This window comes from Leptospira paudalimensis, assembly GCF_026151345.1.
Classification (GTDB): Bacteria; Spirochaetota; Leptospiria; order Leptospirales; family Leptospiraceae; genus Leptospira_A; species Leptospira_A paudalimensis.
This window is the reverse complement of record NZ_JAMQPR010000001.1, coordinates 2,947,718-3,005,388: the sequence shown is the minus strand read 5'-3', so window position 1 is coordinate 3,005,388 and position 57,671 is coordinate 2,947,718. Positions and strand designations below refer to the sequence as shown.

At 37.4% G+C, this 57,671-nt stretch carries 54 protein-coding genes (2 of these 54 running past the window's edge); 22 read left to right on the top strand and 32 right to left on the bottom strand.

Translation table 11 applies throughout. The features are described 5' to 3' along the window. Positions 1 to 595, top strand: the end of a protein-coding gene (locus ND855_RS13855; RefSeq protein WP_265358815.1) for a PP2C family protein-serine/threonine phosphatase. 689 nt of this gene lie to the left of the window's left edge; only the last 595 of its 1,284 coding nucleotides appear in the window; its start codon lies off the left edge, out of view; it ends in the stop codon at positions 593 to 595. Continuing rightward, the gene (locus tag ND855_RS13850; protein ID WP_265358814.1) at positions 592 to 1,728 is read left to right on the top strand and encodes an LptF/LptG family permease; all 1,137 of its coding nucleotides are present in this window, start codon (positions 592 to 594) and stop codon (positions 1,726 to 1,728) included. The genes ND855_RS13855 and ND855_RS13850 overlap by 4 nt, the downstream gene beginning before the upstream one ends. A gap of 54 nt (positions 1,729 to 1,782) precedes the next feature. Here the strand turns inward: ND855_RS13850 and ND855_RS13845 are convergent, their stop codons facing one another. Further along, positions 1,783 to 3,222: an FAD-binding oxidoreductase gene (locus ND855_RS13845; RefSeq protein WP_265358813.1), complete on the bottom strand. Its 1,440-nt coding sequence runs from the start codon at positions 3,220 to 3,222 to the stop codon at positions 1,783 to 1,785. A 1-nt stretch (position 3,223) separates the two neighbouring features. Further along, positions 3,224 to 3,976: an SDR family NAD(P)-dependent oxidoreductase gene (locus ND855_RS13840; protein WP_265358812.1), complete on the bottom strand. Its 753-nt coding sequence runs from the start codon at positions 3,974 to 3,976 to the stop codon at positions 3,224 to 3,226. A gap of 51 nt (positions 3,977 to 4,027) precedes the next feature. On the opposite strand from ND855_RS13840, the gene ND855_RS13835 reads away from it, so the two are divergent. The 3 genes from ND855_RS13835 to ND855_RS13825 are packed head-to-tail and all read left to right on the top strand — an operon-like array spanning position 4,028 to position 7,115. Continuing rightward, entirely contained in the window at positions 4,028 to 4,528 is a 501-nt protein-coding gene (locus ND855_RS13835) for an NYN domain-containing protein (RefSeq protein WP_265358811.1), read from the top strand. Between the two features lies 1 nt (position 4,529). Next, complete coding sequence (locus ND855_RS13830; RefSeq protein WP_265358810.1) at positions 4,530 to 6,008, top strand: MBOAT family O-acyltransferase; 1,479 nt, start codon at positions 4,530 to 4,532, stop codon at positions 6,006 to 6,008. Between the two features lie 9 nt (positions 6,009 to 6,017). After that, on the top strand, positions 6,018 to 7,115 hold the full coding sequence (locus ND855_RS13825; RefSeq protein WP_265358809.1) for a DUF1574 domain-containing protein: 1,098 nt from the start codon (positions 6,018 to 6,020) through the stop codon (positions 7,113 to 7,115). On the opposite strand, the gene ND855_RS13820 is transcribed toward ND855_RS13825, so the two are convergent. From ND855_RS13820 to ND855_RS13785, 8 genes are all read right to left on the bottom strand, one after another. Further along, entirely contained in the window at positions 7,088 to 7,684 is a 597-nt protein-coding gene (locus tag ND855_RS13820) for a hypothetical protein (RefSeq protein WP_265358808.1), read from the bottom strand. The genes ND855_RS13825 and ND855_RS13820 overlap by 28 nt on opposite strands. A gap of 51 nt (positions 7,685 to 7,735) precedes the next feature. Continuing rightward, the gene (locus tag ND855_RS13815) at positions 7,736 to 8,845 is read right to left on the bottom strand and encodes a hypothetical protein (RefSeq protein WP_265358807.1); all 1,110 of its coding nucleotides are present in this window, start codon (positions 8,843 to 8,845) and stop codon (positions 7,736 to 7,738) included. Then, positions 8,842 to 10,743, bottom strand: a complete 1,902-nt coding sequence (locus ND855_RS13810; RefSeq protein ID WP_265358806.1) for a FecR domain-containing protein — start codon at positions 10,741 to 10,743, stop codon at positions 8,842 to 8,844. Before ND855_RS13810 ends, ND855_RS13815 begins: the two co-directional genes overlap by 4 nt. After that, positions 10,740 to 12,593, bottom strand: coding sequence for an adenylate/guanylate cyclase domain-containing protein (locus ND855_RS13805; RefSeq protein WP_265358805.1), 1,854 nt, complete (start codon positions 12,591 to 12,593; stop codon positions 10,740 to 10,742). The genes ND855_RS13810 and ND855_RS13805 overlap by 4 nt, the downstream gene beginning before the upstream one ends. A 77-nt stretch (positions 12,594 to 12,670) precedes the next feature. Further along, positions 12,671 to 13,978 carry an LIC11270 family surface protein gene (locus ND855_RS13800; RefSeq protein ID WP_265358804.1) on the bottom strand — a complete coding sequence of 436 codons (1,308 nt, stop codon included), beginning with the start codon at positions 13,976 to 13,978 and terminating at the stop codon, positions 12,671 to 12,673. Next, entirely contained in the window at positions 13,978 to 14,616 is a 639-nt protein-coding gene (locus ND855_RS13795) for a hypothetical protein (RefSeq protein WP_135639397.1), read from the bottom strand. Before ND855_RS13795 ends, ND855_RS13800 begins: the two co-directional genes overlap by 1 nt. Then, positions 14,588 to 15,382 carry a tRNA pseudouridine(38-40) synthase TruA gene (truA, locus tag ND855_RS13790; RefSeq protein ID WP_265358803.1) on the bottom strand — a complete coding sequence of 265 codons (795 nt, stop codon included), beginning with the start codon at positions 15,380 to 15,382 and terminating at the stop codon, positions 14,588 to 14,590. Before truA ends, ND855_RS13795 begins: the two co-directional genes overlap by 29 nt. A gap of 4 nt (positions 15,383 to 15,386) precedes the next feature. Further along, positions 15,387 to 16,265: a DUF2225 domain-containing protein gene (locus tag ND855_RS13785; RefSeq protein WP_100715735.1), complete on the bottom strand. Its 879-nt coding sequence runs from the start codon at positions 16,263 to 16,265 to the stop codon at positions 15,387 to 15,389. Between the two features lie 151 nt (positions 16,266 to 16,416). On the opposite strand from ND855_RS13785, the gene ND855_RS13780 reads away from it, so the two are divergent. Together ND855_RS13780 and ND855_RS13775 are read left to right on the top strand one after the other, a co-directional pair. Further along, a complete protein-coding gene (locus ND855_RS13780) occupies positions 16,417 to 17,520 on the top strand; it encodes an LIC11274 family protein (RefSeq protein ID WP_265358802.1) in 1,104 nt (367 codons plus the stop codon). A gap of 97 nt (positions 17,521 to 17,617) precedes the next feature. Continuing rightward, positions 17,618 to 18,421: a lysophospholipid acyltransferase family protein gene (locus tag ND855_RS13775; protein WP_407658719.1), complete on the top strand. Its 804-nt coding sequence runs from the start codon at positions 17,618 to 17,620 to the stop codon at positions 18,419 to 18,421. Here ND855_RS13775 and ND855_RS13770 read toward each other — a convergent pair. Then, positions 18,418 to 20,772: a dual specificity protein phosphatase family protein gene (locus ND855_RS13770; RefSeq protein ID WP_265358801.1), complete on the bottom strand. Its 2,355-nt coding sequence runs from the start codon at positions 20,770 to 20,772 to the stop codon at positions 18,418 to 18,420. The genes ND855_RS13775 and ND855_RS13770 overlap by 4 nt on opposite strands. Before the next feature lie 64 nt (positions 20,773 to 20,836). On the opposite strand from ND855_RS13770, the gene ND855_RS13765 reads away from it, so the two are divergent. Further along, positions 20,837 to 21,151 carry a hypothetical protein gene (locus tag ND855_RS13765; protein ID WP_135639391.1) on the top strand — a complete coding sequence of 105 codons (315 nt, stop codon included), beginning with the start codon at positions 20,837 to 20,839 and terminating at the stop codon, positions 21,149 to 21,151. Here ND855_RS13765 and ND855_RS13760 read toward each other — a convergent pair. After that, the gene (locus ND855_RS13760; protein ID WP_322113544.1) at positions 21,131 to 23,128 is read right to left on the bottom strand and encodes an LTA synthase family protein; all 1,998 of its coding nucleotides are present in this window, start codon (positions 23,126 to 23,128) and stop codon (positions 21,131 to 21,133) included. The two genes, ND855_RS13765 and ND855_RS13760, sit on opposite strands and share 21 nt — an antisense overlap. A gap of 94 nt (positions 23,129 to 23,222) precedes the next feature. Here ND855_RS13760 and ND855_RS13755 point away from each other — a divergent pair, with 94 nt between their 5' ends. From ND855_RS13755 to ND855_RS13735, 5 genes are all read left to right on the top strand, one after another. After that, on the top strand, positions 23,223 to 24,659 hold the full coding sequence (locus ND855_RS13755) for an acetyl-CoA carboxylase biotin carboxylase subunit (RefSeq protein ID WP_265359409.1): 1,437 nt from the start codon (positions 23,223 to 23,225) through the stop codon (positions 24,657 to 24,659). Positions 24,660 to 24,668: 9 nt separating this feature from the next. Further along, a complete protein-coding gene (locus ND855_RS13750; protein WP_265358799.1) occupies positions 24,669 to 25,178 on the top strand; it encodes an acetyl-CoA carboxylase biotin carboxyl carrier protein subunit in 510 nt (169 codons plus the stop codon). A gap of 72 nt (positions 25,179 to 25,250) precedes the next feature. Further along, on the top strand, positions 25,251 to 26,738 hold the full coding sequence (gene omp85, locus ND855_RS13745) for an Omp85 family outer membrane protein (RefSeq protein WP_265358798.1): 1,488 nt from the start codon (positions 25,251 to 25,253) through the stop codon (positions 26,736 to 26,738). A gap of 16 nt (positions 26,739 to 26,754) precedes the next feature. Next, a complete protein-coding gene (gene lsa25 / locus ND855_RS13740) occupies positions 26,755 to 27,438 on the top strand; it encodes a surface adhesin Lsa25 (protein WP_265358797.1) in 684 nt (227 codons plus the stop codon). A gap of 120 nt (positions 27,439 to 27,558) precedes the next feature. After that, positions 27,559 to 28,278 (top strand): hypothetical protein, encoded by a 720-nt coding sequence (locus ND855_RS13735; protein ID WP_291874326.1) that lies wholly within the window; start codon positions 27,559 to 27,561, stop codon positions 28,276 to 28,278. Here ND855_RS13735 and yihA read toward each other — a convergent pair. The 4 genes from yihA to ND855_RS13715 are packed head-to-tail and all read right to left on the bottom strand — an operon-like array spanning position 28,248 to position 32,120. After that, entirely contained in the window at positions 28,248 to 28,889 is a 642-nt protein-coding gene (gene yihA, locus ND855_RS13730) for a ribosome biogenesis GTP-binding protein YihA/YsxC (RefSeq protein WP_265358795.1), read from the bottom strand. The genes ND855_RS13735 and yihA overlap by 31 nt on opposite strands. 5 nt (positions 28,890 to 28,894) lie before the next feature. Next, entirely contained in the window at positions 28,895 to 29,845 is a 951-nt protein-coding gene (locus ND855_RS13725; protein WP_407658718.1) for a tRNA lysidine(34) synthetase, read from the bottom strand. Positions 29,846 to 29,877: 32 nt separating this feature from the next. Continuing rightward, positions 29,878 to 30,195, bottom strand: a complete 318-nt coding sequence (locus tag ND855_RS13720) for a tRNA lysidine(34) synthetase (RefSeq protein WP_265358794.1) — start codon at positions 30,193 to 30,195, stop codon at positions 29,878 to 29,880. Then, positions 30,192 to 32,120, bottom strand: a complete 1,929-nt coding sequence (locus tag ND855_RS13715) for a SpoIIE family protein phosphatase (protein ID WP_265358793.1) — start codon at positions 32,118 to 32,120, stop codon at positions 30,192 to 30,194. The genes ND855_RS13720 and ND855_RS13715 overlap by 4 nt, the downstream gene beginning before the upstream one ends. Positions 32,121 to 32,422: 302 nt before the next feature. Here ND855_RS13715 and ND855_RS13710 point away from each other — a divergent pair, with 302 nt between their 5' ends. Continuing rightward, the gene (locus ND855_RS13710; protein WP_165780327.1) at positions 32,423 to 34,486 is read left to right on the top strand and encodes a sigma-54-dependent Fis family transcriptional regulator; all 2,064 of its coding nucleotides are present in this window, start codon (positions 32,423 to 32,425) and stop codon (positions 34,484 to 34,486) included. A 16-nt stretch (positions 34,487 to 34,502) separates the two neighbouring features. Here the strand turns inward: ND855_RS13710 and thiD are convergent, their stop codons facing one another. After that, positions 34,503 to 35,303: a bifunctional hydroxymethylpyrimidine kinase/phosphomethylpyrimidine kinase gene (thiD, locus tag ND855_RS13705; RefSeq protein ID WP_265358792.1), complete on the bottom strand. Its 801-nt coding sequence runs from the start codon at positions 35,301 to 35,303 to the stop codon at positions 34,503 to 34,505. Position 35,304: 1 nt separating this feature from the next. Next, complete coding sequence (locus ND855_RS13700) at positions 35,305 to 35,643, bottom strand: MGMT family protein (protein WP_265358791.1); 339 nt, start codon at positions 35,641 to 35,643, stop codon at positions 35,305 to 35,307. 64 nt (positions 35,644 to 35,707) lie between these two features. Here ND855_RS13700 and ND855_RS13695 point away from each other — a divergent pair, with 64 nt between their 5' ends. From ND855_RS13695 to ND855_RS13685, 3 genes are read left to right on the top strand one after another with little or no spacing between them, the layout of a single operon-like run. Next, a complete protein-coding gene (locus tag ND855_RS13695; RefSeq protein ID WP_265358790.1) occupies positions 35,708 to 36,580 on the top strand; it encodes a ferritin-like domain-containing protein in 873 nt (290 codons plus the stop codon). Positions 36,581 to 36,606: 26 nt separating this feature from the next. Then, the gene (locus tag ND855_RS13690) at positions 36,607 to 37,008 is read left to right on the top strand and encodes a hypothetical protein (protein ID WP_265358789.1); all 402 of its coding nucleotides are present in this window, start codon (positions 36,607 to 36,609) and stop codon (positions 37,006 to 37,008) included. Between the two features lie 33 nt (positions 37,009 to 37,041). Next, positions 37,042 to 38,304, top strand: a complete 1,263-nt coding sequence (locus tag ND855_RS13685; RefSeq protein ID WP_265358788.1) for a porin — start codon at positions 37,042 to 37,044, stop codon at positions 38,302 to 38,304. 72 nt (positions 38,305 to 38,376) lie between these two features. On the opposite strand, the gene ND855_RS13680 is transcribed toward ND855_RS13685, so the two are convergent. The 8 genes from ND855_RS13680 to ppk1 all read right to left on the bottom strand — a co-directional run bounded on the left by ND855_RS13680 (position 38,377) and on the right by ppk1 (position 49,540). Continuing rightward, positions 38,377 to 41,685, bottom strand: a complete 3,309-nt coding sequence (locus ND855_RS13680) for an efflux RND transporter permease subunit (RefSeq protein WP_265358787.1) — start codon at positions 41,683 to 41,685, stop codon at positions 38,377 to 38,379. Beyond that, positions 41,678 to 42,427, bottom strand: coding sequence for a hypothetical protein (locus ND855_RS13675; RefSeq protein WP_265358786.1), 750 nt, complete (start codon positions 42,425 to 42,427; stop codon positions 41,678 to 41,680). The genes ND855_RS13680 and ND855_RS13675 overlap by 8 nt, the downstream gene beginning before the upstream one ends. A gap of 1 nt (position 42,428) precedes the next feature. Then, on the bottom strand, positions 42,429 to 43,436 hold the full coding sequence (locus ND855_RS13670; protein WP_100726132.1) for an efflux RND transporter periplasmic adaptor subunit: 1,008 nt from the start codon (positions 43,434 to 43,436) through the stop codon (positions 42,429 to 42,431). 1 nt (position 43,437) lies between these two features. Continuing rightward, positions 43,438 to 44,856: a TolC family protein gene (locus ND855_RS13665; protein WP_265358785.1), complete on the bottom strand. Its 1,419-nt coding sequence runs from the start codon at positions 44,854 to 44,856 to the stop codon at positions 43,438 to 43,440. A 97-nt stretch (positions 44,857 to 44,953) separates the two neighbouring features. Then, positions 44,954 to 45,331, bottom strand: coding sequence for a hypothetical protein (locus tag ND855_RS13660; protein ID WP_265358784.1), 378 nt, complete (start codon positions 45,329 to 45,331; stop codon positions 44,954 to 44,956). 256 nt (positions 45,332 to 45,587) lie between these two features. Then, the gene (locus ND855_RS13655; protein ID WP_265358783.1) at positions 45,588 to 45,929 is read right to left on the bottom strand and encodes a hypothetical protein; all 342 of its coding nucleotides are present in this window, start codon (positions 45,927 to 45,929) and stop codon (positions 45,588 to 45,590) included. Positions 45,930 to 46,038: 109 nt separating this feature from the next. Beyond that, positions 46,039 to 47,451, bottom strand: a complete 1,413-nt coding sequence (locus tag ND855_RS13650; RefSeq protein WP_265358782.1) for an FAD-binding oxidoreductase — start codon at positions 47,449 to 47,451, stop codon at positions 46,039 to 46,041. Between the two features lie 10 nt (positions 47,452 to 47,461). After that, the gene (ppk1, locus tag ND855_RS13645; protein WP_265358781.1) at positions 47,462 to 49,540 is read right to left on the bottom strand and encodes a polyphosphate kinase 1; all 2,079 of its coding nucleotides are present in this window, start codon (positions 49,538 to 49,540) and stop codon (positions 47,462 to 47,464) included. A 91-nt stretch (positions 49,541 to 49,631) separates the two neighbouring features. On the opposite strand from ppk1, the gene fliD reads away from it, so the two are divergent. Continuing rightward, the gene (gene fliD / locus ND855_RS13640; RefSeq protein WP_265358780.1) at positions 49,632 to 51,554 is read left to right on the top strand and encodes a flagellar filament capping protein FliD; all 1,923 of its coding nucleotides are present in this window, start codon (positions 49,632 to 49,634) and stop codon (positions 51,552 to 51,554) included. After that, positions 51,551 to 52,513 carry a hypothetical protein gene (locus ND855_RS13635; RefSeq protein WP_265358779.1) on the top strand — a complete coding sequence of 321 codons (963 nt, stop codon included), beginning with the start codon at positions 51,551 to 51,553 and terminating at the stop codon, positions 52,511 to 52,513. The genes fliD and ND855_RS13635 overlap by 4 nt, the downstream gene beginning before the upstream one ends. On the opposite strand, the gene ND855_RS13630 is transcribed toward ND855_RS13635, so the two are convergent. Continuing rightward, complete coding sequence (locus ND855_RS13630; protein WP_265358778.1) at positions 52,510 to 52,725, bottom strand: hypothetical protein; 216 nt, start codon at positions 52,723 to 52,725, stop codon at positions 52,510 to 52,512. The two genes, ND855_RS13635 and ND855_RS13630, sit on opposite strands and share 4 nt — an antisense overlap. A 94-nt stretch (positions 52,726 to 52,819) precedes the next feature. Here ND855_RS13630 and ND855_RS13625 point away from each other — a divergent pair, with 94 nt between their 5' ends. Continuing rightward, on the top strand, positions 52,820 to 53,644 hold the full coding sequence (locus ND855_RS13625) for an HAD family hydrolase (protein WP_265358777.1): 825 nt from the start codon (positions 52,820 to 52,822) through the stop codon (positions 53,642 to 53,644). Here ND855_RS13625 and ND855_RS13620 read toward each other — a convergent pair. Then, positions 53,618 to 54,469, bottom strand: coding sequence for a class I SAM-dependent methyltransferase (locus ND855_RS13620; RefSeq protein WP_265358776.1), 852 nt, complete (start codon positions 54,467 to 54,469; stop codon positions 53,618 to 53,620). The two genes, ND855_RS13625 and ND855_RS13620, sit on opposite strands and share 27 nt — an antisense overlap. Positions 54,470 to 54,579: 110 nt before the next feature. Between ND855_RS13620 and dapF the strand changes: the two genes are divergently transcribed. Continuing rightward, positions 54,580 to 55,422 (top strand): diaminopimelate epimerase, encoded by an 843-nt coding sequence (dapF, locus tag ND855_RS13615; RefSeq protein ID WP_265358775.1) that lies wholly within the window; start codon positions 54,580 to 54,582, stop codon positions 55,420 to 55,422. A gap of 35 nt (positions 55,423 to 55,457) precedes the next feature. On the opposite strand, the gene ND855_RS13610 is transcribed toward dapF, so the two are convergent. Both ND855_RS13610 and ND855_RS13605 read right to left on the bottom strand, forming a co-directional pair. Continuing rightward, positions 55,458 to 56,180 (bottom strand): lysophospholipid acyltransferase family protein, encoded by a 723-nt coding sequence (locus ND855_RS13610; RefSeq protein ID WP_265358774.1) that lies wholly within the window; start codon positions 56,178 to 56,180, stop codon positions 55,458 to 55,460. Position 56,181: 1 nt separating this feature from the next. Beyond that, on the bottom strand, positions 56,182 to 56,472 hold the full coding sequence (locus tag ND855_RS13605; protein WP_265359407.1) for a hypothetical protein: 291 nt from the start codon (positions 56,470 to 56,472) through the stop codon (positions 56,182 to 56,184). A gap of 261 nt (positions 56,473 to 56,733) precedes the next feature. Between ND855_RS13605 and ND855_RS13600 the strand changes: the two genes are divergently transcribed. Further along, complete coding sequence (locus ND855_RS13600; RefSeq protein WP_108959899.1) at positions 56,734 to 57,219, top strand: DUF4468 domain-containing protein; 486 nt, start codon at positions 56,734 to 56,736, stop codon at positions 57,217 to 57,219. Positions 57,220 to 57,229: 10 nt separating this feature from the next. Here ND855_RS13600 and ND855_RS13595 read toward each other — a convergent pair whose 3' ends face one another. Next, on the bottom strand, positions 57,230 to 57,505 hold the full coding sequence (locus tag ND855_RS13595) for a hypothetical protein (RefSeq protein ID WP_265358773.1): 276 nt from the start codon (positions 57,503 to 57,505) through the stop codon (positions 57,230 to 57,232). A 61-nt stretch (positions 57,506 to 57,566) separates the two neighbouring features. Next, a protein-coding gene (locus ND855_RS13590; RefSeq protein WP_265358772.1) for an adenylate/guanylate cyclase domain-containing protein crosses the window boundary here: on the bottom strand, positions 57,567 to 57,671 show its 3' end. Its footprint extends 1,461 nt past the window's final position; the window shows 105 of its 1,566 coding nt (coding positions 1,462–1,566); the start codon falls outside the window, past its right edge — the gene reads right to left on this strand; its stop codon occupies positions 57,567 to 57,569.

The window sequence follows — 57,671 nt, the reverse complement described above, 5'->3', positions numbered from 1 at the left end:
TGATGCGATCAGTTACTTTGAAAGAGAAGATGGCAAAATGGCATTATTTTTTGCGGATGTATCGGGACATGGAATTGCATCTGCGATGGTGTCAGCAATGGCTGTATTGGCATTTAAAATTCATGGGAACCAAAACCAACCATCAGAATGTTTGAAAGCGATTCATGATGATTTACAAAGTTTAGTTCCAAACAATCATATTAGTGCTTGTGTTTTGTTTGTGGATTTAGAAACAAAAGAAATCAAATATTCGATTGCAGGTCATCCTCCAATCATTCATATCCAAAAAGAAAATGGACCAAAGTTTTTAGAAGGACTGGGTACTCTCATTGTTTCCTTTCTCAAACCAAGCTTAAAAAACTACCAAATCACACTTGTTCCAGGAGATAGGATTTTATTGTATTCCGATGGAATTTTGGAGGTATTTGATGAATCAGGTGAGATTTATGGTGAAGAACATTTGTTTGATTCCATCAAAAATCATTCTGACAAAAAAGGTGATGAATTTTTAAATGCTATTTATGAAGACTCAATGTCATTTTCTGCAAAACGCATTTCGGATGATATGAGTATGTTATTATTGGAAATACAATGAACCTTATTTTAACACCGTTTCTCTGGTTCAAACGAGAGTTTATCCCTTTCCGAACTCTCGACAGATATTTATTTTTTGATTTTTTCAAAACTTTCATTGGCACACTGATCATGTTAACGTCGATGATCGTCATTTATAAATTCACAGATGTAATGAAGTATTTGGTTTCTTCCAAAGTAAACCAGTCCCATGTATACTTACATGTTTTGTATTCTTTGCCATCGATGGTGGATCAGGTAGTAGCGCCTGCACTTATGTTTTCCGTTTGTTTTGTCATAGGACAATTTAGCGTAAATAAGGAACTTGTGGCGATGATGGTGGCAGGTGTATCCTTCATTCGAATCATCACTCCAATTTTATTTTTTGGTATCGCCATGTGGCTTATCATGACGTTGTTTGGGCAAACCGTTGTGATTCCAGCAAATAAAAAGGCTCAAATAGAATTTAGCATCATGGCAAAAGGTTCCAATCGATTGATCGATTTTGTCTACCAATTGCACATCAAAGGAAAAAAAGGATTTTATTACGTATATTGGATCGATGAAAAGGAAAACACAGTTAAGGGAGGATTTAATTATATTGAAATCACTCCTGACGGATTTCCTACTTATACAGTCTCATCCCAAAAAGCAAAATACATTCCAAATCCACATAGTTGGGTTTTGTATGACGCGGAAGAAGTTAGATTCAATGAAAATTTAGATCTGGTTTCAAGAACCAAATATGCAGAAAAAACGTATGACTTTCCTGAAGACTTAGCTTACTTTTCTAAACCGGTTCGAAATCCAGAGGAAATGAATTTTTTTGAACTCGCTGACGAAATTGAATCAAGAATTACCAAAGGGATACCTTTTCGGAATGTCATCGTCCAACAACATATGGCATTTGCGATGCCACTTATGTCCTTTGTGGTTGTAACACTTGGTGCACTCGCAGGTGCGATCACAAAACGTTCGGCAGGTGTTGCAAGCCTTGGACTCACGATTGCTGTGGTGTTGTTATACTATATTCTAAATTCAACTGCTAAAACATTAGCTGAAAATGGAGCATTGCCGATTTGGATCGGGATGTGGATCACACCTGTAATTTTCACTTACGCAGCTTATTTTCTCTACCGAAGGATGAATATTTAAATTTGGATGGGAGGGAGTGTCGGTAAGGAAACAAACACTACCTCCTTTCGTAGATTAACTTAAAAACACTCGTTTGTACAAATCTGTTTGTAAAATTCCTTTTGGATCATATTTTTTCTTTAAAGAATAAAACTTCTTTAAATTTTCTTTTGGAAAATAAGACTCCATCACACGTTTGCGGAGAGTAGAATCTTTTGCAAAATAAAATCTTCCTTTGTGTTTTAAGACAATCTCATCAAGTTCATAACAAAGAGACCAAAGTTTTTCACGATTCCCTTTTGTGACAGGAAAATCCATCGCCATTGAAAATCCATCCACAGCATGTGTGAGAAGGAATGGATCTGGTTTGTGTTTTTTGAAAACTGATAAGTAATTCACGATACCACGTTCTTGGCATTTTGTGAATATTTCGCTAAATGCTTGTTTTGCGTTTTCTTTAGGAATAAACACTTGGTATTGGATCATGGAACCAGGTTTGTAGACAAATTTCCAATTCGGAACATAGTCTAGTAAAAACGCATACTCCGCATGTCCTTGGTAATAGGCTTTGTTGTTTACCAATATGCTTGCAATACATTTTGCTAAATTGATCATCCTCATTCCAAAATTAAAACTGAATGGGCGCATGAGGATCCACATCCATTTTTTAGGAATCACATAAAATAAACGGGAAGGTAGGTGTTGTCTTTCTAACAAACAATTCCCTGGAAAATCTGGGTCTTCACCCGCTTTTAGATTGGTTGCTTTGTGGATTTGACCACGGCCTAATGATTTTCCAGATGCAAATGCATCAATCCAACCCACCAAATAATCTGCGGTTTTGTAGTGTTCTTCAAAATAAGCAAATAATTCATCGAAGTTTCGCACATACACGGGATCAATTTTCATCTTTCCTGAATAAATTGGTTTCATTTTGATTTGAACTGTCAAAAAGCAACCTAACATACCAAAGCCGGAAATGGCAGAATAAAATAGATCCGAATTTTTTTTAGGAGAACATTCGAGGATATCACCTTTTGCAGTTAAAAAGGTAAATTCTTTGATATGTTCGCCGATGGTTCCCACTTTAAAATTATTTTTTCCATGAATGTTCATGGAAAGAGCACCACCGAGAGTTGGCATCATTGTTCCAGAAACAACAGGTGGCCAAAATCCATTTTCGATCCCTGTTTCCCAAAGGTCTTTGATACGAGCTCCGGATTGAACTGTCATCACACCCGATTTTAAGTTAAAATCTAATACTTTATTAAAACGAGTTAAATCTAAAACAATTCCATCCGTATTGGTTGAAGCATCACCATAACTACATCCACCTCCGCGTAACGCTACTTTGGTGCCAGTTTGGTTCGCCCAAACAAAAAGTTCTTTGATCTCTTCCTCAGTTTCAGGTCGAAACACCGGTGACATGGAAAATGAACTCATTCCCCATGCTTCTACCTTTTCTTTCATTGGGACTTTTATGTTAGGGATGGATTTTGTTTTTTTTGTAACCATATTAGATACTCAGTTTTTTGAAAATAAAGTTGGGAATGTTTCGAATGATAAGACCGACAAGTGCCCAAATACCAGGAACAAAAGCTTCGTCTTTGCCACTCGCAACGATTGCACGAATTTTTTCTGCAGCTTCTTCCGCAGTAATTGCTTTGAGTAATCCTTTTTCAGGTAATACCAAACCATCTGTCATTTCTGTTTTGACAAATCCAGGTTTAATTGTTGTTACTTGGACATTTACTTCTGATAGACGATTTCGTAGTGCTTCTAAATAAGTATTGAGCCCTGCTTTCGAAGTATTATAAACAGGATTTCCTTTCCTACCTCTTTCCCCTGCAATGGAAGAGATTCCAATGATCTTTCCTGATTTTTGTTTGGTAAAAAAAGTAGCAACAGGATTTAAAAAGGCAACTGCTCCCAGAAGGTTAACGTTTAACATTTCTAAGTCTTTACTCACATTGTATTCTTGTTTTCCAATCTCAGGCATCACACCAGATGCAAAATACACTTCGTCCACACCACCAAGGAGGGAGACAGCTTTTTGGAAGGTTTTTTCAGCAGTCTGAAATTTAGTCACATCAAAGACCAAAGGGAAGGCTCGTTTCTCTTTGGAGGAATTTGCTTTTTTGGCAATGGACTCTAGGGATTTTTCCCTTCTGGCTAAAAGGACCACGGAGGACCCAGCGTTCAATTCTTGTTCAGCAATGGCTTTTCCGATCCCACTCGAGGCACCGACGACGATTATTTTTTTCCCCATGTTTACGTTTTTTTGGTTTAATCGAATCTGGCAAGTGGTTTCAATAGGGTTGTGCCCGTAAATGAGAGAATCCTGATCGACGGGATGAATTTGATGTATAAATTTCCAGACTTGGCATTTTGTTTGGGGGAATACCGCCTCCAAGATGCGAGAAGTGGATTACTCATTCATTTAAAACGCCATTTTCCCGACCTAAACCAACGCAAAGTTCTCGTCTTTTTTGACGGAAAGAAGGAGTTACTTTCTGAATGTTATTCCGAGGAGTGGGAAGGATTTTCCATCCATTACAGCCATGAAAAAAAAGCGGACGAACTCATCATTGGGTATTTAAACTATTGTCAAGTACCTTCTCAATGTTTGGTGGTAACATCAGACAAAGAGATCTTAAGTTATGCAAGAAGGTTACGGGCAAAACGTAAGACATCTGAAGAGTTTTATACAGAATGGGTCAAACGGGAAACAGAAGTGGATGAAACTGAATTTAACCACCTGAAAGAAGGATTGACACCTAGTTCGGAAAGCGATTACTGGGAGAGACAATTCCTTCCTTGATATGTTGTTCAATTCAATACCATTTTTAATCTTCTTTTCTGTCGTTTACCTTTTGTATTGGGCTATCCCCAAAGAATTTCGTAAGGGTTTTCTTCTTTTCGCCGGGATTTGCTTTTATGCATATTTCTCATTGGCACTTACGGTTCACTTCCTTGTAGTCATAACGATCAATTACCTTTTGTATCGTAAGATCCAATCGACTCCGACTCGTTTTTGGGTGGGTCTTGCTGTTTCACTCAACTTGATCAATTTAGGTTTTTTTAAGTATGTTTATTTCTTTAGTAAGGTTCTTTCTGACCTAACAGGTTATCCTTTTTTCCAACAAGTTCCAAATCTTATCCACATTGCACTTCCGCTTGCGATCAGTTTTTATACCTTCCAAGTCATTGCAGCAGCAGTAGACACGTATCGAAATCCAAAACTTCCCACTGAAAAAGTGGAAGACTACTTCTTGTTTGTCGCATTTTTTCCTGTATTAATTGCAGGACCAATCATGCGAATGTCAGATTTTTTTCCAAACTTGGACAAACTCACACCTAGCAAAGAAAAGATGTATCGAGCATCGTATTTGATGATGTCAGGTCTCGTTAAAAAAGTGTTAGTTGCTGATCCAATGTCTCTTACAATTTCACCTGTATTTAATTCTCCATCCGATTATGATTCTTTTTCATTGTTCATTGCTGGTATTTGTTATTCCATTCAAGTATTCAGTGATTTTTCAGGTCTTACCGATATGGCAAGGTCAGTTGCATTGTATTTAGGGTTTGAAACTCCTGAAAACTTCAAGGCACCTTTTTTCTCAACATCAGGTCGAGAGTTATGGAAAAGATGGCATATCACCCTTTCTTTTTGGTTACGTGACTATATTTATTTCCCGTTAGGTGGATCCAAAAACGGTGAACTCAGAACATATCTCAATTTAATTATCATTATGACATTAGGTGGTTTTTGGCATGGAGCAGATTATACTTTTATCTGTTGGGGATTTTATTGGGGTGTGATTTTAGCTGGCGAACGATTTTTAGAAGGGAAATTAGGTCTTAAATTAACTCCTGAAAAAAATAAAGTTTTAATTGTTCTGAAAGCAATGATTGTATTTGTTTTGTTTTCCATCTCAGGACTCATGTTCCGTTCCAATAATGCAACGAATATGGTGGATCATTTTTATGGAATTTTCACACATTTTTCTCATAGTTTAGAGCGATTGTTAGATGGAACTTCTAATCATTGGCTTGTTTCTGCCACTTCTTTGTTTGGTGAAGGATCTTCTTTCAAATACTTACATATTGAAAACTTGGAACGTATCTTTTATACTTCGTTTGCTGTATTATTTTTTCATCATCTGCAATACTTTCCTGAATTTTGGGAAAAAATACGTAAACATGATGTTTGGTTGGTTCCAACACTCGGCATCATCACGATCTTTTTGTTAGCCACATTATCACAAGATGGTGGCGAGTTTATCTATTATCGTTTTTAGGTGGAAACTGTGGATTTAATACGAAATCGTTATTTGTTAGTTCCATTTTTAGTTGTTTTTTTAACATTTTGTTTAGATAAATTATTGGTTTTAGAAAATGTTCATACATATTTTTCAAAATCATTGTCTGATATCAATTACATCCAAAAAAACGAATTATACGAAGACTTAAAAGAATACTTAAAACTCAAAGATAGAGACAAAGTCATTGTTTATTTTGGAAATTCAAGAGCTCTCCTCTTTGATAACGAATACATTCACAAAAAGTACCCTGGTTGGGTGATGTTTAATTTTTCTGTTCCTGGCGGGAAACCAGATTACGTTTTACAATGGATGGAACAGTTTGCAAAAGATGAAGTAAAACCGGAATTCTTTTTATTTGATCATTCTGTAGAAATGTTTAACTCTACTGCCACCTTAAAAGTGGATGAAACCTTAACCAATGGGCTCAATGTTTCATTTGTACTAAAACATTTTTCCAAATTTTCAACGGATGATATATCAACACTGATCGCAAAACGTATGTTCCGTGCATATCAATACCGTCCCAAATTGGAAGTTATCATCACTAGAGCCAAAAATAAGGATACTTTGTTATATCCTTATAGAAGTTTGCGAAATAACCTGATGGCAAATTTGAAAAAGGGGAAAGGTTCTGCGATGACTCCAGGGACACACCAAGCAGTCCTTCCACCAGAATTATTAAAAAAATCAGCCATTGGTGATTTTCATTCTTATCTAGTTCCATTCCGATTTTCTGAGAATATATTGAGTTTCACAGACCAATCATTACAATTAGCGAAACAGTTAAATGTTCCTTCGGCTGTCATTTGGGTTAGGTTATCTTTACCTTATATGGATCACATAAGGCATTTGAAAGTATCAGTAGCTGAGAATAAAGAAGGAACAGTGTATGAAGATTGGTATCCGCGTATCGTGGAATATCACAAACAAAATGGTATCCCATTTTGGAACATGAATGATGATCCTACATACACCTGCAACGAGTTTAGTGATGCAGGTCACATGTCACCATCTTGTTATAATGATTACACTGACTATATTTTTAAAAACCTAAATCAATCTTTGGTGATGGGAGCTCGGTAAAACTCAGTGCGATTCTGAATGTCATTCGGAGATAGTTTTTCTGGTTCCGTCGGATTCGGTTTTGTTGGATTTTGGGATTGAGGTTTGTTGTGGTTTTCCTTATCAACAGAATAACCATAATAATATCCATGGATGATTTCAACGACTGCTACTGGTGTTTCGGAATTCGCATTTTGGATTTCGATGGTAATTTCATCGGGAGGAGCGAGTAACTCAAACACCCACTGGGACTCTCCTTCGATTCTCTCTTTGCGTAGGATAGTCGAGTTTTCACTTTGTCCATTTCCGGAATAAACTGTTAATACCCATTCTTTCAATTTACCATCAGTTGCCACACCGATCCCTATGGATTGAGGGGAAGATTCTCCTGCCTTCAGATCAAATCGAATTGCACCACCTTTTGCAACCGCACCGTAAAGCCTCTTTTTCGAAAGGGTGGGGTAAAGTGCTAAGTCTTGGATGCGAGTGGTTACTTCCTTCACGTTTTGGCTAAGGACTGAAGGTTCGGAATGTAAAGTTTGCAAACTTAAAAAACAAATTCCGAGGAGTAGATAAAACGAATGTCTCATTGCCCTCATTGGACTAAAAAATAAATTCATTACAAGCAAAAGATATCTATTTTATCTCGAACAAGAACGAAATTTTGGCAATTCTTCTGCCAGTGATTGGCGTTCTTCTGGATCCAAATTGGTTCTATTTTTCCATTGAAGTTCCATTCTTTCGATTGCTGGTCTGAATTTTGGATTACAATGACTTGAAAAGTATCGATAGGCGCTGATACGATTGGATTCGTTTTCGCTCACTAATTTATAAAACTCAAATACGGATTGATTGTCTTCACTTGAAAAATTTAATATAACGTATGTTTTGTGGCACTCACCCAAAGTGAATGCAGGAATTTTTGTGTTTTTACAATTCACAGCGACATCTGATTCCAAAAACAACATCATTTCTTCATAAGAAAAATCTCTAAATGGTTTTCCTTTTGGAAGAGTTACTTTTTGTTTCGGAGTAGTTGAATTGTTTGTATTGTTGGACTGGTGATTTGACACCTGAGTTGTTGCATCTGGGACAATTTTGACCCTTTCGTTCTTTTTGATTTCTTCAAGGTTTTCTTGTTTTGTCTCCGATTTTGAAACTTCCACTTGCACAAAATTTTTCACTACTTTGGGCTTTTGGTATGGATTTGTGACAGTTAAATCATAAGGACCAGTTTTTGCCTCTGTTGTATCAACTTTTAATTCAATTCGTTCTGATGACTTAACTTCTTTACTAACAATTGGTAGTTGGTCATCTTTTTTACTTAAATCCACCTTTGTAGCTTCTAAGAAATGTTCTCCTTCAATGGTAATCGGAGAAATTGTTTTTTCTTTTTTGGTTTCGGTTTTTGGAAGTATGATTGGTTTTTCAACTTCTTTCACAATTTGAGGAGGTTCCGAAATGATGATTTCTAGATCTTTCCATACTGACCAAACAGCAGGTTTTTTGAATAAATTGAGAGGAGCCGTGCGCACCATGTAAATTCCAGAAGGTAACTCTTCTATCGAATGATAGGCGGTATCGATTTTTTTATCCAGGATTAACTTTCCTGTTTTGTCTTTAATTTGAATTTGGTATCCATTTGCTTCAGCAATCGGTTTCCAAGCGATGAGTTTCGTTCCTTCTTGTGATAACAAAGAGGAGACAAACATAAAAAGTATAACAAATATTTTAAAGTTAAATCGAATCATTTTTTTTCTTTATAGAGTCTTTTCGGAGAGATAAATTCGATATCAGTTGGTTTCAGTGATTTTAATTGGTCCAATGCCAAAATGAAATTTCCTTTGCGAGACAAAACAAAGTTTCCACCTTTATATACACTAAGATCCCAAGAAAAACTCCCTTCATCCAATATGCTTAAATCTTTAAGTTGGTACTGGGATTCCTTTGTGCTCGTTTTATAAATTGCAATTTTTTTATCAGGGAGATGTTGGTACAATACCAAATCAAATTTATCAGCATTAATACCACTCAACTTCCAATGAAAGTCTAAACTGGATTTCCCTTTCATTTGGACAACAGATCCATTCGGTGATAGAATCTCTAATTTTGGTTCTTGCGCCGTTTGGTTTTTATTTTCCTCACTATTTACAATCACTTCTTGTTTTTTCTTTTTGTCTATAATGGTAAAACTGAGGATTGTTGATGCTTCCGTCTCCTTTCCTTCCTTTGTTTTACCTGTGATCGTAACAAAAAATTGTCCTAGGCCAAGTTGATTCCAATTGGGTACCAAAAAATTAGATTTTGTTTCTGTATCTATTAGCACATTTGAAAGTTTGGAATCCTTAGCAATTTTAACATGATACGATTGAATTTCAGCATTTCCTTCCCAAATTAAAATGGCTTGGTTTAATTTAATTTCTTCTAAACTAATTTCAGCACCTGGATTTGGTCTTTGCCATTTTGGAGCTGGGATAGTGTTTTGTTTTTTAATGGAAAAGGAATAAACTTTTGTTTCACGGTCTGTGGTATCAGGAAAAGATGATTTTGCAATAACTTTCCAATAATAAGTTCCTTCTTTTAAATCATCAAATGAAATTTGATTCGCAGATGTTTCCATTCGTTTGATTGGATTTTGAAAACTATTGTTATCAGCTAGAAAAAAGAGATAGGAATTTGCAGTTGTCAATTTTGTCCAAGAAACAGTGACCAACGGATATAATTGCACAAAGGGAATCACCGTTCCGTTGTTAGGTGATTCTCCTAAAAAAGATTCTAGTTTTGAAACAAAAAGTTTATTGGTTTCACTTGATTCAATACTGTTTGATTTTAGATTTTTGACTTTGATTCGCCAGTAAAATGTCCCTTCCTTCAGGCTAACAACAGTTTTGCCGTCTGGAACCGGTTCCGAAAAAAACCTAAGTTTAAAATTCGGAGATCTTGAGATTTCTAAAATTGGCGACTCATAACCTGATTCCATTTTCCAAGTGAAAGACACGTTCACTTCATTGGGATCTGCATAAAATAATTTTTGGGAAGGAGGGGAGATAAGTACAACTGGAATTTTTTTGATCTCAATTCCGCTTTTTTTAAATTCAGCCTTTTTGCCTTGTTCTACATCTAAAGCTTTACCGTTTTGTTTAACAGTCGTTTTACCTTTTTCTACAAATAAACTTAACTCTTGGTCTTTTGCCCTTTCAATTTTGACATTTCCGGAATCGACATTGATTTCGTTACCTGAACTTGTGATTTTAATCTGATTTGCATTCGAATCGTTCTTTTTTACTTGTAAGGATCCTTCTGAAAATTCTAAGTTTGGATCTTCACCCGTTAAATCTAAGTTAAACATTGAATTTTCATCAATGTTGATCTCCGTTCCATCTTTTAAGCGAATGATGGCATCAGAAAAAGCTTCCGAACGGATCGTGTCTTTATTAATAAGAGGACTATTGTTTTCTAGTTTTTCCCAAATGACTTCATCTTCAAATTTACGTTGGACAATGTTATTTTTAAAAAAGATAGTTCCTACAACTTCACGATCACCAATATCAATTTTTCGATTCAAATCTAAGTAAAATAATACGCTAAAAAAAAGCGCAATACTTGTTAGGCTCAGTAGAACAAATGAATCCCGTTTGTCTAAATTCATTTTTTTCCCTTTTTAGTGGTGACTTCAATCCCTACTAATTTTTGTAACTCAACCAAATTTTTAGGAGCATTCATATCGGATTTTTTACCCAAAACTGCATAAACTTTTTGAGCTTTGGATTTACCTTTAAATTCAATTTCTCCCATACTCACAACATTAAACTCTGATTTTACTTCATGGTATGTTGATTCTGTAATTAAAATATCGGTATGTGTTTCTTTGTTAAATGACTCAACTCTCGAAGCCAGATTCACTGAATCTCCAATGACCGTGTATTCCATTTTGTCGGAACTTCCAATTTGTCCAGCGATCACATATCCAGTGTTAATTCCACATCCAATTTTAATGATCGGTTTTTTCGCCGTGCCTCTATTTTGATTGAACTCAATTAATTTATCGCGCATTCGTAACGCTGCTTCCACAGAAGCAATTGCATGATCTTTATGATCTCGAAGGGCTCCCCAAGTTGCCATAATTGCATCGCCAATAAATTTATCTACCGTGCCACCCGTTTCCTGAACACATTTAACCATTTCTGTCATGTATTGGTTTAAGAACTCAACCACTTCTTCTGGTTGTAGTTTTTCGGAGATGGCAGTAAAACTGCGGATATCGGAAAAAAAGATGGTGCAATACTTTTTTTTACCACCAATCGATAACTTCCCTTTGGCGGCAAGTTCGGCAATATCTTGGTTTACAAATCGACCAAATGAATCTTTTAATTTTTCTCTTTCTTCTAATCCGCGGCCCATACTAACGAATGATTTTGTGAGAGTTCCAATTTCGTCGTGAGTTGTTGCATGAAGAGTGATGTGGTAATTTCCTCTTCTAATTTCTTCAGAGGCATCTACTAATTTTAGAATGGGAGTGGAGAGTGATTTGGCGAAGATATAAACAACGATAAAAGAGAGCGATAATGAAACTATTAGTAAATATACATTTCGTTTTTGAATATTGTTTACTTCTTCAAAAATTTTTGACTCACGTACTTGTGAGATCACACCTACACCACCAAATCCTAATTTTTTAAATGATGCAAGGTAAGACTCACCATCTTTGTTTTCATAACGAAATTGCCCATTATCAACCGTTGATTTTTTCATTCGATCAACAATTGGTAAATCATTTAGATTGATACCAGAAAGAACTACTTTTGCATCAGGGTGAGCTAGTACACTTCCGTCTTCACTCACTAAGAAAGTTTCAACTGGACCTGAAGTTTGAAATGCATCTAATAAACTATCTAACTTCACTAATGTGACAAGAATGGTATGTGTGTCTTTGGTTTCTGATAGTGGAAAACTAATACATAAGATGGGATTGCGGAAAAATGGGCTGATGTTCCATATAAGCGTTGTTCCGCTAAATGATTTTTTCAGTTTAGGTTGGATGTTTTTGATTATGTTTTTGACTTCCGCTTTTTGGTAATCATACTTCTCTAAAAATTGATCATTTACGACTTCAAACTTTGGATTAAAACTAGAATCAAAGGCACCAATAAATACAAAGTTTTGATCTTCTTCAAATAATTCTTTTGCAATGCTATTTGCTGATTGTGTACTTCTCAGTACTGCTGAAGCTGTAATGTGTACATCTTGTTTGATCGAGTGTAAGTCAGATTTTACTTTTAAGGAAAGGATTTCATTGATTTTGATATTGTTTTCTTTGACTCTTACTTCACTATCTTTGCGGAAAAAATAAGAAGCAAGAAAAATCACTCCAGACATTGAAATCAACAGTACAATGGATGTGATTAACAGCAGTTTGTAACGAATCGGGAATTGAAATTCGCCAGGTAAATTTGATTGATTCCCGAAAAAGTTTCTTAGTTTGATCAAAATCGTTTTCATATCATTGGTACTTTTACCAATTCAATCGAAAACTCTAGGGAGAAAAAGTAAAATTGAAGTAAGAAACTATTTTTTTCCTAAGGGCAGGTCAAAGCAACATTATACGTCTGCCGGAATGGATAATCAGGAATTGTAAAAGCAGTTTCTCTCACAACCGTATCAGGATATCCGTCTCTTTTTGACAAATCTCCCAAACAGACAACCTTATAGGTTCCTGGATTTAAATATTTGATCTTTGCATTTTGTTTTGCGGGAGTTGCGGCAAGTGGTAATACACTTAGGTATTCGGTTTCTTGGAAACGGAAAATTCCATAATAGTGTAAAAGAGAATTCCCTCCACCACTGATCGTTAAACTAGAAGCAACCTCTGGGTAAATGACTCTTGCTCTAGTTAAAATATTCCCACCAGCATCACCTTCACCTTTGTGGTCAGCAAAAATATCACTCACTCCAACATAGGTAACTGTTGTTGATCTACTTGATGTGTATGAATGTAACATCAAGTTTTCTTTTAAGTTGATTCTCACTTCTAAAATGTAAGGATCAAATCCATCACGTATCCTCATATCTGATTGAACCGATTGGGTTGGTAATTGAGTGTATAATGCGGGGAATAATTTTGGAACGATATTACTTTTTTCTGCGGTGGTTGTTCCAGCTACGTAATTATTTCTAGGTACAATATTTAATCCATTCACAATCGTTCTATTGTCGAATCTTCCTCTCACTGGTATTCCCGCATCTAACGCATAACCAGTCACGAGTGATCGAAAATAAATAGCAGCATAATAGTATTCTCTTCCTAACCAAGGTTGGCCAGATGCATATGCTTGTTCCCAGCTAAGAGTTTCCGATGAAGGATCATTTGATGGGAATTGTGCACCAATCCCATTGAAAAAATCACTTGCTTTCAAAATACCGTTACTTTCGGTACATGTGTTGTTATCAAATGAGTAAGTGACGGTACAAAAAACTTGTCGGTTAGGAGCAATGTAATCCCAAAATTTATTTGAGTCTACCGTATCTCTAATTTGTGTTAATTCGTTTAAACCTTTTAGGTACTTACTAGAAATTCTAACTTCCCCTATGTCCAAAAAGATGGGTAAATTTCCAGCCTTCGGTAAACTGGTTAAAGTCATCGTTGGATCTAGACCTTCTCCTTGGGTGTCAATATACAAATCTCCAGTACCATTATTCAATTCATTCCAATCGAGAGGATTGTCAGTTGCATACGTACCTTTTAGGAGTAGTAACATTCTATTATTGAAGAGAGTTGAAATAACGGGAAGTTTCGATTCATCACCTAAATCAAGTTTGGTTTTGCAGTCCAAAAGTATGGATACTGCAGCAATCAAAAAACAAATAAGTAGGAATTTAGATTTCATCAGAACAATACTCCTACTGTTAGACCGAAATAGAAAAAATCAACGTTTTGTAGGGTATAATTAGAAGGATTTTGCAAACGTGGATCATCATATGGGCTTGCTAAAGGATAACGGTATTGGTTAGGGATGTCCATTTGGGTTTCAAAAATCTTATAATAATCCAATCGTACCCCAATTCGAATTCTGCGACCAGCAATAAAACTGGCTTCTAACCCAGCAAAGGCGGTAGGGTTCCAACGCGCGGTATCGGCAGGACGTGCCACTACATACGACGAACCACCACCACCTTTTAGAAAAAATTGAATGGGAAGTTCGAGTGGGATTTTATACGCTAGGGCAGCATATAAGGGCATCGCCGTGAGGGCTCTTTCCGAGCGGGATAAAAATACCGCATAAGAACCACCCACTTCGGTGTAAAAGATCCATGGCCATGGCATTCTTGCATAAAATCCACCACCAAGTGTGGTTTCTAGGACACGCACGGTAGGTGTTCCAGGCATTGGGTTTGCCGCACCCACCCAACCACCGATCTCATACCGGCGTTTATTGTACTCTTCTAGGGTTTGAGCGGAAAGGAGTCCAGAAAAAAGAGTGAGTGTTAAAAGGATACTAAGGAAGAGAGATTTTGTACAATTCATGAATTTCCGGATGATCTTCGTAATACGCACGGACAAAATAGAGTCCATCCGGCGGGAGAGTCACCCCAGCTCGCGAACGGTTCTTTTCTTCCAATATGGAGTCTATGGATCTAGATTCCCAACGTCCCTTTCCGATGTCCAGTAAAGTTCCAACTGTGATTCGCACCATATTGTGCATAAATCCGTTGGCCCGGATCCGGATTTGGTACCAATCAGGAGCCAATTGTTCCAAATTGATGGCCAAAATCTCCCGGATGGATCGTTTCCCTGACATCGATTTTGCCTTTGCTAGGGATCGAAAATCTTTTTCTCCTACCAAGACATCCAATTGTTTTTGTACCAATTCCCAGTCGATATGGTGTTTCACCCAATATGCTCGGCCTTCTATAAAACTACTTTCATATTTACTATAGTATAATTTATAAATATACTCTCGGCCTGTACAACTGAACCTTGCATGGAATTCAGGTGGAACTTCGACTACATTTTTAATCGAAACACCTTTCGGTGTTAACGCATTGAGTGAGACTAATAATTTGTGAAAATTGGGAATTGGGAATTCTGTTTTAAAATTACAAACCATTCCAAGCCCGTGTACACCTGTGTCCGTTCTTCCGGCAACTGACAGACGTGAAGCGGGATTCCTTCTTAAGATGATCTCAAGAGCAGATTCGATCGAAAACTGGACAGTGGGTAGGTCTTTTTGTTTTTGCCACCCATAAAAATTGGTGCCATCATATTCGACTAGAAGTGCGTAATTGGGCAAACCCTTACTTCTCGCCTCCCATTTCTTCGAGGATAGCGTTGTATTCGTCGTACAATTCGCGTGTCATTTCGACAATTGGGCCTGGTTTTCCTTTACTTGCCTTTCCTGATCCATACAACCTAGCAAGTGTTCGTTTAGCACGTGATAGGAGTAAAACCTGGTCCTCTGGTTTGGGAGCCATTTGGTCTTTGAATTTTTTTGTTAGGAAAGCATTTAGATAAATAACACCATCAAATCCCCAGTTGTTATCGGTATCAGGTCCAAGCATACCTGCAGCTTGGTCAACGGGTTCGTTTCCATTCTGCATAAGTTCTAATGTATATCCGTAAATTACTGCTGCTTTTTGGTAGAGTAAGTCTCTGATTTTGTCATATCCTAAATTTGGAAATTCATCATGTAGGTCAGAGAAGTACCAAGCAGCTCGAATGGCACAAACTGCTTTTTTGGGAGTCGGGGCAACACTCACACCTCGCAATTGGTAACAATCCATTCCGAGTAAATAGGAAGCAGCACCTAACACAATTTGGCGGTCTTGAGTAAAATCAAGTGGCCCAAGGATTTTTTCGATATAACTACGGCGAGCATCAGTTGCCATTCGAATGGCTTCGTTGTCTGCTGGGTTTAGTGCGTTCCAATCTTTAGGAAAGGAAGAATACAGACAACGTGGACAGACGGTCATGACATAATCCAGTGGACTCACACGACCAAATTTTTTATTTTTTTCATACAAACGGCGTAAATCTTGGGCTAATTTCCCAGCGATGAGCCTTCCACCCCCCTGGAACATCTGCTCCTTTTGGTGATTTTCATCACAAATCGGACAAGCTGTAGACTCTTTGGCACGAAAAGATACTTTTTTTGACTGGGCGGCGGCTTGGGACATAGGAAAAATCTAGGAAAAGGCTCAATTTTAAAATACAATCTGTCAATCCAATATCATAAATCTCCGATAATACTCACAGGGGACACCCTGAAATTACTTGTAAGATTCTTCTAACGAAGGAAAGTACGGAAACGGAATGAATGGCAGAGCAATGAAACAATCCCTTCTTATTCTCATGATGAGTCTCGTGATGCAAGCACCTATGTTTGCGGAATCAGTCTCTAGTAAATCCTATCAAAAACGTATCGAGCTTTTGACTTACCTCCGTGAGCTTGAGCCAATCGTCAAAAACTTTCGTGGTGAAGATGCGGAAGGAAAACCAACAGAGCTCAATGCTCCAGAAGGAAAAGAAGGCTTCCGTATGAAAAAATACTTAGAAGCCAAACGCATTTACCAAGAAGGGTTACAATACCATTTTGAAGGTAATTTTTCCTCTGCCTACCAAAGGTTCCTAGAATGCCAATTGGGAATTGAAAAAATGACAGAAGAACTTTCCCAGTTGTACATCCTCCGTGCCGAAGAAATGATGAAAACGGCAATGGAACGCAAAAATCCAAACAACCCAATGGACAAAGCACTGCTTGATATTTCCATTGAGTATGGAAAAGGATCTTACTTCCGCCAAGACGTAATGGACCTTCCTCGTGAAGCACCTTACCAAAGAAGGATGTACGATCCAAAAGAAGCACACTATAGTTACAATAAGTACGACATTGAAAAAAATATGGAGCTTGGATACAAACACTTAGGTCTTGCGAAAGAAGCAAGAGCCAATGCGTTAAAGGTGGAAAAAAATCTTGAGAAACACCAAAAACTCCAACCTTCACACAGAAAGTATCGTATTGATTTGTATTTTGGTGCGATCAACTTAGCTCGTGATTCAAAAGCCAATGCGATCAATATCTATAAATTAAAATACCCTTATGATAATTATTACCTCAATAACTCACAGGCAAAAACAGAAGTTTCTAAAGATGAAACTGGTGCAACTGTAGAAGGCCAACCAGTTAAAATTGATGGAGTTACTTATGACTTTTCTAAAAACCCTTATGTTAAGTATGACCATAGACTCCAAGCGATGTTTGATGTAAGAGTGCCAGAAGAATACCGTGTAGACCATGCAGATGTAAGAGGACGTGTTTATGATTTGGATTCCAATAATATGGTGTTCATGAAATACGACCAAGAACGAAAAAAAGCTCTGAATGTGCCTGCGAAACCAGCCCAAGGAAGCACTACCACTCCGCAACAATAAGAAACAATATCTAACACTGTTTCCGAATGCATTAGCCCAAGAAATTTCTTGGGCTTTTTTATATCCATAGAAACCACTCTTTTGTCTAATTGTTGCTATGGCGAAAATTCCAGTTGTAGATAACTTAATTGAAAAAAACTTACACGGACTAAGCGTTCACTACGGGCGTTTGGTGATGAAGGTATACTTACGGATCACTCTGTTAGTATTCGGAAAAGCGAGTCCATACTTAATTCGTGGTTTGTATCATGCAATTTCAGGGAACAAAGAAAAGAGAATAAAGGAATTTTTAGAAGGCACTAAAATTTGGGCCGAAGATGTCAAAAAAATTACAAAAACAAATGTAATTGTCTTCAATCAATTTACAGTTCCTGAAAAAGGACATATGATTTTTTTGAATCACGTAAACGAGATGGATTTTCCTTACGATTGTTATGTGATCAGAAAACCATTTTTAGCTAACCAAGTGATTAAAAAAGCATGGTTCGCTTACTGGTGGATGACTGCTATGGGTTCTCAAGTATTTGATAACTCAAAGGCAATGTCAATTGCAGTCTCTGTTAAAAATCTAATCGAAGGATTAAAAACAACTTCCTATATCGTTTATCCAGAAGGGAAAAATACATACAGTGAAGAAATCCAACCCTTAAAAAAAGGAATGGTGAAAATTGCTTTTGACCAAAAAATTCCTGTTTTTGTGGCTATTAAATCAGGCGTTACCACATACCAAGAATACCAAAAAGGAAATGTGGTCGGATATTTGGGACTTGGTATCCATCATCCAAATGATTTTTCCAGTTGGGAAGAATTCCAGAATCATCTTTATCAAGTAATGCATTCCAAAAAACTTGAGTTAGATGGTATGTTAGAAGTGGAACGAAACAAACTTCAATCCACTTAATCCAAATACAAATTTTCCCACTCTTTTAGGAATCGGATTTGTTCGTGTGATTCAACTGCACGTTCACTTCTCGATTCTCTTACCTTCTGGATCGCTGAATCAGAATCCATTTTAAATTTCCAGATTAAATAAGCACTTGCAACTGTTCCAGAACGCCCAAGACCACCAACACAATGGATTAATACTTTCTGATCTTGGGAGAGGATCGTATCCATCCAAATTACAATCTCTTTCATTTGTTCCATACTAGGAACCTTTTGGTCTAAGATTGAAATTTGTTTTTGTTCGATTCCGAATTTTGGAATTTCAGTTTTTAGCTCATTCACGCCATATTGATTGTATTCTTGTTCGGTGATGAGACTAAGAATGTGTGTGATACCTTCTTCCTTTATGGTTTGTAAATCATCTAACAATACTCTTCCACGGTCTTTTCTTCCTGGTAAAATGGTAAGACCAATCTTGGTAATGATTTCATTTTGATTCTTGATTGGTTTTAAATAATCAATCCGTAATACCTTCGATTTTTGGATGTACGATTTGATTTTATGGATGAGTTGTCCTCCCACATACAGAGCCCATTTTTTTTGCCAATCATTACATTCATCGAAGGAGAGGGTGTGCATCGCATATCGTAATGCACCTACATGCATTTGGTATGGGTCTCTGTCTAGTTTGACAAGTTTTGGATAATAAGATCTTAGTTTGGCAATCACTCGGTAGGCTTTCCGAAGTTTTTCATTGGAAAGTTCTTTTGGTGGATCAAAGGAAAGTGGGATTCCTAAGTCTTCTTGATTATGTAAAAAATTAGTAAGGACAACGGCTTCTTTCCATTCAGTTTCAGATTCGATTTTACAAAAAATATACAATACGTCGTTTTCTAATTTTAATAAATCTCTAAGAATATGCCCTCTGTGGGTATGAAAAAAATCAATCATCCAAACATTGTCTTGGGCATCGATGATGATGTTCGCTCCATTTAGGTCACCATGGACATAGGAAGTATTATGTGTGATTGCGTTGTATTCTTTAAGTGAAGATAGGTCCTTCTCATAAAAGGAACATGGATTCGTGACTTCATACCCTGGGAATATGGAAATTGTATCAGTTGTCTGTGGACCACCTAATAAAGATTCTACTCTTGTTCGAACTGACTTTGCATACTTAGATTGGAAATCATAATATTCGAGTAAATTTAGTTTTTCCGTGGATGTCGCTTCAAACAGACGTCCAAGTTGTTCACCAAATACAATGTCAATGATTCGATCGAGACCAGTGCCATCCTGCATCAATCCATAAAGTTTTTGGAATGTCCTTACATTCCCATCTAACATAGCTGCATAACGGTATTTGATTGCCCCACGATCATTTAACTCGCAGAAATCGACAATTGAAGGAGCATTATTTCCTAATACTTCTTGGATCCTTTCAAAGGAAGTTCTTTCTTTTGCAATCAAATCACGATTCCCAATTTTGACAACACAAGGCACTTGAGAATGTCCTAAGTGATCTATGGATTTGGATTTTAAAACTACATTACCTGAAAAACCACCATCCAATGTTTTGAATTCAACATCTTTACAATCTCGGAATAAGTAGAGTAGGATTTGTTTGTCTAAATCTGAAATTGGATATTTAGGATCCAATTTTAGTTTATCACTTGAGATTCTTGCATTGGTTGAAATTCGTTTTTGTAAATTTGGTTGTTCTCCTGTTAAAAATTCAGTAAACGCACCAATGGATGAATACACTTTCACACCTAATATTTGTTTGAGTTGGTCTAAAGCGATAAAATGCATTGATAAAGAGGAACTAGCGGTGAGGGCAGAACAAACTGCAATATCGAATTCTGGGTATCTTGTTTTTAAGTCATAACATAAAAAGGTAACTTTGGCTTCTGTCCAAACACCTGTGATCCCAACTTTTAATGGTTTTCCTTTGTATGGTTGTAAAACGGATTCTAAATTCGTATCTACAAAGTCATTTAATCCAGAAGCATTGATGATCTCTGCGCGATTGGGATCCGATTCAATCCAATTTTGAAATACAAATTCGGCTCCCTTTGTATCCTTTAGACAATGGTATCCAAACTGGACTAGATGGTCTTCTTGTGATTTTGCGTTTGGGTCATGCCAATCTCGAATATGGATGATCTTGAGTTGTTTTGGATTTGATTCGTATGCCCAGTCCATGAGGGAAAAAACAGGACCGTCTTCAACCATTTCACCTAATAAACGATTGGCTTCTGCATAGCCAACATGTAATGAATTGGGAAGTGGATCGTATTGATCCAAAAGAGAAGTAAAATCATTCTGTAAACATTGGGTAAATAAAATTGCAGATTCTGAATTCATGAACAAAAGGATTGACATCCTTAAAAATAAATCGAGAATTTATTTCTCAAATTTTGGAGGGACTATGAAACTTGTTTTGGTATTTTTACTAGGTGTTGTGATGACTTTTGGTATTACGGCAGGTGAAGTTGGATCTGATTGTACATTCAAAGGAAAAAAATTAGCGGGCAAAGTTCAGTTTGTGACAAGTTTCCCCGACTTTAAGGTGCAAGTGGTCGATTCATTCCCTGACCTCAAAGTAAAAAAGGTAACGAGTTTTCCTTCTGACTGCGGGCAGTGGCAAGAAGTCACATCCTTCCCTGATTTTAAAGTCCAAATTGTAACTAGTTTTCCGGACTTTAAAGTGAAATATGTAGATTCATTTCCTGGAGTACCGTAAACTCCCTTCCAATGGATAAATTGAATTCCGATTCATTAACTCCAAAGACAAATTAAAAAAGGCTTTTGCCTTTAATGTTTGTGCCGTACAATTTGTTCGGTTTGGGTTACAGACCGGATCTTCTGCATAAGGAGGCACCATTTGGAATATAAATTGTGTGTCTCCATCAACACTTTGGTAGAGGATCTTTTCTTCATCAATCCAACCACAAGCACTTCCATAAGCAAAATAAGTACTCCCTGATTTTACATTCGGTGCTAGTAAATTTTTACCAAATCCAGCAAAATACGTTTTTTTACCAATGGCACCTAAAATCGTTGGTAATACATCTAATTGTGAAGCGATTCTTTCATCTAACTTTGGTTTAATGTGATTTGGAGCATATAGTAAAAATGGCACCATTCGATCTTCAAAATAGGATAAATACCGATGGTGGGTATGGTCACCAACAAATACAAATAATGTATCCTCAAAGTATTTTCGTTTCTGTATTTCCTTCATAAAAACTTCTAAGGCAGCATCAGAATAATGATAGGTATTTAAATAATCATAATCTGTAACATTCGAATCGAAAATTTCATATTTTTTGTCTGGTACTTTATAGGGATAATGGGTTGTCATGGTAAGGATCGTCATCACAAAAGGTTTTTTTTCTTTTTCATATGCATCCATTGTTTCCAGTGCTTTGGTATAAAGATGTTCATCATCATACCCCCATGCACCAATTTTATACCCTTCTTTACGGAAGTCTTCTTTTCCGATTAAAGTTTTAAATCCAAAATGAGGTAAAATGGTAACCAAACTATCAAACTTCAAATCATCACCCGTGATAAAACTGGTTTCGTAACCTAACTCTGAAAAAATATTTCCTAAAGCAGAAAAATTACTTAGGATTTGTGGTGTTCGAATGGCTGTTAGTCCTGGTCTGTCTGGGATACTTGTTAATACTGACAATAACGCATTACTTGTCCTTCCCCCATTGGCATAAAATCGTTTAAAACTATGGCCTTTTCTCGCCAATTGATTGTAATACGGCGTAACTTCCTTTCCTAAAAAAATACCATCCGACATTGGCCAAACAAATTTACCTGTCCAAGATTCTTGGATCACTAACACTACATTGGTTGGTTTTTTTCCAGGAATTTCATTTAGTTTTCTTAATAAGGGAAAGTTTGGATCATTCACAAATTCTGAACCTTCAAATTGAACTTCCTCTTTTACAATCGAAAGCATTTCTGCATCGCTCATTTTGAGATGTTTGGGAATGGATTGGCTTTTAAAATCATTGATGGTTGTATAAATTCCATTTAATGCAATTTGATTGATGAGAGCGTCATCAGAAATGATTGCTTCACTGGCTCTGAGAGGTGATTCTTGTGGCCCTCCACGTAAACCTAAAAAGAAAAACAAAAGCCAGATGACAACCGTTGGAATTGAGAATCGTTTAGGTTCAGATTCATAACTTTGGTAACCAATTTTGTTCTTAAGAAACCAAATTCGTATTCCATATACATAAGCAACTATGAAGAATAAAAAAGATAATATTTTAAATGGAGCTTCCGAAAAGGCAGATGAAATCAATACATCTAAATCACCCAAAAAAACGATAGCTTCATAACCAATGTGTTTGTTTGCATTTTCAAAATATAATAAATCAGCAAAAAGATGTAATACACCAATTGGATAGAGGATGAGTGGTGTAACGAGCCACAGATTTTTGTAAAACCTGAATTTTGAAGCATACTCCCAAATCGATAAAATATAAAATCCAACTAACACGATTGAGACTGTCACAAGATCGAATCGAAACCCAATTAGAAATGCTTTCAAAATTAAGAAAAAATCGATTTTTTCTAAACGGTAGGAATATACATAAAAAAATAGAATTCGATGAAGGAAAAGAGTTAAAAATCCAAAGCCTACATATGTTAGAAAAATACGGTCTGAAAATTTAGGTTTCAAAAACAACTTCAGCATAAAAAAAGAATTTGTGATTGAATGGGATGGTCAATTCACTTACGATCTTTCTGTTGATTTATTTTCGCTATTCTTTAGTTTTGATCCTACTTACATGAAGCCGATCCAAAAAATACTCATCGCCAATCGTGGTGAAATTGCTGTACGAGTCATACGCACTGCAAAAAAAATGGGGATCAAAACAGTCGCTGTTTATTCTGATCCCGATTCTCAAAGTTTGTTCGTTTTAAGTGCCGACGAAGCCTATCCTTTAGGCGGAACAGATGCACGTTCTTCTTACTTAAATGTGGACAAAGTGATCGAAGCTTGTTTGGCAACGGGTGCCGATGCAGTCCACCCTGGTTATGGATTTTTATCTGAAAATACGGACTTTGCTAAAAAATTAGAACAACACGGCATTCGATTCATAGGTCCTAAACCTCACTCGATTGAAGCCATGGGTGATAAGATCGGCTCACGCATATTAGTTGCTAAAAGTGGAGTTCCTGTTGTGCCAGGTTATGAGGGCCAATCCCAAGAGATGTCTGTTTTCAAAAAGGAAGCTGATAAAATTGGATACCCTGTCATGGCAAAGGCGAGTGCTGGTGGTGGTGGAAAGGGTATGCGCCGTATCAATGCACCAGATGAGTTAGAATCTGGAATATTATCTGCAAAACGAGAAGCAATGTCGGCTTTTGGTGACGATCGTATCTTATTAGAAAAATACATTGTGAATCCAAGGCACGTTGAATTCCAAATTTTTGGTGATACAAAAGGAAACATCATCCACCTTCACGAAAGGGATTGTTCGTTACAAAGAAGACACCAAAAGGTTGTCGAAGAAACACCAGCTCCCAATTTTCCGACCTCTCTAAAATCAAAAATGGCAGAAGCAGCTGTCATGGCTGGCAAAGCTGTTCAATATGAAGGTGCAGGTACCGTAGAATTCATATTAGGTGAGGGTGGTGAGTTTTATTTTTTAGAAATGAACACTCGATTACAAGTGGAACACCCTGTCACAGAAATGACAACGGGACTTGATTTAGTGGAATGGCAAATTCGAGTTTGCCAAGGAGAACCACTTCCGATCCTCCAAACTCCTCCTCAAAAAGGACATGCAATTGAAGTGCGGATTTATGCAGAAGACCCAAAAGAGGGTTTTTTACCATCCATAGGAAAAATCCATCATTTGTCCTTTCCCACTAGAGAAGACTTAAGGATCGATTCAGGAGTGGTGACAGGATCCGAAATTACAATGTATTATGACCCTATGATCGCAAAACTGATTGTATGGGGCGAGGATCGTGAAACAGCCATTCAGCGATTGATAGAATGTTTATCTGAAACGATTGTCTTTGGCCCAAAAACTAATTTGCAGTTTTTGCAAAAATTGGTATCAACTAAGGAATTTTTCCAAGGTAAAGTATCCACTCATTATATTGCAGACCATGAAGTGGAACTCTTAAAAGAGAATACAAAAGAAGAACTCAAATTTGCGTTAGCGGGTCTTTTTTTCTCATCAAAACAAAACATAGATCCTTGGATCGCTTAAAGGTACAGAATGGACTTTTTATTTGAAACAAAATCGAAACCAACATCCGTACATGTGAGTGGCAATCGCATTCATGTACGTTTGGAAAACCAAACCTATACCATTGAAACTGATTCACTGATAGAAAGTTTGAAACCAAAAGAACAAAATTTGGTCACTGTCCAGATGAAGGATGGTTCCTTACTTAAATTTCTCAAGATTCGGAATGAAATATTTTTCCATTGGAAAGGGGAATCTTGGAACGCAAAATTAGCAGAACGTTCCTATGAAGTGTCTGGCCAAACTACCCCTGAGATCAAAAGCCCGATGCCGGGAAAAGTAGTGCAAATCTCTACTACAGTTGGAAGCGAACACGGTTTAGGGGAAACATTGTTAATTTTGGAAGCCATGAAAATGGAAAATGCCATCAAAGCACCTTACCCATGCCGTGTAGAAGAAATCCGGAAACAACAAGGGGAACTTGTCCAACAGGACGAGGTATTACTAATTTTACACAGAATCGAAGTGGAAAAAACATAAATTTTCGAATCTATTTGACATATTTTGCAAATTTCCCACCATAAGGCAGTTTCTTTGGCGAATAGGTAGAGAATGTACAATTCTATTTTGAGAAGTTTTATACTTCTGTTATTTTTTTCCATGGTATCGAGTGTTTTTGCACAGGAGAGAGCACCACGAACCGACCTTCCGTTCGAAATCTCTGAAAAGAAGAGATTGAGCGAGCGTGATTTTAAGAATAAAAAAGAGGGGGGGTACTTCACTGGTCTCCCTCTCATCAACTCCGATCCGAACGTAGGGATTGGATACGGTGCTCGTGTTTTGTATTTTTACAACGGAAGTCGAACTTCCCCTATGTTTGAATATACACCTTACCGTGTGAGGATTTTTGCTCAGTATTTTAATACTACCAAAAATGCACCTTACCACCAGTTAAGTTTGGATGCACCGTTTATCTTTGACACCAAATGGCGATTACGTGCAGATTTAGTGTATGATCGGAACCCCAACTCACTTTATTTTGGAATTGGACAAAGTACACTCCAACCACTTTCATATTTAGAAAGAAACGATCCAAATGGAAGGATCCGTAGGAATGCACCTTTTGCCGATTACGAAGATAATCTAAGTTATAGAAGACCAGGTGATGCGGGAGTTGGTGAATCTCCAATTGTCAGTGATAATAAATACAACCGTTATGACATTGAGAATCCTAACTTTAGTACTTCAGGAGAATACTCGTTCTTTGGCGGAACACTCAGAACAGTAACAGGCGTACGTTTATCAAAACAAATCATACGTAGGTATGATGGAACAAATAACAATGCATACCTTGGACCTGCTGATGGAATCCTTGGACTCTTAGACATTGATCGAACCATCACAACTCCACAAGGGGAAACAAAACTAACTCGTGATGACAAAGATGGTAAAATTCGCGGGATCAACGGTGGTTTTGTCAATACCATCCGAGCTGGTATTGTTTATGATACACGGGATTTTGAACCAGATCCAAACAGAGGTTTGTTTTTAGAATACACTCACGAACGATCCACAAAAGCGATTGGATCAAATTACGAGTTTAATAAAAACTTAGTTTCCGGTCGTGTATTCCTAAGTCCAGTTACTTGGTTTACGAATAAACCCCCAGAACTTCTAGAAAAATTTGTATTAGCTGCACGCGGTGCGATGATCCAAACAAACGGTGACGCACCATTTTACGAATACCGTAATATGTGGGGAACGGAAGTGAACCAATCAGGTCTTGGTGGTAGAACAACCATTCGTGGTTACAAACAAGATCGTTTTGTTGGCCAAACAATGGCGTATGCAAACTTCGAGATCAGATGGAAATTTGCGGAAGCTGAATTTGGTGGGCAACACTTTGATTTCCAATTGGTTCCGTTTTATGACGTAGGGCGAGTTTGGGATCGAACATCCGATGCTAACTTAAAGAACTACAAACACTCAAGAGGTATTGGTCTAAGAATTCCTTGGAACCAAGCAACCGTTATCTACATTGATCATGCGATTTCAAATGAAGATAGACAGACCTTTATTAACTTTAATCACATATTTTAGGGAGCACTTTAAGATTATGAAAAAACTTCATTACTGTTTTGCTCTTTTGGCAATTTCTTTATTCATCAACTGCGAAATGAAACCTGTAGACGATGTCTTTGGATTAAGTCCAGAAGAAACCAACCAACTTTTCGCAGGCCTCTTGGCAAACCAGAGTTTGCGTGATAATGGCAATGGAACCGTGACAGACGCAATTTCCAATTTGGTTTGGCAAAAATGTTCTCACGGTCAAGTATACCGATCGGGATTTAACGATTGTTTGGGGGCTCCTCAAGGATCCATTTACAACCCTTACGATTCCAGTCGAGCTGGAGCAATCCAAGTTGCGTTTTGTGATTCCAAAACTCATGCTTGTAATTCCATCAACTATCCTCAAGTGATCCAAGGATTTTCATCCATCAGTATCCAAGGAACAAGTGAGTTGTATGCAGCATGCCAAAATAATCACTTTTTAGGGCAAACTTGGCGAGTTCCAACTCCAATCGAATACCAAAGATTGGTGATTCCTGGACGTGCGGCAACTTTGCAATTTTTTCCATCCACCCAAGAGGAAGATTATTGGACTGCTTGGTCTAACCAAGACGATCTACCAGGTGAAACGGCGTTTGCAATTTCATTTGACCGACAATCCTATGGAGTCCAAAGGTCTGTTGTAAAAACACAAAGGAATTATGTCCGTTGTGTGAGACAAGGTCCATAATTTCACAATCCAATCAAAAACTCTCCTAATTTTAGGAGAGTTTTTACTTTTCAAAAAATCAATTTCATACTAAACTTTTATCCATTCAGACCGAAGTACCCATTAGGTGGTTAGGTTTTCATGAGAATAGAAGAATCCACATTCAGCCGAATGAATGTAGATCTCCAAAGAGATCGAAGGGTGAACTATGTCGGTCATGGACAACTAGAAAGTGCCCCTGAAACGATGTCTGCCTTACATGTCATTTCGCATGAATTAGGTCACGCCCAAGAATTTAAGAATGAAGCCTTCCGAGAAGGGAGAGAAATTCAATCCGTTCAAGTCAAAATCAATTATGAACTTCGAGATGGAAGAATGGTTGCTGTCAGTGGTGAAACACATGCAGTGACAAAACCAAATTCCAAACAAGAAGACGATCCAAGTTTACAACCATATTCAGATGGAAAATCGATACAAGATTTGTTCCAACAAAAAGCTGAAGAAGAGAAAAAGGCAAAAGAAAAATCTTCAGAACAAGTAGATCGAAATAATCCAAAAGAAATCCAAAAACGAAGTTATGAAAAAAACTTAGAATCAAAAATCAAAGATTTGGAAACTCGATTAGAATCTGAAAAAAGTAAAAAAACTTCTGATATAACTTCCACAGAACGTCAAAAGGAATTGGAATCTGAAAAAAAACGATTAGAAGAAGAAGTTCGTTTGCTTCGAATCAAAGAACAATTAAAAGAAACCTTTGCATTATTAACTGATTTTCGTAAGATGATGTCCTCCAATGTTTTTGGAATGCTCAATTATAAAATGGATTCAAATTACGGTTCCACTTTGGATACATTTGTTTGAATTCCAAGTGTTTCTAAGATAAATTCTCGTAATTCGCCAATCCCTCTTCCTGTCGTTGCAGAAATATAAAATACGCGAAACGGAACTCCTATCTCATTCATAGCATCTTCCATTTCAGTTCGTACTTTGTGTTGTCCACTTTGATTTAATTTATCAATTTTAGTCCTGATCACAACGGGTTTAATTTTTTTTTCCATTGCTACTTCGATTGTAGACAACTCTTCTTCTGGAAACTCCCTTTGGGAATCACATAGTATAAATAAAATTTTAAGTTGTTTCCAGGAATTGAGAAATCCTTCTAAAAGATTCATCATTTCTTTATGCTCTTTATGAGAAGCTTTTGAATAACCAAATCCTGGTAAGTCGATCAAATTAAAGCCAACTTTGGTTCTGAATATATTGATTAGTTTTGTTTTTCCAGGAGTTTTTGATACTTTTGCAAGACCTCTATGATTTGATAAAGCATTGAGCAAACTCGATTTTCCAGAATTGGATCTTCCCATAAATGCAATGGATTGAACCGAGTCTAAATCTTCCTTTTCTTCCAATTTGGCAATAGAAGTGAAAAATTTGGTTTCGGGAAAAGGAATTTCTTTGGAATATTTATGCATCTAGATCACCTTTCCAAATAGATTCGTTTGGGATAATTCTTTTCGTTTTTGGAGAAGAGCGAAAATAAAATTTGAATCGGTTCATTTTCAAAATATAGGATGGGAATAAAAGTTCTAAGGAAAAATGGAATTCCATTCTCCCGCATACATTCTGAAATTTCCTTGTTTCCTGATCGAATTTGAATTTTCTGACCGTGATGCCATGACCCAAGTGAATACCTTTCTTCAGGATCTTTGATTCTAAATTGGTTTTGATTCCATTCAATCGTAAGTTGGTTTCCTTCACGGTATGAAATTGCTTTTTTAAATGCGGAAGACTTTTTATCAATGATGAAAAGATCGCCAAACTTTGATTTGTATAAATAACAATTTTTGTTTTCTAAAAATGCTCTTTCCCCTTCCGATTGAAGATGGAAATTCTCAAATCCAGATTTATAAAGTGGATACATTCCCATTAGTTTCAAATGAAAATCGATTAGTTCTTTTTTTGCAGGTAAATTTAAACTTATCCATGTTTCATGTGGGATTCGAAACATTTTGGGTGATTTCGTTTGGTTTGGACTCGTGAGGCCATCAAAATTGATGTTGAGTTGTGTTCGATCATGGAAATTCCAATATGTTTTATGAAAATTCCATTTCTCTCGTTCCAGTATTGGTAACAATTCCATTCGGATTCGATTTCGTTTGTAAATGGGATTTGAATTTGACTCATCTTCAAAAATTCGCAAATGGTTTGATACATATTCATAAAGATCCTTTAGTTCTTGGTCTTCTAGGAATACTAATGGTAAAAATCGTTCGCCATCAAATGGAGGAAGTGTATAAAACGATTTTTTCCCACCCCCTCTTGTTAGGTGTAAGAAAATTGATTCGGTGTAATCTTTACAGTGGTGGCCTGTCAGAATCACAGAATGGTTTGTTCTCGTGATTTTTTTCAGTTCATGGTAGCGGACCAATCTACCAGTTTCTTCGAGTCCTTTTTTAAGTTTTAAAGCGAGATTTGGAATTTTTTTTTTACAAACGAAACTGGAAAACCAAAGTTTTCTAAATAAACTAACATTTCACTTTCTTCCTTTTGGATCTCTCTAATTCCATGGGAGAGATAAAACAAATGAGGAGTTTCGATTGTGTATTTGTCTTTTAAGTATTTTAGAAATAAGAGAAGGATACTGGAGTCTTTTCCACCAGAATAGGAAAGTAAAAATCTAGTTTTGTTTGAAACCCAATGATTTGGTAAATTGGTTCCCATTCGTTTGAGCATTGATTCAAAATGAGCGGAGATGGAGACTGGAATTTCAAGGTTCATATTTTTCTCACAGCCACCATAGTGATATCATCGTGTTGTTCCTGTTCTTTGACAAATTCTTTTAGATCCAAATAGATATTCTCCAGTATCTTTTTTGGTTCTAATTCTATATTCGAAAGGAAACTTTTTTCTAGACTTGGTTCGCCGTATTGTTTTTCCGATGCATTGAGTGCTTCCGTTACCCCATCTGTAAAAAGTAAAATTGTATCTCCCGCATGGAATTGTAATTTAGATTCATTTTTGAATTTTGAAATATCGGGACTAATTCCTAAAATGACTCCACCTGTTTCGATAGAATGTAAAGACTTTTGATTCACTTGGTAATGGTAAAAATTTCCATGCCCGGCTCCAGACACATCAACTTCATCTGTCACCAAATTCCAACGAATCAAAATCATACTCATAAATCGAGGTGTAATGGCTTCTTTATAACTAGAATAGAGATAATTGTTTATATCGTTTAAGATTTCCCAAGGTGAATCTTTGACTCTCACAAGCGAATGTAATATGGTTCTGACAGTCGCCATCACAAGTCCTGCAGCAACACCTTTTCCACTCACGTCTCCGATACACACAAACAATTCATTTCGATTCGGTGAAAGGATAAAATCGTAATAATCACCACCAATTCCGCGCGCAGGAACCATAAATCCACCAAAGGAAAAACCTTCCGCTTCAGGAGTATTTCTGGGTAAAAGATTACTTTGGATTTCTTTAGCAATTTCAATTTCTTTTTCCAATCTTTCTTTGTTCGAAAGGTTTTGGTACAAATTGGAATTTTCCATTGTGATTCGAGCGAGGGAAACAAATGCATTTAAGGCTTCGATCTCTTCATTTGGAAATCTACTATCTTGTTTCGCTAATATGAAAATACAGGTGGTTCCATTCTCTAATTTGACTGGAACAATCATTGATTCTTTCCCAATGATTCCTAATGTTTCTAAAATTGGAATCTTAATGGGATCTATTGTCATAATTTCTTTTGTTTGTAAAATTGAAGTTAATTCTTTTGATTCAATGGATTCTGTATGAGTTTTTAATTCATAATTATCCAGATCTCGATAGACTTTAAATACTTTAACCTTAGCGCTATCAATTGGGTATTCAATTAAACAGGAAATGGAAGAGTCTACAATCCCAGACAAGGTGAGTAGGATCATACGAATCATTTCATTATGATTGTTTAAATACAATTGGCTTAGAGTAAGAGCTGCTGTGTGCAAACTTCTGAAATGTTTTGACTGGTTTTTTGATTTGGAAAATAAAAGAGAATTCCTTAGCGATACAGCAAATTGTCCGACTACAATTTTAAGTATTTCCTCGTCTTCGATGTATTCGCTTGGATCCTCTTCATCGTAGTCAATTGTAATCATCCCAACAGCTATATTTGCATATAAGATTGGTAATACTAATTGCGACTTTGTGCCTGTAAGTTTTGAATAAAAGGAATAAAAAGGATGTGTTTGGTCACTGAACTTATAAAAACATGGCTCACGATTCGCCATCGCTTCCACTAGGATTCCATAACTCAAATCATAATCTAGTGTAAAACGTTTGATAGCTCTTTGTAAGTACTTTTGTTTTGAGTAATAATGTGCTAATTTAATTTCACCTAACTCAAGGTTGGTGATAAATATTGCGATTTTATCTTTTTTTAATCGATCTGCAATCAGCTCACTAAATCGAAACATTAGGTCTTCTAAACCTAGTGAGGAATTAAACAAGGAAAGGTTTTCTAAAAGGAATTCTGTTTTTTCTTCTGAATTGAGAACATTTTTACCAACACGAGGGATTTTCCTTTTTTCTAAGATCCATTCCCTTTGGCATGTTTGGCAAAAAAAACGGCCTCTTTGGGTGAGTCCACTGGGAACCCGAGGTTCGGCGCATAACAGACAGATCCTTTCAAAATCCGATTCCTCGTTCATCACAGAGCCAGGGTATCCGATTTCTTTTTTCGTCTGCTACAAGAATTTCGTGTCGATCCAAGAAACCTGGTACGATTTGTGCTTAATCTATAAGCAAATGTTGTTTTTTCTGCTGAAATCGAAAGGAAGGCAAGTGAAATGTTGAAAAAATCGTTTAATTGTTTGCTTACCGTACATTGTGATGAGAAAATAAGCAAACTGAATCTGTGTTCCTTTCCAGCAATCCGTAATAACAAAGAGCAAAACCTATGAGCGCGAAAAAATTCAATCCCATCCAATCCATCCACGAAGTCGCTACGGCAATGAATTCCACCCAGGACCCTGATGGCCTTCTGGAACTCATTTTGGACCGTTGCATTCAAATCTGTGGGGTAGAATCGGGGTCTCTCATGCTCATTGATGAGAAACAGAGTGTCCTTGATGCTGTTACCTCACGTGGGATGAACCAACAATTACTCAGGGAAACTAAATTGAAGATTGGCCAAGGGATTACGGGGATGGCTGCCTCCACTGGTAAAGCAAAATTGGTAAACGATGTTTCCAAAGATCCGGATTACATTCAGGTCAAAGAGGAAATTAAGTCAGAACTAGTGGCTCCCATGATTGTAGAAGATGATATTATTGGAGTGATCTCACTCGATTCCAATCGATTGAATGCATTTACACCAGATATGTTGGAGATTGTAAGTGTCCTTGCAAACCAAGCGGGTCAGATTTTTAAAAACTTACAAACCATTCGTTCCCTAGAACAACGAACAAAAATCCAAGCAACTCTCATCGAAATATCAAAGGTTGTCAGTTCTACATTAGACCAAAATGAAGTGTTTGATTCCATCATGGTGACAATGGAAAAATCACTTCGTTTGGAGAAGGGTAGTATTGTCTTATTCAATAAAGAAGAAGCACTATTACGCATTGTTGCTGCTTCAGGTTTATCACCAGAAGAAATTGAAAAAGGCACCTACCAACCTGGTGAAGGAATCACAGGAAAAGTATATGAGTCAGGAGAACCAATTATCATTGAATCGGTTGCCTCACATCCTGATTTTTTAAATCGAGTTGGTTATTTATCTCATTTTAAACATGATCCACATAACGTAAGTTTATTGTGTGCGCCAATTCTAAGTGAACAAACTACACTCGGGGTAGTGAATGCTTTTATTGTTCAAAATAAACATACTGATTTAAAATCGTTTTTAGATTTTTTGCAAGTTGTTGCATCAATCATTTCACAATCGATAAAAATTCAAAATCTTGTGGAAGAAGCCAAAAAGGAAATTTCTCGAGAGAATATCCAATTAAAGAGAGAACTCAAAAATAAATATAAATTTGGATCACTCATTGGTAAGGCTGCGAGTATGGAGAAGATGTTTGAAAAAATCCAACTCGTCGCAGATTCAAGAGCATCAGTTCTCATTACTGGAGAATCTGGAACTGGAAAGGAAATGATAGCGAATGCGATTCATTATAATAGTTCTCGTTCAGAAAATCCATTCATCAAAATCAATTGTGCAGCAATACCAGAAAATTTACTCGAAAGTGAATTGTTTGGGCACAAAAAGGGATCCTTTACAGGAGCTGTGACTGATAAAAAAGGAAAGTTTGAACTTGCAGATACTGGTACAATTTTCTTAGACGAAATTGGCGAAATGGATTTAAATTTACAATCGAAGTTACTGCGTGTTTTACAGGAACGTGAGATTGAAGCCATTGGATCTACAAAAGCAAAAAAAGTAGATGTAAGGATTATTGCAGCAACAAATGCCGAATTAGAACAGTTAGTTGCTGAAAAAAAATTCAGAGCAGATTTGTTTTATCGATTGAATGTTGTGAAAATCAATACTCCACCACTTCGTGATCGAGTTGAAGACATTCCACTTCTAATGAATCACTTTTTAGAAAAGTACACAAAAGATAATAATAAAGCAATCAAAGGAATCTCACGAGAAGCATCCCGGCTATTACTTAAATACAGATGGCCTGGTAATGTGAGAGAATTAGAAAACGTTATTGAACGTGCTGTTGTACTTGCGCAAGACGAGATATTGAATGAAGAAGATTTTTCAGATATTCTTTCGAATATGGAAGAGTTGCCTGAAAGTACTGTAGAAGTATCCAATACAAATCATGTTGAATCTGTTTCTGGAATGGAACCATTGGATTTAGGGTCTGGTAGATTGACATCAGGGCAACTTGATGGATTGGATGGACGAGCAATGGAAATTGTTGTGAGTGAAGTTGAATCTCGTTTGATCCAATATGCTATGAAAAAGTTTCGTTACACCAAAACGAGAGTCGCAAAATTTTTAGGCATTAATCGTAACACATTGGATAAAAAAATCAAAGAACTCAATATCGAGTATTAATTTTATATTGAGTCTATTAGTTACTTGGTTCCGGGAAATGATTTAAATGATGGGTAGGCCCAGTTACAATATCATCTTCCAATGTTAAGTGTAAGTATTCCTTAGCGGAACCAACAGCTTCTGCTAAATTTTTACCATGAGCTAAGAAGGCTGTGATCGCTGCTGAATAAGTGCACCCAGTTCCATGGGTATGTTTGTCTTTGAGAAAGGTTTTTGAAAATTCATAAACGGAATTTCCATCAAATAAAACATCAGTGGCTTCACTAGCGTTTGGTAAATGACCACCTTTTAACAAAACTGGCACATTGAATTTTTGGTATAATTTTTTTGCCATTGGCACTAACTGATCATATTGGTTGACTGTTTCACCTAATAAAAGGGATGCTTCATCCAGGTTAGGTGTGATTATCTTTGATAATGGAATTAAATCTTCAACGAGAGATTGGATGGCATCATCCTTTAGAAGTTTTGCACCACTCGTTGCCACCATGACAGGATCCAAAACCAATTGTATGTCTGGGTTATCGTAAAAAAATGCCGCAACAGCTTTGATGATGTCCTTAGAATATAACATTCCTGTTTTGGCTGATTTGATTGGGAAATAATTGGAAACAGCTTGTAGTTGGGAAGAAACAAAATCAGGAGAGATTTCATAAATCCCTGAAACACCATCAGGGTTTTGTGCTGTTAAACAAGTGAATACTGTGGTTCCAAATGTCGCTAAGGATGAAAATGTTTTGAGATCAGCTTGGACTCCAGCGCCACCACCCGAATCTGAACCAGCGATTGTTAGTGTGATTGGGAAATCTTTTTTCATTTTATGGAAACCATCCGTACTTGCCAAAATCCAATTGATCACCACCTAAATCAAAGAAAACACCTTCCGTTTGTAAGATTTTTTTTTGTAAATCTGCACGAAAACTATCCCCTTTAAACGAAATCCTCCCTTGGCGATTGATCACTCGTTGCCATGGAATTTTGTTCTCTCTATCTTTTTTAAGTGAATTCAAAGCATACCCAACGGCCCTGGCTGCTCTTGGGTTACCCAGTAATAACGCGATATGTCCATACGTAGTCACCTTTCCTTTAGGGATTTTTTTTACGATGTTATAAACGGATTCGTAAAAATTCGGACTTTTCGAATTGGAAGTGGTCATTGAATTTGGATTTATCTATCAATGAATTTGGATTTTTGTAAATCCATTTTCTTAGAATCAATCAATGAAACTTTCCGAATACGCAAAACATCTGTTACTTGCTCCAAATTTGGAAGATAAATTACTTTCTCCTTCAAAAGATTGGGAGGAAGAGTTTGAAGAAAAACCACTTCGCATTCAAAAACCTGGAAGAAGTCAATTACTTCAGTTTTCTGATAAAAAAGTGAAAATTCCAAGACTTGAACATTTAAATTTAGAATCCAACAAAGGACTGACTCTCCATCATTTTGCAAACCATGAGCTTATGGCAATCGAACTGTTTGCCTGGGCAATTTTAGCTTTTCCAAACGCGCCAAAATCCGTCCGAAATGGATGGGTGAAGACAATTGAAGAGGAACAAAGCCATCTAAAATTGTACATAGATAGAATGAATAATTTTGGAGTTCAATTTGGAGATATCCCGTTAAATTATATTTTTTGGAAACAATTGGAACAGTTTCACAGTTTAGAGTCCTTTTCAGCAGTTATGTCTTTGTCGTTTGAAGGAGCTAACTTAGATTATTCGCAAGTGTATGCAAACGTATTTGCCTATTTTGGAGATTTGAAAACATCCGAAATCATGCTCACCATATTTGAGGATGAAGTGAAACATGTTAAAAGAGGAGTGCGTGCGTTTGAAAAATCAATCCCTCCCGAAAAAAACTCTTGGGAACATTACCTGACTCTCATTCAATTTCCATTCACACCTAGACGTGCAAAGGGATATTTGTTTTTTCCTGAAACTAGATACCTGGCAGGTTTGGACCAGGATTTTGTGAACCATTTATCCAAATATGAGGATGAATATACAGGTCGGGTCAATTTGGAATCAGTCAAAAAATTTGGTCTTGGATCAGAACTGATGCGTAAAAACAGACTTGATTCTAATACCAATTGACTTTAGAATTTCGCAAGAAGGTAGATATGAAATTAAAATTACTTTTGAGTATGGTGTTGGTTTTTGTTTCTTTCGGGTTTGTACTAAACGCTGAAAAAAAAGCAAAATCAGTCACAGAGATGAACCTCCATGATTTTATGGAAGAGTATACAAAACCAGCGACGAAGTTATATGACAAAAAGGATAATGCTGATTATCTCAATAAAATTCTCGCAAAAGTTCCAGACATGGCTCCAGAAGACCAAAAAGCAGAATGGAAAGAAATCATCGATTCCAAACTTGCTTTAGGAAAACCAGATGAGACTTGTAAATCTTGCCATACTAAATTTAAGAAAGAGTACAAAAAGAACTATCGTAAAAAGTTAATCCAAGTTCCAGAAGAGTTACTTCCATTTCCAAAAGAGATCAAAGAACTTCTTAAAAAGTAAGTTTTAAACTCCGCTCGTAATGAGCGGAATTTCATGCCAACACGGAATCAATTTCTTTCATTACTCTCCCTTCTTTCCTTAATTTTCCTTCTTTCAGGAAATCTATTGGCTGAGGAAACGAATGCATCAAATCAAAACAAAGATACAAATCAAATTGTCCAAAAGAATCAAAACGATTCATCCAATCCAAATCAAGATAACCCAAATGTATTACCGAAAAGTTTAAAATTTGGCGCTTTTGTTGATACATACTATTCGCATAATGCAAATCACCCTGGGTCAAAAGAACGTGCTTATACAACACAAGCGGTAAGGAATGACGAGTTTAATGTCAATTTAGGTTTTGTCGATGCAAAGTGGCAGGAAGAAAAAATCCGAGGTAGAATTGCATTACAGTTTGGAACTTCAGTCAATACGAATTATGCGGCAGAAAGTAACCGAGAATTAAGTTCGAATCAAAATGCTGTTAAACACATCCAAGAAGCCTATGTCGGTTTTAAGTTAACTAAAAACACTTGGTTAGATGCAGGAATTTATTTCGGTCATATTGGACATGAATCTTGGATTTCGTCAGATAACTGGAATTATACGAGAGCTATGGCACTCGACTACGTTCCTTATTATTCCTCAGGAGTAAGATTAATAACTAAGTTCAGTGAAAAATTTCAATTTCAATTTCATGTGATGAATGGTTGGCAAAATATAACAGAACAAAATAAAGATAAGGCACTAGGAACTCAATTTAAATACCATTTTACTTCTAATTTTATTCTGACTGCGAATCAATTTGTAGGGAATGAGGCACCAGACTATGAACGAAAACAAACCAGGTTGTACAATAATACAATCGTTGAATGGAAAGTTTTAGATTGGTTGTCCTTTGCCATGTCTGGGGACATTGGAGCACAAAAGACAAAGGAATCATTATCATATGAACCTTGGTGGAAAGAAATCAATCCAGTTTTGCCAATGTACATCAGCCGAGAGTCTAGAGTTTATAACCAATGGTATCACGGTACATTCTGGACAAGTTTTCGGTATGAAGATATATTTAGACTTAGTTTACGTTTGGAACGATTTTATGATCCAAAACAAGTGTTAGCGCCAACTTATACCAGAAATGGATTTTTAACCAATGGGTATACGATCACTTTTGATTTATTAAATTGGTTACCTGGACTTTTGCGATTTGAGGCCATCCAAAGGGAATCGATGGATGCAGTTTTTGAAACGGATCATAATAGAAGGACTCGAGTGGAACGATTGTTTGTGGTTGCGGCAACAGTTAGGATATAAAAAAAACCTCTGGAATTTGTTTCCAGAGGTTAGTTCTACACTCTACTTACTTTTTTATGATAGTTTCGTATTTTAAGTTTTTTTCCTTTTTTTAGAAGGTTTTTTCTTCTTGGAAGGAGAATCATTGTCATCATCTTCTTCTTCTAAAGGTTCTTCACTCAGTTCGTTCACAAAATCTAGAAATGGAATGTGTTTTTTATGACTCATTTCTTCTAATTCTTTTGCATCTGGTTTCCTTTCCCCAACTACGACTAGGTAAAGAGAAGGTAGGATAGTTAAAACAAGGCACATAGCTGAAAATAATCCACCCACAATCACCGTTGCCAATGGTCTTTGTACGTCTGATCCTACTCCTGTTCCTAAAGTTGCAGGAATTAGACCGAGTAACGCGAGTAACATGGTCATAAGCATTGGACGTAACTGGATGACGGCAGCTTTTTTTACTGCCGCTTTCGTTGAAATATCTGGTTCTTCAATGAGTAGGTGGTTGGTCCTTGAAACAAATAACACCCCTGCCATGGTTGCAATTCCAAAGAGTGAAATAAATCCAACTCCACCTGATACATTGAAGTAATACCCTCGAAGTAATAGTGCATAAATTCCCCCAAGTAAGGAAAGGGGAATACAAGCAAGTGCAACATAGACATACTTTAGGTTGCGATATAACAAGTACAATACTCCGAAGATGATGAGTATTGTAATGGGAATGACGATTGCTAATTTTTTCCCAACCCTAGAAAGGTTTTCATATTGTCCCCCAAATCGAATTTCATAACCGTCTGGCAGTTTGATTTTTTTCTTAACACGTTTTTGGAGTTCAGAAACAAATCCACCTTGGTCTCGCCCTCTAATGTTTGTTCTAACAGTTACAACCCGACGGCCTTCTTGCCTAAAGATCATTGTTGGTCCATCAATGACTTCAATATCAGCTAACTGAGATAATGGGATCCTTTCTCCTTTGGGAGAGATGATTGGCATATTTTCAATCGCTTGTTTTGATGCACGGTAATCTTTTGAAAATCGTACTACGATTCCAAAACGAGCTGGAGTTTTTGGCGGAATGTCAGATGGACCTTCATACAAAGTGCTAATTCTTTGCATCCCGATCGCGGCCTCAATCATTTGTTGGATATCAATTACATTGATACCAAAACGTGCCGCAGCTTCTCGATTGATATTGATTGTTAACTGCGGACTTTCCGCCTCTTGTTCGATACCATATTCACTGGCACCTTTCATTTCTTTGATTTCTTTTAGAACTTCATTTCCGATCCCGCGCATGATTTTTAAATCATTTCCTGATACAAACACTGCAAGGTCGGCAATCGTACCCATGATTGCTTCGGACAAGTTGTCCATAATCGGTTGAGAAAAACTGATCCTTGCACCTGGTAAAGTGGCTTCCAAATCATTTTTCATTCTGAGTAATAATTCTTGTTTGGTGATTTTTTCTTTCCACTTACTATAGTCTTTTAAACCAATCAATACTTCGAGTCGGTTTGGTGGAAGTGGATCTGTTCCATCATCATTTCTACCTAACTGGGAAATGACCACGCTGACTTGTTCATTTTTATAGATTGTTTGCCTGATCTTTGGCATAAATTTTCTAGCTTCTGGAAGTGAAATTCCCACTGGAAAAAAGATACGAATGTTAAATCCACCTTCGTCCATTTCCGGTAAAAATTCTGTTCCTAATGAAAACATACCAATTGCTAAGAAGATGGTCACAACACTGAATGTATAACGAACTGCTTTTTTGGAACGATTGACGATGAATTCAATGAGACGTTTGTATTTTCCTTCAATCCAATCATAAAATGGATTGTGCCATTCAATTGGTCCAGGATTTGCCGATTCAAAATAATGTTTATAGATGATCGACATGATCACAGGGATCACTGCCATTGCGAATATGAGTGCTCCTAAAATCGCAAAGGAAATGGTAAACGCCATTGGTTTGAATAATCGACCTTCGATCCGTTCAAACGAGAAAATTGGAAGATACGCTAGGATGATGATTAAGATGGAAAATAGAATTTCTGTTCCAACTTCAGATGCAGAATCTCTTGTAAAAGCAAGGATTCCATGTGATTTTTCTTCAGGTGTGGCATCACGATAACGTCGCATGATATTTTCCACCATGATGACAGCACCATCTACGATAATACCGAAGTCAATGGCACCTAACGAAAGTAAACTTGCTGGAATTCCAGACATGTTCATGAGTAAAAATGCAAACAACATGGCAAATGGAATGGTTGCCACAACGACAAGACTTGCCCTTACACTTCCAATAAAGAAAATTAATACTAAACTTACGACAACAACCCCTTCAACCAATGTTTTTCCAATCGTTCGAAGAGTATAATTTACTAAATCTGTTCTATCATATGTGTTACGAAGTTGAACTCCCTTAGGAAGGTAGTTTTCATTGATTTCTTTGACTTTTTCACGGATACGTTCTCCCATCTCATTGGGATCTCCCCAACGTCTCATCGCCACCAAACCTTGGACAGATGAGTCAACATCAATTAAACCTTCTTCTTCGTTTTGGACAGTATAACCCAAAACCCCACTTGGAATCGGATGAGAAATTTCAACCGAACCCAAATCACGGATAAACACAGGAACTCCATTCACAGTTTTCACTACGATGTTTTCAATGTGTTTAGGATCCCGAATGGCTCCGAGAGAACGGATAGGAAAACCTTGTTCCCCTTGGAGGAGTAAATTCCCTCCAGTATTTAAGTTGTTCTCTTGAATGGCTTTGATCACATCACCGATTGTTAATTTAAAACGAATCAGTTTGTCTGGTGAGGTTACAACATGGTATTGTTTGGGTAATCCACCGAATGTGACAACATCTGCAATCCCAGGAATTTGTAACATTTTAGGCATTACAATCCAATCTTGGATGGTTCGTAGTTCCATTGGGGTGTGATTCTCGGAAGATTCTAAAACATATCGATAAATCTCACCCACAGGTGAACTCATGGGTCCTAATGCAGGGTGTACATCTTCTGGAATGTCAGCATCCGCGACACGTTCCATAAGTCTCATACGTGCAAAATAATCGTCTGTTCCATCTTCAAAAACAAATTGGAATACAACGAGACCATTGATGGTTCTTGAACGTCGCACCGCAACCTTAGGAATTGCGTTTAATACACGTTCTATGGGAAGAGTTACCCTTTCTTCAACTTCTACAGCTGCTTTCCCAGGAAATTTTGCAATCAATCGAACTTGAGTGTCAGCGATGTCGGAATATGCTTCTTTACGAATGTCTATCCATGCCCAAATTCCAAATAATACTGCAACAATTGCTGCAATGATTGTGGTAATTCGATTTTTAAGTGCTGTTTCAATAAAATCTTTAATCATGATACTCCCTCGTATTGAAGAGGTAACCCATTTGTAGCAAAAGCTGAGGGTTTCTATAATCGCCTTGTCCAACTCCTCCACCTAACTGTAGGAAGAAGTTTCCAAGTAAAAAGTCGTACGTAACTCCAATATATCTTTGAGTTAAATGAACTCTTTGTCTCTCTCTACTTTCATATTCGAGATAAGTAGCCACATTGGAATCGATGGAATTAATATAGGAGCGAATGAGTAAATCTTCCTGTGTTGGATCTCGTCTATTGTATCCAGGAATGTTTACTCCAGTTGGGTATGAGGATTGACCACCACGACCTACTTCGGGCGCAAATGGATTTACTTCAAAATAACCACCTACAATTGAGATACTGTGAGTTATGACAGGTGTTTTCCAAAAAGTATAACCTAAATCAATTTGGCCACCTTTCCATTGTGGTCCCCATACACCACCAGACCCTCGTAATACGATGTCTTTCCAGTAATAACCTAAATTAAAATTAATACTCGCAGGAGAACCAATCGATGCACCATAAACCCAAAAGTTAGTCGTTTTTGGTAATCGTTTTTCATCTAAACTATTTTGATTTAGTTTTTCATCATCACCAAAAGCAGATTCATTTGGTTGAGTAGGAGTCCATTCTGGTTTGATTTCATTCCCATTTTTATCCTTTGGATAAGGAGATGATTGAGAATATAAATTGGTTCCTAGAACAGTAAGAAATAAAAGACTAAAGATTATCTGCTTCATCTTAGAAACCAAAACTGAGACCTTTTAACAATATGGAACCTTGAATCGCTACTTTTTCACCAGGAGAAAGTCCTTCGATGATGTTCACTCGTTCTTTTGTTGAGATTCCCAAAACAACTTCACGTCTTTTGAATGTTAATGGTTTTTCTTCGACAAACACGTAGTTTTTACCTTCAACAGTCACGATTGCTGTATAAGGTAATACAACACTATCTCCACCAGTTTGTTCAGGGAATTTTACAACACCAAACATACCTGGTTTTAATCTGTATTTTTCGTTCACAACGATGATACGCATTTTTGCAGTTCTCGTTAATGGGTCTACGTTATCTCCAATCGCTTCAGCAGTTCCAATAAACTCTTCATCAGGGAAAGAGGCAAAAACCACTTTTACTTTTCTTCCTTTTTTTAATGTTGAGATTTGTGATTCAGGAACATCAGTAATGATCCATGCTTTTAAACTTCCTGCAGTACTTAACTCACTTGGATTTAATCCTTGCGCACGAAGTTTTCCTTCGAATTCTGCGAGTTCCGCTGCATCGTTACCAGCATCAGTTTCAGATTCTACCAAATCTTTTTCTGTAGCAACTCGGTGAACAAACATATCTTTGATACGATTTAAGTTTTTATTGGACCTGTGGAGTTTGTTCTTTGCATGGACATAACCGACATACAAATCGTTTAACTCTGCTGATTCGAAGAGAATGATTCTTGCTCCATTACTAACTGAAGGAGAAGTGGAAGCAATAAGCCTTGCAGGTGCTTCTAAACTTACAAACTCTCCACCACCACCAATGACGGTTGATCTAACGATCTCAAGGCCTGGACTGTTGGGTTTAAATTCAATTCGTAATCCATCATCAAAAACTTCAGCTTTTTCAGGATGTTTGTGAGCAGGTTTTGCACTTTTGGAAAACACCAAAAACAAAACAGCGATAACAATTAATACAACTCCAGAAATCAGGAGGATTTTTGCTTTTTGATTTAACGATTTTAAGGTAACTAACATTTTATTCCTCAGATTTTGGATAAGTTTGGTTTTCGGACTTGGGGATGAAGATTCCTTTTCCCACGGCATAATTTACATTTTCAATGGCTTCCATACGATCCGTTTGGAGTTTTAACATCTCAACAACACTGGATCGGTATGTTTCAAAGAAGTCTGCGAACTCGAGGATCGTGATGTATTTCTTTTCATAACTCATAATCATATCTAAAGATAAACTCCCGTAATCCTTGATATAAGCATCGATGAATCGTTTGTATAAAGCGTCTTTGATTCGAGCAGATTGGTAAGCAACAGCCACTTCGTTTTCTACTTCCAAGATATTGTTTTTTAGTTCTTGTTTACGAACTAAAATTGCTTTTTCCGCTGCTTGGATATTCCCTTGGTTTCGATCAAATAATGGAACTGTTAACTGTGCAGTGACTCCCCAATAATTTTGAAAAGCCGTTCCTCCTCTGTTATATACAGGACCAAAGGATAAATCAGGAATGGCATTTGCATATTGGAGTTCTAGATTTGCTTCCTCATAACGTAATGTTTGTAATGCTTTTTTAAGGTCAGGTCGATTCTCACGTGCGATCTCAACTAAATCTTCGAGTTTTACATTATTTGGAACAATTGAATCCAAATGTTTTTCATTGATTTTAGGAGAAAATTCAACTCTTGCATCACGAAAAAAATCATCATTTAATAGGATTTTTAATTCTGCTTCTTTTTCGTAGACTTTGATTGCTAAGTCTTCTCTCTCTTTTTTAAGAAAGAATAATAAAGCTTTAAGACGTAAGTGTTCTGCTTGTAAGAGAGCTCTTCGTTTGTAAGCGAGTTCAGAGGACTCTACTGTTTTTTCAATAGAAGCTATACTTTGGTCATAAAAAACCACTGCCTTTTTATAGAAGTAAATTGTATAAAACGTTCTTCTCAGTTTTGTAATGAGTGCTCTGGTTAAGTCATAAAATTCTTGTTCAGAAATTTTAGCATTTAGTTCAGCAACTTTAACTCGTTTATCAATTTTACCACCTAACAAAAATACTTGTTGTACTTGGACAACAGATTGGCCCGAACGAGTTGTATCAAAATACCTCTGTGTAGGTTCAGCATAAATACTTTGGTCAATAGCAATGTTTGGGTTTGCATATAACCCTGCTTGTAAAATTCCAGCTTTTTTAACATCAATTTGGAACCGAGATGCAATGAGGAGTAAGTTGTTTTTCCATAATAATGATTCAGCGGTTTCTAAATCAATATCTCTGGTGTATTTTTGGTCATCTGGATACAGACTAGATCCAAGGGAAGACCTTGGGTTTTCATCCGTTAGTTGTCTCCTGAGAGCCTCACTTGCTTGTGCGACTTTCATTTCTTCTGAAAGAATGGATGTCACAAACAGAAGGGAAAGGTAGATGCCGATTTTGTAATAAACGTTCATAAGGTACCAAATTTTTTAAATTCTTGAGTGCATCGAATATAGGTATACCATCCTTGTTAGGTGGTCTACTTCCGGATTCGTAAGTGCCGAAAAAGGTTTAAGCGAGAGAAGTAGGGGGAGGAATGTTGAGTAATAGAGAAGATAGTAAATTGGGAATTAAGATCCCGATAGAAAGTAAGTCAATATAAGAGATGATTAAATCTTCTGAGAGAGTATAGTTTTTGTACTCATTGATAAAATCTAAAAAGTCAGCGCGTGAACGGCTTAAGGTAGCATTATCATCAATCGAAGTGATCTGAGGTACATCAATTGTAGTGTCCTCTGGTGCCTCTAAGGCATTGGCATAGGATTTTTTGATCTGTTGGAGATTCGCTTCAAAGTATTCGGAAACTGCGTCTGAGGTGCTATCAAATGGGAAACCAACGGTTGCCACAAGTAGCAGTGCAATCAGTTTGTTTGACCAGTTTCCCGTCATAATGTCCACATATTCCTACCGAAGTCTATACTCAATCTTTTAATCGGTGCCAAATTTGTAGAATGTGCAATGGATTTCACATTCTGCGCAATTGTTAGTGGATGGGACGAAATAGAATGTAAAAAAAAGACTGCCCAGAGCGCGAAACCACTCTGGTACAGTCGGTTAAGTTTTGGCAAATGAGAAACAATTCTAATGGAATAATAAAAACACCCTGTGCCCCTAACGGGACACAGGTTAAAGCGGTAGAGAGGAGTTATACGGGTGGAGGTAAATTTAGATATTGGTCAGAAAGGAGCTTTGAATTCCATTGTGTGGCTTCAAATGGTTCTTGGGTGACAGCGAAGGCCCAAAATCCAGTGATTCCCTTTCCATTCCAAGTGAGGATGTCTTCTAAATCTTTTGTGCCAGTCCCTTCTTCTGAAGTTGTATTTTGGCTCACAAGGAAATGAGATCCCGAAAGTTGGGATTTCCCTGTCACTCGGCTGGATTTTGCCCCGCGAGTGCGTACCAAAACATTTTCTTCCGAAAGGAATGCACTGCCCAGAGAGATTGTTAGGAGAGTGACTCCCATGATTTTTGTAATCTTTCTGAACATAGCTACAGTTTAGACCATCTCTGATTAAAATCTAGCATTTTTTTGGCCTTTGCTTACCAAATAAGCAGAACGACCAAAAAAAATATCCGATCGACGGGTTTGTTTGTGTTTAGAGCACTTTTCCTGGGTTCAAAATCCCTTTGGGGTCAAAAGCCAATTTGATCGCCTTCATGGTATCCAATTCCCCTTGGGAACGTGAAAACCCCAAATAGTCTTTTTTGAGGAGACCAATACCATGTTCTGCAGAAATGGATCCTTTGAATTTTTGAATGAGTTGGAACATCTCAGGGTCCACTTGTTTGCATTGTTTGAAAAATTCTTCATCTGAGAGGTCTTTCGGTTTCACTATGTTTAGGTGAAGGTTTCCATCTCCAATATGACCAAAAAGGGCAATGGAAAATCCTTGGTATTTTTGGGAAAGTAAGGCGGTCATTTCCCCTAAAAACGCCTCCATATTTCGGAGTGGGAGGGAAATATCATTTTTGTGAACCGTATACGCAAGAGAAAGTGATTCAGAAATTCCTTCTCTATATTTCCAAAATGTTTCGTTTTGCCTTGAGTTTTGAGCAATAGAACCATCGGTGATGAGTTCTTTTTCCGTGATGGATTCTAAAATGGAATAGAGTTTTTCTTCATCGGTTTCATTGTTTACTTCGAATTCCATTAGCACATAATATTTGCTAGGTGTCTGGAATGGATCTGGAACACCTAAATGTTCTTTTACTTTATCCAAACAATAATCGGTTAAAAACTCAAACGCTAACAAAGGTAAATCGAAGTTATGTGTTTCTTTGAAAATTTCCAAAATGTTTTTGTATTCTGGAACTGCTAAAAAGATCACACGGATGTCTTTTGGTGGTTTGGTGAGTTTGACAACAGCTTCTGTGATGATACCAAGAGTACCTTCCGAACCGATGAATAAATGTTTTAGATCATAACCTGTATTGTTTTTTAAAATTTCACCGTTAAAACGAAAAACTTCACCTTTTCCTGTAACGACAGTTAGTCCTAAGATCCAATCTCGGATGAGTCCATAACGTACAACTCGAACACCACCAGCGTTTGTTGCAATGTTTCCGCCGATGTGGCTTGATCCCGTTGCAGCAAAATCGACTGGGAAATAAAACCCTCTTTCTTCTGCTTCTTTGTGAAGGTTTTTTGTGATCATCCCAGCTTGGATGTGTAAGGTGCCAAGAAAAGGATCGAAGTCCATCACTTGGTTCATTTTGGACATTGAAATGACAATTTCCCCGTCCTTTGCAACAGCACCACCAGCGTAACCAGTCCTTCCACCGGAAGGGACAATCGAAATTCCATTTTGGTATGCATAAGAAACTATAGATGCCACATCATCAGTCGATTCAGGGAACACTAATACTTGGTAATTTGGAGGGTATACTTTTGTCCGATCGATTCCATAAGAATCGAATAAGGCATCATCCATGGTTCCATCGTTTTTTTGGATGACTTTTTTTTCTCCAATGAGTTTCCCTAGTTCTGTTTTTGTTTTTGTAAAATCCATTTTGGTTCCTTTAGATATCTACCATATCAATTTGTGAGTTCACAGCAGGATCATCATCACCTGGAGTGAGTCTCGTATAACTTCCGTCTGATTCCAATACACGCGCTTGTGTATTGTCTCGGAGGAGTAATTCTAGTATTTTTGCGATTCGTTTTTTGTGTTTGTCTTGTAAGATCGGAAACATCACTTCAATTCTGCGTAGGAAGTTTCTTGGCATACAATCTGCAGATGCTAAGTAAACTTCTGGTTTTCCACCATTTTCAAAACTATAAATCCTGGAATGTTCTAAGTACCTACCAACAATCGAACGAACGTTGATACGATCGGAAACACCTGGAATTCCCGGACGTAAACAACAAATTCCTCTGATAATCAAATCGATTTTTACGCCTGCTTGGGATGCTTCATAAAGTTTTAAAATCACATCTGGGTCAACAAGAGAGTTCATTTTGAAAATGACTCGAGCCTGTTTTCCTGATTTTGCGTTGTCAGTTTCTCTTTGGATGAGTCGTAAAAATTCTTCTTTGAGAAAAGTAGGTGCTGCATAAATTTTAGAGAGTCTAGGCATTTTGCCTGAACTTGTGATTGTGTTAAAGAGAATGGCCACGTCTTCTGTGATCTCAGGATTTGCTGTGAACAAACTAATGTCTGTGTAATACCTTGCTGTTGTAGAATTATAGTTCCCTGTTCCAAGGTGGACATAACGATTCAGTTTGTCTTCTTCTCTACGAACAATGAGTAACATCTTACAATGGATTTTGAGACCAACAACACCATAAACAACATGAACACCACTATCTTCTAATTTTTTTGCCCAACGTATGTTTCTTTCTTCATCAAATCGAGCTTTTAGTTCCACAAGTACGGTTACCTGTTTTCCATTCTCAGCTGCTTCACCTAAGTATTGTATAATGGGGGAATCTCCAGAAGTTCGATACAATGTCATTTTAATCGCAAGGACTTTTGGGTCTTGGCTTGCAATTTTTAACATGTCTTCTATCGATTTAAAACTTTCATATGGGTGGTGGAGTAAGTGATCGTTTTTGCGAATCTCAGAAAATATCGATTCACTTTTTTTGGCTGCAAAACCAGATTTTGGAACTGGATACGAATACTTTAAATGGCTTGTTTTTTCCAAACTTTGGAAAAACATCATGTCGTTTAAACTAAGTAAGGTGGGAATCTCCATTACTTGGTATTCTTCGAGTTCCAATAAACCCCGGAGTAGTTCCTTGATATGGCCTGCACCTGAGTGGACATCCAAACGAACAGCATCTCCCCACATTCTGTTTTTTAATTCGTTTTTCATTGTGGTGAGAAGGTCACCAATGTTTTGTTCCTCATTGATTGAGATATCTGCATCTCTTACAATCTTAAAGGTATGGATTTGTTTTACGTTCATTCCATAAAACAAATCACCTAAGTGGAGTTTAATGATTTCTTCTAATGGAAAATACCTTCTAGTATCACTTTCTAGGTTCGGAGGTAATTGCAAAAATCTAGGTAATACACTTGGCACCTGGACAATCGCAAACAGTTCCTTAATTTTGTTTTTGTCATCATCTGAATACAATGTGATCCCTAAATTCAGGGTTCGATTGAGAATATGGGGAAAAGGGTGGGACGGATCAATGGCAAGTGGAGTGAGAATGGATGATACTTCGCGTTTGTAATAATTTTTCACAAACTGAATGTCATCACCTGCAAGTTCACTTGGATCTTGTACGACCACAATTTTGTTTTGTTTTAATTCGACTAAAATCTCATCGAGAGATTCGTATTGTTTTTTAACAAATTGGCCAACTTTAGAATAAAGTTCTGCGATGGTTTCTGATGTTCTTTTTCCATTCAGGCTTTTTTCTTCAATTCCCGCATTTTTCAAATTGAGAAGTCCCGCCACACGCACCATAAAAAACTCATCCAAATTGGATTCAGTGATGCATAAAAATTTTAGGCGTTCTAAGAGTGGATTTTCTTTATCAAAGGATTCTTCGAGTACACGGTAATTGAAGTCGATCCAGGAAAGTTCGCGGTCGAAAAAGATATTTTGGTTCCCCATTTCTATTTTTTCTGTAGGGTTAGCAGTCATAATTCTAGGATTTGGGAAGGAAAAAATTCTGTAAATTCCTAATCCTTTTGTAGAATTCGACGACACTAGATTCAGAGGGATTTGGGACGATATGCCAGCATACACCATGCCGGGTCTGATGACCGGGCAAAACACAAACGATATCGTTAAAAAACTGGTCGAATTGGAACGCCGGCCCATCAAACGTTGGGAAACCGAAAATGAATACGCCAAAATGCAGATTCAGATTTGGGGAGAGGTCAAAAATCTAACTACCAACTTACAAACCAAAACCAGAGCCCTTGTTTCCTTTACAGCTCCATTTGCTACCAAATCCGTGTCCTCTTCTGTGGAAGGAGTGATCACTGGGGAAGCATCACGTGCTGCCAAGTCGGGAAATCGCTCACTTGAAATCATTGAAATGGCAAGTAAACACCAGTTATCTGGTGTAGAAATTGATACAGACATTCGACTTCCTGAAGGAAGTTTTACCGTGTATTCTGGTAAATCCAAAGAGACAGTGACTTTCCCAGGTGGAGGGTTATCCGAACTAACGAGTGCCATTAAGAATATGGCAGGTACTTTAGTTGAAACTTCCATCATCAAAATTGATAAAGACTCTTCTATTATTACATTAACATCCGTTAAAACAGGTAAAAAAAATGAACTTCAGTTTTCAGATCCAAATGGAATTTTGAAACTTGCTGGACTTGTTGGCGAAAATAAAGCCGCTTCAGAAGATACCAAACAACTTCTTTCCCTCGATGGTACAAAGGCCAAAGTTTGGGACTTATCAAAATTTAAAAAATCTGAATTAGAGACAGAAAAAATCGCACAAACGGAAGAAGGAATTTTTCTAAAACCAGACACCGCATATACAATTCCCATTGCAGTTACCGAAATCAAAGAACGTGCTTATCTGGAAGTGGAAGTTGTCGGGGAAGCTCCTGCTGTCATGGAGATGGGAATGAGTTTTGAGAAGGAAGGGAGTGTGCGTAATAAATTCCTTCCCATTAACAAAACAGAATTAAAGTATATTTTCCAAGCAGGTGATTTTGCGAGTGATAAAAATCTCACTGGAATCATTGTTTCCAATTCTGCCACAACACCAATCCAAATCAAATCGGTAACACTTGTCACTCCCCAAGCACCTGGGACCGCAGAACCTGTGAAAGTGTTACAAGAAGCCAAAGATCTCAAAATCAAAATTGATGGAGTTGAGATCACACGAGAAACCAATGATGGCATCGCAGATGTATTGGAAGGAATCTCATTTAATGTGCATAAGGTGACAGAAGAACCTGTTACTTTAAAAATCCATGTCGACCATGCCAAAGGATCTGCCCTCATCAAAGAATGGGTAGATGCTTATAATGATTTGATGAAGTTCTCCAAAGAAGTAACTTCGGTTGAGAAAAATGGAAAAATTTCAGATAAAAAAGAAAGTGATGATTCTAAAGCCGCTGATATTTCCAGAGATTTTTGGGATAATAAATCCAAATCGGGGCTTCTGGCTGGTGAAAACTCAATTTTACGCCTCATCGCTTCCTTGAAAACAACAGCTAACTCGTATTATCCTGCCACTAAAGAAAACGGGTTCCGTGTTTTGACAGACATTGGGATTTCCACAGGTGCTGTTGGATCTAACTGGGAAAAAATCCAAGATGGTTTGTTACAAATTGACCAAGAGAAACTGATAGCTGTTCTATCTGAAAACCCAGATGGAGTTAGGGATTTATTTGCATCCGATCGGAATAATGATGCGAAGATGGAAGAGGGAGTTGGGATCAGGCTTCTCGAGATTCTAAAACCTTATAACCAATATGCTTCTGGTATTGTGACAAGTAAGGTAAAACTCTTAGAAGAGAGTGTTGCTGGAAATAATAAAAAAATCAAAGAACATGAATCCCATCTCATTAGCTTTGAAGCCAAATTAAAACAAAGATTTCTCTACATGGAACAAGGTGTAGGAAAAAACAAATCAGTTGGGAACTATTTACAGAATAATATGTTTAGAGGGAACGGTGGAGAATGATGAATATTTATATCAATGAACAACAGTTAGATACTAAATTGGATGGAGAAACCAACCTCGGCCAAGTGTTCGATCAAATTCAAAAATGGATCGAATCAAATGGCAAATATTTACGTCATTTCACCGTGAACGGAAAAGAATTAAATAGGTCTGACCTTGACTCTGTTGGCATTGAAGATACAGAACGATTGGATTTGTATGTTGGTGAAGAATTGGATGTCATTGAGGATAGCCTCGTCGAAGTAGACAATTACGTAGACAAAGTGGGTTCCACTCTTGTGGGACGTGACTCTTTAACGGAAAAAGAAGCTGAGGATTTAAAAGAAGGGATCCCTTGGATCATTTCCATGATTCGTACGACAACGAAACTTCTCAACCTCAATTTAAATCTCATCCAACCAATGGGAAAAGGAAAAAACGTAGAAGAAATTCTCGAATCCTTACACAACGGGTCACTCGTTCTAGATTCCACAAAAGCAATCGAATCGTTTTTAGAAGACCTTCGTGATGTAAAATTGTTTTTGATGGATCTTAGCACTAGGCTTGCTGTGATGCGATTGGATGAATCCGAACTGATTGAAATCATTTCTAAATTTGTGGACCAAAAAGATAAAGTGATCAAAGACTTTATGTTAGTGAATGAAAACTTCCAATCAGGAAAAGATCATTTAGCCTCAGAAATTTTAAATGATGCAGTGGGTCGTTTAACGGGTCTTATGTCGGCACTGGTTTCGATCCAAACTCGTCATACTGAGTTAAATTGGCAAGAACTATCGTTTGAGGATAAAAAACTTTCTGATTTGGTTGGCCAATTGAATACGACTCTTTCGAACATAGCTTCAGCGATGGAAAAAAATGATATTGTATACGCTGGTGATATTTTGGAATACGAACTTCCTGAGATTCTAGAATCGTTAGTACCGTTTCTATCTTTAGTGTTAGAGAAAGTAACCGTTTAGTTTTCTTCTTTTTGGGGGATTTGGTTGGAAAGCCATTTCCCCAATCCAAATAAGATCCCTACACAAAAGACAACACTCCCCCATATCAGATTGAGATTCCAACCTAGGGATTTTGTATACATGGGATCTCCATCCGTGATAAATCCATATCCAAATAAAATGGAACCAAGTAAAAGGAATAAGGTTGCGAGGATGGATGATAAGGAAATCATCCCACGATTCTATTTAAACTTTCACAACATGACAAGCCATAAATCCTTCTCAAACCGTTGACAGAATCGAATATTTTCGTTTTAACATTCAGATATGGCATTATTTCTAGATTTAGATAATACAATTCTACCCTCTAAAGAAGCGTATGCACACGCAATTGAAAATTGCGCAAAGGATTGGCAAGAGCAAATGTTAGGCGGGAACTTTTTAGAGTTGTATGATCTTGCTAGAAAACAAGTTAAATCTCAGCTCAAACACCATAGTTCGAATCGACTGCGATTGTTATGTTTTAAGTTGATGTGGGAGATGTTGGGGAATGGGTTCCAAACGAAAGATATTGATGGCGTATTCTGGATGGAAGACCGGTATTATTTTCATTTTCTTTCCTATTATGCAGAAGAAAAAAAGAAAGAGAAATACCAAAACTCCTTATTTCCCCTGTTAGTTTCTCTCTCAAAGGAATTTCCCATTTACCTCACAACGAATGAAACCCTTCGCACACAGTTACTTAAGGTCCGAGGATTTTTACCGGATGAGTTTCGTTTTACACTCATCACATCTGAAGAAGTTGGTTTTGAAAAACCAACAAAAGAGTTCTTTCAGTATGTGATGGAAAAGGCAAACGAAGATCCAAAGGATTGTATTTTACTCGGCGACAATTGGGAAGATGATATCCTGGGAGCCAGTTCCCACGGAATCTCAAGCATCCATATTCCAAAGATGTGGGGAGAGGGAGAGGAGGTGAATGTTTTGAGTGTAGAAGAAATCTCTGCCATTCAGAAAGATCGGAACTCCAAACCCAATACAAATCAGGTAGATCTAGATACGAATGCCCAGCCTATTACAATTTGGAGGGCATCCAATATTATTTCCGGTCTAACGTTTGCTAGGTCATGGCTTTTTCAGCGTCAAAAATAAAGTGTTGTTCCAGTTGATGGTTTTGAAGCTGAGTGCAAACACAAGTTTGGTGAAGTAATAATACGCGAGTTTTACATACACTGCCAGTTTACTTTTACTCCCTGATACAGAAAGGATTGGCATAAGAACTTTGTATTCGGGTTTTGTGAATCCACATTGTTTGCCAAGTTCTGCTAAGGTGGACATTTTGTAATTGTTGACATGGTCTTTCGCTTCTAAGTAATGTACACCTTCCTTCATTCCTTTTAACTTCACCTTCAAATTGGCTTTTGTTAATTGGATCGGGAAATTGGGAGTTTGTAAAAATAAAACTCCACCAGGTTTCAGAAGTCCATGTAAGTAAGTGAGAAGCGAGTGTGGTTTCGGAATGTGTTCAATCACATCCCAAAGTGTGATGATATCAAAACTTTCTTTTGGGAGTTTGGAATCTTGTACAAGTCCTGCATACACAGTCTTCATGCCATTCTGTTCGTTGGCAAATTTGACAGCTTGTTTGGAAATCTCATAACCAACGGCAGTCCAACCTGGTTTTTCAGTCAGGACTGCTTTCACAAAAAATCCCAACCCACAACCTACATCCAAAAGATTTCCTTTGGATTCTCCTAGATAGGTTTTGATGAAGTCAGCATAGACAGCTCTATGAGCGTTGTCCCACCATTCCAAATCATATGTTTGTTCTGCGCCGTCCCAATACCCTTCGTAGTGTTCTTCTTGTTCATAAGAAGAATAGACATGACCACAATTTTGGCATTCCAAAATGGGAGTTCCATTTTCATTGAAAACAGTTTTGGACTCGGTTGATTGGCAAAGGATACAAGATTTCATGTTCGATTCTGTCAGTCTAATCCTTGGGAACAAGGGTCAAACTAAAAATCCTTGATAGAACTTGCCAAGGACACTGACCAAAAAATCATTGGGTGATAAGAGAGGAACAGATGAAAATCAACTTCACCAAAATGGAAGGGATCGGAAACGACTACGTATACATAGATGCTACGAAAAATGACATCCGACTCACACCAGAACAAATCCAAAAACTATCCGACCGTAATTTTGGGATCGGTGGCGATGGAGTGATTTTCATCCGTAATTCAAATTCCGGCGAATTCCAAATGGATATGTACAATTCCGATGGAAGTTCCTCTGAAATGTGTGGTAACGGAGTCCGTTGTGTTGGTAAATTTGTGTATGACCATGGTCTTACCAAAAACCAAAAACCAACCATCGAAACGGGAAAAGGTGTTCTCACTTTAGATTTAAAAACCGGTACGAATGGAAAAGTCGAAATGGTGACTGTGGATATGGGCGAACCCATTCTCAAACCTTCACTTGTACCAATCGTTTGGCCAGGGGAAGAACCTGTGATCAACCAAGAGATCGAAGTCCAAGGGAAAAAATATCGTTTTACTGCTGTTAGTATGGGAAACCCTCATTGTGTGATCTATGTGGATGATGCCGATGCTTTTCCCGTTAGAGAAATTGGACCCATCATTGAAAACCATCCACTGTTCCCAAGACGAGTGAATGTGGAATTTGTATCCGTTAGAGGAAAAGACCATCTTTACCAAAGGACTTGGGAACGAGGAACAGGTGAAACCTTGGCTTGCGGTACAGGGGCTTGTGCAGTGACGGTATCTTCCATTCTCAATGGGAAAACCGGACGATCTGTCCGCATTGACCTAAGAGGGGGAACCCTCCATGTAGAATGGAAAGAGAATGGATCAGTGATGATGACAGGTCCAGCCAAAGAAGTGTTCTCGGGAGAAGTGGAAATCTAGGGAATAACAAACAATTGAACCCAACTTGGGTTCGATTATTTCTTTAAATAATCTACTTTCTGTAATTCACCCATGCGCCGTTTTGTTTCTTCTGAAACGGCCACCATACCTTTGTCAAGCGGAAGGTGAGCATAGTTCTCATACTTGATGACTTCACCAAAGACCACATTGATTTTTTTATACACTACTCTACGTTTGATATCACACACTTCTTTTGGCATTCCCATAAAGGCACGAACAAGTGGTGGGATCGGGTAATTAGTGATGGTTTCTTCTTCTGGAATGATGACAGAAGGAAGGATGTCCACTTTGTTACGCAAACTAAACGCAGCAAACCCAGAGTGGAATTTAGCTAGGGGAGCAGAAAAATCATTCTGCACCATATAATCATGTCCTTCTGGAAAAATCCCAAGCACATCTCCATTTTTAAAAACCTGTTGTACCTTTTTGATACTGGCCATGGAAATGTTTCCATCGATGGCCATAGGAATGGTTCCTGTTTTTTCCACGAAGTCTTTGAAAAGAGGAATCCTTGTGGTATATTCGGCGGCGATCCAAGAGATAAACCTCGGAAACACAGATCCAATCACAAAGGGATCCATATCACTTCTATGATTACATGTGAGGATAAGTTTGCCTGTTGGGACAATGTTATGGTAACCGTAAACCGTTGTGTTCACAGCCAAATTAAAAAACGGAGTGACAAACTTTTTGATGTTCTCGACGTTTTTTTTGACTTGGTCTACGGTATTTTCCATTTCAATCTCCTAAAATTTTTTGCCACCAAGATTTAGTGTCATTCCCACTACTTGGTTTTCTTGGTTCTGCGTTTGGATTTTCTCCACTCAATTCTCTTGGGTCATTTGTAGGAGCATTTGGCATACGTCTTTTCCCAACATGGGGGCTTGGCACGGTACGTTTGATTTCCTCCAATTCTTTTTGAGCAGAAGCATTGGACTTAATAAAGGCGCGGATTTCATCCCATTGGGGATCAAAATCATTTCCATACATGGCATAATTCATTAGATCAATACGATCAAAATCGGGCATGTTCAAGATTGAAAGTGATGCCCTAACAAATTCAATCCAATTTTTATTTGGGCACTCTAGAATGAGGGAGGCCAATTCCGAAAATAATAAGGTGAGAGATAGAATCGAGTCGAAGAGACATAAGATCAAAAAAACAAACCAGAACACATCCCCATTGCCCAAAAACGTAATTCCATTTCCGGTCCAACCGAATAAGGAGAAAATTTTCCATTTATGTGAAGATTTGTTTTGCGAACCGAGTGAGGGGAAAGAAGCTTAGAGATGATGCCAAAACGAGTCTTGTTATTATTCGCTTTTTTCCTATTGTTCCAAAACTCTATGTGTTTGAAACTTTGGATTGTTTCTGCCAAAATGCGTACAACAGAAGATGCAAGGGACAATAAATCCTACCAAAAAACGAGAAGTTTTCTGAAAGCGAAACAGTGGTTGGAATACAAATTAGACCCAGAACTTTCCAAAATCGAATTTGAAAACCAAGACTTGGGGGAACTTCGAGGGATTGGTCTCATCAAGTGTTACGTTCCTTATGGGATTGGGGAAGTTGATGCCAATGAACATGAATTTGAATACATTGTGAAGGTGAAAGACGGTCACGCAGAAATGCAGATCAATAAAATCTTTTCCTTCATCCGTGATCCGAATGATATCATACTCAATTATGGACCAAAAAATGAGAAAGTGGCAAAGGTAACCATTCGTTCCTGCTTCCGACCACTGCTTGATGACTTCTTTGAGTTTATCAAATAAAGAATCGGGATTAGTAACCGAGAGGATTACCCACAGTGGAACCCGTGGAACCATAAGTATTGGTTCCCGTTGGTGAGTCTGTTAGACCATAGTAGTTTAAGTTTTGAGAGTTTCCATTGGGAAGGGAAGAATTGGTCGAGGAGGAAGAAGAGTTCGATGCAGAATTGGCATTGGATCTTCCATCATCTTTTAGCAAATCAAGCACATCTTGTGAGTTTACCAATTTGATCTCGTTACAGGAAGAGAACAGGAAACCAATCAAAAGTATCCCAAATGCAAATTTCATATTCACCATTCTGACTTCATTTCCAAAACGATTCAACTCTAAAATCCGATTTTATCCTAACTTATAAGATGGGATAAGAATAAATTTTTTCTTTTGATTCTCTTCCTTTGAGTTCGTATTCCCCTTCAAGTTGCAACTGAGAGCGGATGGATGGTGAAATGAGATT

Coding starts and splice junctions, on each gene's coding strand:
- ND855_RS13710 (WP_165780327.1), top strand. CDS start 32,423: ATGAATTCCACCCAGGACCCTGATGGCCTTCTGGAACTCATTTTGGAC.
- ND855_RS13760 (WP_322113544.1), bottom strand. CDS start 23,128: ATGCTGAAGTTGTTTTTGAAACCTAAATTTTCAGACCGTATTTTTCTA.
- ND855_RS13765 (WP_135639391.1), top strand. CDS start 20,837: ATGAAACTTGTTTTGGTATTTTTACTAGGTGTTGTGATGACTTTTGGT.
- ND855_RS13820 (WP_265358808.1), bottom strand. CDS start 7,684: ATGAGACATTCGTTTTATCTACTCCTCGGAATTTGTTTTTTAAGTTTG.
- ND855_RS13650 (WP_265358782.1), bottom strand. CDS start 47,451: ATGGATTTTACAAAAACAAAAACAGAACTAGGGAAACTCATTGGAGAA.
- ND855_RS13800 (WP_265358804.1), bottom strand. CDS start 13,978: ATGAAATCTAAATTCCTACTTATTTGTTTTTTGATTGCTGCAGTATCC.
- ND855_RS13655 (WP_265358783.1), bottom strand. CDS start 45,929: ATGTTCAGAAAGATTACAAAAATCATGGGAGTCACTCTCCTAACAATC.
- ND855_RS13670 (WP_100726132.1), bottom strand. CDS start 43,436: ATGTTAGTTACCTTAAAATCGTTAAATCAAAAAGCAAAAATCCTCCTG.
- ND855_RS13610 (WP_265358774.1), bottom strand. CDS start 56,180: ATGGAAAATACCGTAGACCAAGTCAAAAAAAACGTCGAGAACATCAAA.
- ND855_RS13665 (WP_265358785.1), bottom strand. CDS start 44,856: ATGAACGTTTATTACAAAATCGGCATCTACCTTTCCCTTCTGTTTGTG.
- ND855_RS13795 (WP_135639397.1), bottom strand. CDS start 14,616: ATGAATTGTACAAAATCTCTCTTCCTTAGTATCCTTTTAACACTCACT.
- ND855_RS13775 (WP_407658719.1), top strand. CDS start 17,618: ATGGCGAAAATTCCAGTTGTAGATAACTTAATTGAAAAAAACTTACAC.
- ND855_RS13840 (WP_265358812.1), bottom strand. CDS start 3,976: ATGGGGAAAAAAATAATCGTCGTCGGTGCCTCGAGTGGGATCGGAAAA.
- ND855_RS13680 (WP_265358787.1), bottom strand. CDS start 41,685: ATGATTAAAGATTTTATTGAAACAGCACTTAAAAATCGAATTACCACA.
- ND855_RS13780 (WP_265358802.1), top strand. CDS start 16,417: ATGAAACAATCCCTTCTTATTCTCATGATGAGTCTCGTGATGCAAGCA.
- ND855_RS13595 (WP_265358773.1), bottom strand. CDS start 57,505: ATGAAATTTGCATTTGGGATACTTTTGATTGGTTTCCTGTTCTCTTCC.
- ND855_RS13815 (WP_265358807.1), bottom strand. CDS start 8,845: ATGATTCGATTTAACTTTAAAATATTTGTTATACTTTTTATGTTTGTC.
- ND855_RS13695 (WP_265358790.1), top strand. CDS start 35,708: ATGAAACTTTCCGAATACGCAAAACATCTGTTACTTGCTCCAAATTTG.
- omp85 (WP_265358798.1), top strand. CDS start 25,251: ATGTACAATTCTATTTTGAGAAGTTTTATACTTCTGTTATTTTTTTCC.
- ND855_RS13600 (WP_108959899.1), top strand. CDS start 56,734: ATGATGCCAAAACGAGTCTTGTTATTATTCGCTTTTTTCCTATTGTTC.
- ND855_RS13675 (WP_265358786.1), bottom strand. CDS start 42,427: ATGAAGCAGATAATCTTTAGTCTTTTATTTCTTACTGTTCTAGGAACC.
- ND855_RS13850 (WP_265358814.1), top strand. CDS start 592: ATGAACCTTATTTTAACACCGTTTCTCTGGTTCAAACGAGAGTTTATC.
- ND855_RS13635 (WP_265358779.1), top strand. CDS start 51,551: ATGATGAATATTTATATCAATGAACAACAGTTAGATACTAAATTGGAT.
- ND855_RS13630 (WP_265358778.1), bottom strand. CDS start 52,725: ATGATTTCCTTATCATCCATCCTCGCAACCTTATTCCTTTTACTTGGT.
- lsa25 (WP_265358797.1), top strand. CDS start 26,755: ATGAAAAAACTTCATTACTGTTTTGCTCTTTTGGCAATTTCTTTATTC.
- ppk1 (WP_265358781.1), bottom strand. CDS start 49,540: ATGACTGCTAACCCTACAGAAAAAATAGAAATGGGGAACCAAAATATC.
- ND855_RS13805 (WP_265358805.1), bottom strand. CDS start 12,593: ATGAAAACGATTTTGATCAAACTAAGAAACTTTTTCGGGAATCAATCA.
- dapF (WP_265358775.1), top strand. CDS start 54,580: ATGAAAATCAACTTCACCAAAATGGAAGGGATCGGAAACGACTACGTA.
- ND855_RS13715 (WP_265358793.1), bottom strand. CDS start 32,120: ATGAACGAGGAATCGGATTTTGAAAGGATCTGTCTGTTATGCGCCGAA.
- ND855_RS13700 (WP_265358791.1), bottom strand. CDS start 35,643: ATGACCACTTCCAATTCGAAAAGTCCGAATTTTTACGAATCCGTTTAT.
- ND855_RS13720 (WP_265358794.1), bottom strand. CDS start 30,195: ATGAACCTTGAAATTCCAGTCTCCATCTCCGCTCATTTTGAATCAATG.
- ND855_RS13620 (WP_265358776.1), bottom strand. CDS start 54,469: ATGAAATCTTGTATCCTTTGCCAATCAACCGAGTCCAAAACTGTTTTC.
- ND855_RS13735 (WP_291874326.1), top strand. CDS start 27,559: ATGAGAATAGAAGAATCCACATTCAGCCGAATGAATGTAGATCTCCAA.
- fliD (WP_265358780.1), top strand. CDS start 49,632: ATGCCAGCATACACCATGCCGGGTCTGATGACCGGGCAAAACACAAAC.
- ND855_RS13690 (WP_265358789.1), top strand. CDS start 36,607: ATGAAATTAAAATTACTTTTGAGTATGGTGTTGGTTTTTGTTTCTTTC.
- ND855_RS13810 (WP_265358806.1), bottom strand. CDS start 10,743: ATGAATTTAGACAAACGGGATTCATTTGTTCTACTGAGCCTAACAAGT.
- ND855_RS13605 (WP_265359407.1), bottom strand. CDS start 56,472: ATGCCCGATTTTGATCGTATTGATCTAATGAATTATGCCATGTATGGA.
- ND855_RS13685 (WP_265358788.1), top strand. CDS start 37,042: ATGCCAACACGGAATCAATTTCTTTCATTACTCTCCCTTCTTTCCTTA.
- ND855_RS13830 (WP_265358810.1), top strand. CDS start 4,530: ATGTTGTTCAATTCAATACCATTTTTAATCTTCTTTTCTGTCGTTTAC.
- thiD (WP_265358792.1), bottom strand. CDS start 35,303: ATGAAAAAAGATTTCCCAATCACACTAACAATCGCTGGTTCAGATTCG.
- ND855_RS13785 (WP_100715735.1), bottom strand. CDS start 16,265: ATGTCCCAAGCCGCCGCCCAGTCAAAAAAAGTATCTTTTCGTGCCAAA.
- ND855_RS13750 (WP_265358799.1), top strand. CDS start 24,669: ATGGACTTTTTATTTGAAACAAAATCGAAACCAACATCCGTACATGTG.
- ND855_RS13660 (WP_265358784.1), bottom strand. CDS start 45,331: ATGACGGGAAACTGGTCAAACAAACTGATTGCACTGCTACTTGTGGCA.
- ND855_RS13755 (WP_265359409.1), top strand. CDS start 23,223: ATGAAGCCGATCCAAAAAATACTCATCGCCAATCGTGGTGAAATTGCT.
- yihA (WP_265358795.1), bottom strand. CDS start 28,889: ATGCATAAATATTCCAAAGAAATTCCTTTTCCCGAAACCAAATTTTTC.
- ND855_RS13770 (WP_265358801.1), bottom strand. CDS start 20,772: ATGAATTCAGAATCTGCAATTTTATTTACCCAATGTTTACAGAATGAT.
- ND855_RS13625 (WP_265358777.1), top strand. CDS start 52,820: ATGGCATTATTTCTAGATTTAGATAATACAATTCTACCCTCTAAAGAA.
- ND855_RS13845 (WP_265358813.1), bottom strand. CDS start 3,222: ATGGTTACAAAAAAAACAAAATCCATCCCTAACATAAAAGTCCCAATG.